Annotated in this window: 52 protein-coding genes and 1 riboswitch (2 of these 53 cut by a window edge); of the genes, 44 read left to right on the forward strand and 8 right to left on the reverse strand. The window is 49.6% G+C overall.

Features of this window, described 5'->3' with window-relative positions; translation table 11 throughout:
- Window positions 1-509: the 5' portion of a GntR family transcriptional regulator gene (locus tag GON05_RS02335; protein ID WP_157317645.1), read on the reverse strand. 571 nt of this gene lie to the left of the window's left edge; 509 of the gene's 1,080 nt are visible here — the first part of the coding sequence; its start codon is at window positions 507-509; its stop codon lies beyond the left edge, outside the window.
- Window positions 510-702: 193 nt separating this feature from the next.
- On the opposite strand from GON05_RS02335, the gene GON05_RS02340 reads away from it, so the two are divergent.
- From GON05_RS02340 to GON05_RS02370, 7 genes are all read left to right on the forward strand, one after another.
- Window positions 703-2,007, forward strand: coding sequence for an ABC transporter substrate-binding protein (locus GON05_RS02340; protein ID WP_157317646.1), 1,305 nt, complete (start codon window positions 703-705; stop codon window positions 2,005-2,007).
- A gap of 99 nt (window positions 2,008-2,106) precedes the next feature.
- Entirely contained in the window at window positions 2,107-2,991 is an 885-nt protein-coding gene (locus GON05_RS02345) for a carbohydrate ABC transporter permease (protein WP_157317647.1), read from the forward strand.
- 3 nt (window positions 2,992-2,994) lie between these two features.
- The gene (locus tag GON05_RS02350) at window positions 2,995-3,840 is read left to right on the forward strand and encodes a carbohydrate ABC transporter permease (protein WP_157317648.1); all 846 of its coding nucleotides are present in this window, start codon (window positions 2,995-2,997) and stop codon (window positions 3,838-3,840) included.
- Between the two features lie 56 nt (window positions 3,841-3,896).
- Window positions 3,897-4,862 carry a glycoside hydrolase family 43 protein gene (locus tag GON05_RS02355; RefSeq protein ID WP_157317649.1) on the forward strand — a complete coding sequence of 322 codons (966 nt, stop codon included), beginning with the start codon at window positions 3,897-3,899 and terminating at the stop codon, window positions 4,860-4,862.
- 169 nt (window positions 4,863-5,031) lie between these two features.
- Window positions 5,032-5,730 carry a pirin family protein gene (locus tag GON05_RS02360; RefSeq protein ID WP_181646616.1) on the forward strand — a complete coding sequence of 233 codons (699 nt, stop codon included), beginning with the start codon at window positions 5,032-5,034 and terminating at the stop codon, window positions 5,728-5,730.
- Window positions 5,731-5,746: 16 nt separating this feature from the next.
- Window positions 5,747-6,076: a hypothetical protein gene (locus GON05_RS02365; RefSeq protein WP_157317650.1), complete on the forward strand. Its 330-nt coding sequence runs from the start codon at window positions 5,747-5,749 to the stop codon at window positions 6,074-6,076.
- A gap of 66 nt (window positions 6,077-6,142) precedes the next feature.
- Window positions 6,143-7,246, forward strand: coding sequence for a nitric oxide synthase oxygenase (locus GON05_RS02370; RefSeq protein WP_397370890.1), 1,104 nt, complete (start codon window positions 6,143-6,145; stop codon window positions 7,244-7,246).
- Between the two features lie 137 nt (window positions 7,247-7,383).
- Here the strand turns inward: GON05_RS02370 and GON05_RS02375 are convergent, their stop codons facing one another.
- Complete coding sequence (locus GON05_RS02375) at window positions 7,384-7,620, reverse strand: hypothetical protein (RefSeq protein ID WP_157317651.1); 237 nt, start codon at window positions 7,618-7,620, stop codon at window positions 7,384-7,386.
- A 437-nt stretch (window positions 7,621-8,057) separates the two neighbouring features.
- Window positions 8,058-8,321 carry a hypothetical protein gene (locus tag GON05_RS39010; protein ID WP_221435199.1) on the reverse strand — a complete coding sequence of 88 codons (264 nt, stop codon included), beginning with the start codon at window positions 8,319-8,321 and terminating at the stop codon, window positions 8,058-8,060.
- Window positions 8,322-8,527: 206 nt separating this feature from the next.
- Here GON05_RS39010 and GON05_RS02380 point away from each other — a divergent pair, with 206 nt between their 5' ends.
- The 19 genes from GON05_RS02380 to GON05_RS02470 all read left to right on the forward strand — a co-directional run bounded on the left by GON05_RS02380 (window position 8,528) and on the right by GON05_RS02470 (window position 29,563).
- The gene (locus GON05_RS02380) at window positions 8,528-10,321 is read left to right on the forward strand and encodes a sensor histidine kinase (RefSeq protein WP_157317652.1); all 1,794 of its coding nucleotides are present in this window, start codon (window positions 8,528-8,530) and stop codon (window positions 10,319-10,321) included.
- The gene (locus GON05_RS02385) at window positions 10,287-11,090 is read left to right on the forward strand and encodes a response regulator (RefSeq protein WP_157317653.1); all 804 of its coding nucleotides are present in this window, start codon (window positions 10,287-10,289) and stop codon (window positions 11,088-11,090) included. The genes GON05_RS02380 and GON05_RS02385 overlap by 35 nt, the downstream gene beginning before the upstream one ends.
- Before the next feature lie 114 nt (window positions 11,091-11,204).
- Window positions 11,205-12,563: an extracellular solute-binding protein gene (locus GON05_RS02390; protein ID WP_157317654.1), complete on the forward strand. Its 1,359-nt coding sequence runs from the start codon at window positions 11,205-11,207 to the stop codon at window positions 12,561-12,563.
- A gap of 82 nt (window positions 12,564-12,645) precedes the next feature.
- The gene (locus GON05_RS02395) at window positions 12,646-13,527 is read left to right on the forward strand and encodes a carbohydrate ABC transporter permease (protein WP_127457874.1); all 882 of its coding nucleotides are present in this window, start codon (window positions 12,646-12,648) and stop codon (window positions 13,525-13,527) included.
- Window positions 13,528-13,558: 31 nt separating this feature from the next.
- Window positions 13,559-14,428 carry a carbohydrate ABC transporter permease gene (locus tag GON05_RS02400; RefSeq protein WP_246069314.1) on the forward strand — a complete coding sequence of 290 codons (870 nt, stop codon included), beginning with the start codon at window positions 13,559-13,561 and terminating at the stop codon, window positions 14,426-14,428.
- Between the two features lie 191 nt (window positions 14,429-14,619).
- Complete coding sequence (rarD, locus tag GON05_RS02405) at window positions 14,620-15,528, forward strand: EamA family transporter RarD (protein ID WP_157317655.1); 909 nt, start codon at window positions 14,620-14,622, stop codon at window positions 15,526-15,528.
- 365 nt (window positions 15,529-15,893) lie between these two features.
- Window positions 15,894-16,475, forward strand: coding sequence for a hypothetical protein (locus GON05_RS02410; protein ID WP_157317656.1), 582 nt, complete (start codon window positions 15,894-15,896; stop codon window positions 16,473-16,475).
- 81 nt (window positions 16,476-16,556) lie between these two features.
- The gene (locus GON05_RS02415; RefSeq protein ID WP_157317657.1) at window positions 16,557-16,907 is read left to right on the forward strand and encodes a hypothetical protein; all 351 of its coding nucleotides are present in this window, start codon (window positions 16,557-16,559) and stop codon (window positions 16,905-16,907) included.
- A 441-nt stretch (window positions 16,908-17,348) separates the two neighbouring features.
- A complete protein-coding gene (locus tag GON05_RS02420; RefSeq protein WP_127457871.1) occupies window positions 17,349-18,215 on the forward strand; it encodes a MurR/RpiR family transcriptional regulator in 867 nt (288 codons plus the stop codon).
- 179 nt (window positions 18,216-18,394) lie between these two features.
- The gene (murQ, locus tag GON05_RS02425) at window positions 18,395-19,309 is read left to right on the forward strand and encodes an N-acetylmuramic acid 6-phosphate etherase (RefSeq protein ID WP_127457870.1); all 915 of its coding nucleotides are present in this window, start codon (window positions 18,395-18,397) and stop codon (window positions 19,307-19,309) included.
- A 31-nt stretch (window positions 19,310-19,340) separates the two neighbouring features.
- Window positions 19,341-20,780, forward strand: a complete 1,440-nt coding sequence (locus GON05_RS02430) for an ABC transporter substrate-binding protein (protein WP_157317658.1) — start codon at window positions 19,341-19,343, stop codon at window positions 20,778-20,780.
- Window positions 20,781-20,881: 101 nt separating this feature from the next.
- Window positions 20,882-21,787, forward strand: coding sequence for a carbohydrate ABC transporter permease (locus tag GON05_RS02435; protein WP_157317659.1), 906 nt, complete (start codon window positions 20,882-20,884; stop codon window positions 21,785-21,787).
- 19 nt (window positions 21,788-21,806) lie between these two features.
- The gene (locus GON05_RS02440; RefSeq protein WP_157317660.1) at window positions 21,807-22,667 is read left to right on the forward strand and encodes a carbohydrate ABC transporter permease; all 861 of its coding nucleotides are present in this window, start codon (window positions 21,807-21,809) and stop codon (window positions 22,665-22,667) included.
- 34 nt (window positions 22,668-22,701) lie between these two features.
- Complete coding sequence (locus tag GON05_RS02445) at window positions 22,702-23,670, forward strand: GNAT family N-acetyltransferase (protein ID WP_157317661.1); 969 nt, start codon at window positions 22,702-22,704, stop codon at window positions 23,668-23,670.
- Complete coding sequence (locus GON05_RS02450) at window positions 23,671-24,378, forward strand: PIG-L deacetylase family protein (protein ID WP_157317662.1); 708 nt, start codon at window positions 23,671-23,673, stop codon at window positions 24,376-24,378.
- Window positions 24,379-24,471: 93 nt separating this feature from the next.
- On the forward strand, window positions 24,472-25,614 hold the full coding sequence (locus GON05_RS02455) for an exo-beta-N-acetylmuramidase NamZ family protein (protein WP_157317663.1): 1,143 nt from the start codon (window positions 24,472-24,474) through the stop codon (window positions 25,612-25,614).
- Between the two features lie 29 nt (window positions 25,615-25,643).
- Complete coding sequence (locus GON05_RS02460) at window positions 25,644-26,561, forward strand: N-acetylglucosamine kinase (RefSeq protein WP_157317664.1); 918 nt, start codon at window positions 25,644-25,646, stop codon at window positions 26,559-26,561.
- A gap of 156 nt (window positions 26,562-26,717) precedes the next feature.
- Window positions 26,718-28,358: a beta-N-acetylhexosaminidase gene (nagZ, locus tag GON05_RS02465; protein WP_157317665.1), complete on the forward strand. Its 1,641-nt coding sequence runs from the start codon at window positions 26,718-26,720 to the stop codon at window positions 28,356-28,358.
- The gene (locus GON05_RS02470) at window positions 28,358-29,563 is read left to right on the forward strand and encodes an anhydro-N-acetylmuramic acid kinase (RefSeq protein WP_157318040.1); all 1,206 of its coding nucleotides are present in this window, start codon (window positions 28,358-28,360) and stop codon (window positions 29,561-29,563) included. Before nagZ ends, GON05_RS02470 begins: the two co-directional genes overlap by 1 nt.
- 944 nt (window positions 29,564-30,507) lie before the next feature.
- Here the strand turns inward: GON05_RS02470 and GON05_RS02475 are convergent.
- Both GON05_RS02475 and GON05_RS02480 read right to left on the reverse strand, forming a co-directional pair.
- Window positions 30,508-32,175: an MORN repeat-containing protein gene (locus GON05_RS02475; RefSeq protein ID WP_157317666.1), complete on the reverse strand. Its 1,668-nt coding sequence runs from the start codon at window positions 32,173-32,175 to the stop codon at window positions 30,508-30,510.
- A 78-nt stretch (window positions 32,176-32,253) separates the two neighbouring features.
- On the reverse strand, window positions 32,254-32,640 hold the full coding sequence (locus GON05_RS02480) for a DUF4280 domain-containing protein (protein WP_157317667.1): 387 nt from the start codon (window positions 32,638-32,640) through the stop codon (window positions 32,254-32,256).
- 213 nt (window positions 32,641-32,853) lie between these two features.
- On the opposite strand from GON05_RS02480, the gene GON05_RS39870 reads away from it, so the two are divergent.
- The 9 genes from GON05_RS39870 (at window position 32,854) to GON05_RS02525 (ending at window position 46,505) form a co-directional block, all read left to right on the forward strand.
- Complete coding sequence (locus GON05_RS39870) at window positions 32,854-36,114, forward strand: stalk domain-containing protein (protein ID WP_157317668.1); 3,261 nt, start codon at window positions 32,854-32,856, stop codon at window positions 36,112-36,114.
- Window positions 36,115-36,130: 16 nt separating this feature from the next.
- Window positions 36,131-38,899 (forward strand): adenylate/guanylate cyclase domain-containing protein, encoded by a 2,769-nt coding sequence (locus GON05_RS02490; RefSeq protein WP_157317669.1) that lies wholly within the window; start codon window positions 36,131-36,133, stop codon window positions 38,897-38,899.
- Window positions 38,900-38,918: 19 nt separating this feature from the next.
- On the forward strand, window positions 38,919-39,413 hold the full coding sequence (locus GON05_RS02495; RefSeq protein WP_181646617.1) for a GNAT family N-acetyltransferase: 495 nt from the start codon (window positions 38,919-38,921) through the stop codon (window positions 39,411-39,413).
- Window positions 39,414-39,455: 42 nt separating this feature from the next.
- The gene (locus GON05_RS02500) at window positions 39,456-42,494 is read left to right on the forward strand and encodes a HEAT repeat domain-containing protein (protein ID WP_221435201.1); all 3,039 of its coding nucleotides are present in this window, start codon (window positions 39,456-39,458) and stop codon (window positions 42,492-42,494) included.
- Between the two features lie 37 nt (window positions 42,495-42,531).
- Window positions 42,532-42,969, forward strand: a complete 438-nt coding sequence (locus GON05_RS02505; RefSeq protein ID WP_157317672.1) for an ATP-binding protein — start codon at window positions 42,532-42,534, stop codon at window positions 42,967-42,969.
- Window positions 42,966-43,301, forward strand: a complete 336-nt coding sequence (locus GON05_RS02510; protein ID WP_157317673.1) for an STAS domain-containing protein — start codon at window positions 42,966-42,968, stop codon at window positions 43,299-43,301. Before GON05_RS02505 ends, GON05_RS02510 begins: the two co-directional genes overlap by 4 nt.
- Window positions 43,302-43,352: 51 nt before the next feature.
- Window positions 43,353-44,729 (forward strand): PP2C family protein-serine/threonine phosphatase, encoded by a 1,377-nt coding sequence (locus GON05_RS02515; protein ID WP_157317674.1) that lies wholly within the window; start codon window positions 43,353-43,355, stop codon window positions 44,727-44,729.
- A gap of 129 nt (window positions 44,730-44,858) precedes the next feature.
- A complete protein-coding gene (locus tag GON05_RS39175; RefSeq protein WP_157317675.1) occupies window positions 44,859-45,761 on the forward strand; it encodes an eCIS core domain-containing protein in 903 nt (300 codons plus the stop codon).
- 222 nt (window positions 45,762-45,983) lie between these two features.
- Window positions 45,984-46,505 (forward strand): YbjN domain-containing protein, encoded by a 522-nt coding sequence (locus GON05_RS02525; protein WP_157317676.1) that lies wholly within the window; start codon window positions 45,984-45,986, stop codon window positions 46,503-46,505.
- Window positions 46,506-46,784: 279 nt separating this feature from the next.
- Here GON05_RS02525 and GON05_RS02530 read toward each other — a convergent pair whose 3' ends face one another.
- Entirely contained in the window at window positions 46,785-47,471 is a 687-nt protein-coding gene (locus GON05_RS02530; RefSeq protein ID WP_157317677.1) for a hypothetical protein, read from the reverse strand.
- A gap of 167 nt (window positions 47,472-47,638) precedes the next feature.
- Window positions 47,639-48,622: a bile acid:sodium symporter family protein gene (locus GON05_RS02535; RefSeq protein WP_157317678.1), complete on the reverse strand. Its 984-nt coding sequence runs from the start codon at window positions 48,620-48,622 to the stop codon at window positions 47,639-47,641.
- Window positions 48,623-48,781: 159 nt separating this feature from the next.
- Window positions 48,782-48,880: riboswitch (TPP riboswitch) on the forward strand.
- 143 nt (window positions 48,881-49,023) lie between these two features.
- Here GON05_RS02535 and GON05_RS02540 point away from each other — a divergent pair.
- The 9 genes from GON05_RS02540 (at window position 49,024) to GON05_RS02585 (ending at window position 57,510) form a co-directional block, all read left to right on the forward strand.
- On the forward strand, window positions 49,024-49,671 hold the full coding sequence (locus GON05_RS02540; protein ID WP_157317679.1) for a DUF561 domain-containing protein: 648 nt from the start codon (window positions 49,024-49,026) through the stop codon (window positions 49,669-49,671).
- A complete protein-coding gene (thiO, locus tag GON05_RS02545; protein ID WP_157317680.1) occupies window positions 49,655-50,842 on the forward strand; it encodes a glycine oxidase ThiO in 1,188 nt (395 codons plus the stop codon). Before GON05_RS02540 ends, thiO begins: the two co-directional genes overlap by 17 nt.
- A complete protein-coding gene (gene thiS, locus GON05_RS02550) occupies window positions 50,826-51,029 on the forward strand; it encodes a sulfur carrier protein ThiS (protein ID WP_157317681.1) in 204 nt (67 codons plus the stop codon). Before thiO ends, thiS begins: the two co-directional genes overlap by 17 nt.
- Before the next feature lie 6 nt (window positions 51,030-51,035).
- On the forward strand, window positions 51,036-51,803 hold the full coding sequence (locus tag GON05_RS02555) for a thiazole synthase (RefSeq protein WP_157317682.1): 768 nt from the start codon (window positions 51,036-51,038) through the stop codon (window positions 51,801-51,803).
- 342 nt (window positions 51,804-52,145) lie between these two features.
- A complete protein-coding gene (gene thiD, locus GON05_RS02565) occupies window positions 52,146-53,015 on the forward strand; it encodes a bifunctional hydroxymethylpyrimidine kinase/phosphomethylpyrimidine kinase (RefSeq protein WP_157317684.1) in 870 nt (289 codons plus the stop codon).
- Window positions 53,012-53,662, forward strand: coding sequence for a thiamine phosphate synthase (gene thiE / locus GON05_RS02570; protein WP_157317685.1), 651 nt, complete (start codon window positions 53,012-53,014; stop codon window positions 53,660-53,662). The genes thiD and thiE overlap by 4 nt, the downstream gene beginning before the upstream one ends.
- Window positions 53,663-53,699: 37 nt before the next feature.
- Complete coding sequence (thiC, locus tag GON05_RS02575; protein ID WP_309492548.1) at window positions 53,700-55,487, forward strand: phosphomethylpyrimidine synthase ThiC; 1,788 nt, start codon at window positions 53,700-53,702, stop codon at window positions 55,485-55,487.
- Between the two features lie 288 nt (window positions 55,488-55,775).
- Entirely contained in the window at window positions 55,776-56,381 is a 606-nt protein-coding gene (locus GON05_RS02580) for an ArsR/SmtB family transcription factor (RefSeq protein ID WP_127453793.1), read from the forward strand.
- A 13-nt stretch (window positions 56,382-56,394) separates the two neighbouring features.
- Complete coding sequence (locus GON05_RS02585; protein ID WP_157317686.1) at window positions 56,395-57,510, forward strand: aminopeptidase; 1,116 nt, start codon at window positions 56,395-56,397, stop codon at window positions 57,508-57,510.
- 158 nt (window positions 57,511-57,668) lie between these two features.
- Here the strand turns inward: GON05_RS02585 and GON05_RS02590 are convergent, their stop codons facing one another.
- Window positions 57,669-57,671 carry the 3' end of an AraC family transcriptional regulator gene (locus tag GON05_RS02590; RefSeq protein WP_127453789.1) on the reverse strand. Its footprint extends 849 nt past the window's final position, so 3 of the gene's 852 nt are visible here — the last part of the coding sequence; its start codon lies off the right edge, out of view; the stop codon is at window positions 57,669-57,671.

A 57,671-nucleotide genomic window follows, 5' to 3' on the forward strand; every position in this document is an offset into this window, starting at 1 on the left:
AGCGATTCGTTATAACTCTCATCTTCCGTAGGGAAAACAATGATACCGCGGACGCCCTGCGTGTTCGTAAGCTGTTGGACGGCACGGGACTCTTCATGGGAAGATTCCCGAGTGATATGCAGGACAAGCTGATACCCGGCTTCCTTGACATAAAACTCGACATAATCAACTAGTCGTTGGATGACCTTTGTTTTCATCGTAGGGATAATCAGACCTATGTAGTTGAAATTGTGCACAGGTGGGATGATTGGGACAGACCGCGTCGCCGCCGTTTCCACGGTCACGGATACCGGATCTCGCGATACGAAGGTTCCCTTCCCTTGAATGCGCGTGACGAGCCCCTCGTCCACGAGGGCGGCCAAAGCATTTTTCACTGTAATTTTGCTGACCCTAAATTCATCCATAAATTCCTGCTCGGAAGGCACGCGGTCTTTGGGACGAAGCTCTCCTGATATGATCTTGTCCTTGATGGATTGGTAAATTTGTCGATAGAGAGGAACTTTGTTCATTCGAGCATCACCTGATTCTTCATAATTTAGCTAGCTTCATTGTACTTAGTAAATCAATAAAAGGGAATATGTTTAATATGATAAATATGATTTTATACTAAATTGGTTATATAAATATGGAATTTTATGTACTATAATTCGATATGTAAAGCGCTTACAAGTTGTTAATTCCAATCTAGGGGGAATCATTGTTATGAAAAGGAAGCTTCAAGTAACTTCAGCTGTGGTCCTGGCATCGATGCTTTTACTATCTGCTTGCACATCAAGCCCGAGCTCTACGCAAAGTGATAGCGCAACCAAGCCAGGCGAGCCGGTCAAGCTGAGCTTCTGGACGTTTAATGAACTGCATCAGAAATTTTTTGAAAGCATGGCCGAGTCCTGGAACAAAGCACACCCTGATCAGTCAATTAAACTGGAAGCGACGACGTTCCCTTATGATGATAACCACAATAAACTGCTTGTTGCGCTGCAATCCGGTACAGGTGCTCCGGATATGGCTGACATTGAAATCAGCAAGATTGGAAATTTCCTGAAAGGCGATGTCCAGCTTACCCCTCTAAACGATATCGTTGAGCCGGAGAAAGCGAATCTGGTCATGTCTCGACTCGATAATTATGCCAAAGACGGCAAATATTACGGCATCGACTACCACGTTGGTGCTCAAGTCATCTACTATAACAAGGAAATTCTCGATAAAGCCGGCGTGAATGCGGATAACATTAAGACCTGGGACGATTATGAAAATGCAGGCAAACAGGTTCTCGCAAAAACCGGAAAGCCGATGACGACCGTCGAAACGCAGGATCAGTGGAGCTTTTGGCCACTCGTTGTTCAACATGGTTCAGATTTTCTGGATAAAAGCGGTAACGTAACACTGGGCGATCAAGCGAACACTGATGTGTTGTCTTACCTTCAAAAGCTGGTGAAAGAGAAAGTAGCCGTTGTGGCTCCGGGCGGCTTTCATCATGCGGAAGAATATTATGGCTTTATGAATAAAGGCGGAGCCGCTTCGGTTTGGATGCCGATGTGGTATATGGGGCGCTTCACGGACTACATGCCTGATCTCAAAGGTAAAATCATCATTAAACCTATGCCGGTATTTAAACAAGGCGAGATGCGCTCTTCCGGAATGGGGGGCACGGGTACGGTCATTACGAAGCAATCGAAGAATCAAGACATAGCGAAAAAATTCCTGTCCTATGCCAAATTGTCCAAAGAGGGGAACATCCAGATCTGGTCACAACTCGGATTTGACCCGATCCGCTCCGATGTGTGGAACGACCCGGCGCTGAAAGCGGACAATAAATTTACCGCCTACTTCGGCAAAAATCTATGGGACGTTCTCATTTCTGTAAAAAGTGAAATTGCGCCTACAAATATTAAAGAGAAAACGCCGGCTGTGTCTGATTACCTCAAGACGAAGGCGATTTTCCAAGCGTTGAATGATTTGAAGGATCCGAAACAAGTCCTGGATGATGCCGTGAAAAATATCAAATAGTTCGAACGCCTCGCGTTCCGCTGCTGGCTTTGCCTGAGCTGAGTTACACGGTTTAGGTGAAGCTGGCAGCGCTTCTAGAGAGGAGTAGCGATAGTCGATATGAGTAAATTTCTGTATTCCTCCCGGGTAGCTCCTTATGTGTTTGTTTTGCCGTTTGTACTGTCTTTTCTTATTTTCTTTGCCTATCCAGTTGTGACAACGGTTGTCATGAGCTTCCAAGAGGTGCTTCCGGGTCAAACGCATTTCATTGGGCTGGCCAATTATAAAAATTTATGGAGCGAGTCCTTTTTCACGGCTTTGAAAAATAGCAGCAGGTATACGTTCTGGACCATTCTGGTGTTAATTCCTCTGCCGCTTGTGCTGGCTGTATTCCTGAACGGGAAGCTCACTAAAGCTAGCGCTTTTTTCCGTTCCGCTTTGTTTATTCCGTCGCTCACTTCGGTCGTTGTGGCGGGGACGATTTTCCGGCTTGTTTTCGGTAGTTTGGACGAGGCCGTGATGAACGGGTTCCGTCATTTGCTGGGCTTGCCAAGCATTAACTGGCTTGCGGGCTCAACGACAGGAATGCTTGTCATGGTCATACTGGCGACTTGGCGTTTTACCGGCGTCAATATCATTTACTTCTTGTCAGCGCTGCAAAGCATTCCGCATGAATTATATGAGTCGGCGGAGATTGACGGTGCGAACAAATGGGATCGCTTCTGGCGCATTACACTGCCTCTATTGAAGCCGGTTGCGATTTATGTCATTACGATTTCTATTTATGGCGGTTATTCCATGTTTACCGAGAGCTTCATTCTATGGAATGGCAATCGCTCTCCGAATGACATCGGCTTGACGATGATTGGCCTGCTCTACCGGGAGGGCATTGAGCGGAATAATTTGGGCTTTGGTTCTGCCATTGGCATTACTTTGTTAGCGATTACGATGGTGCTGAATGTAATTCAGTTAAAATTTTTCGGCTTGTTTAAAAAGGAGGACTAGGACATGCAAATAGAGCGAAATAAATTCCTTCAATCCTCCTTATTGTTTTTATTGTTTACCCTGTTGGCGATTCTGGCGCTGTTCCCGTTCTACAGCTTAGCTTTGGCTTCGTTAAAACCATCCAAAGAGATGCTGCGCTATGGGCTTAATGTGAGATTGCAGCCGGAACTTCTCTCTTTTCACAACTATTCGTTCCTATTTTCTGCCTCCGCCAAGAAGTACTTGATATGGTACAAGAACAGTATCGTGATCTCGGTTGTTTATACCCTGTGCTGTTTACTTTTATCCTCCATGGTGGGTTACGGGCTGGCGATGTACCGTTTTGTCGGGAGAAATCTCATTTTCCTCTTTGTGCTCCTGGTCATGATGGTACCCGTTGAAATTATTATGCTCCCGCTTTATAAGCAGATGATCAGCTTCCGTCTAATTGATACGTATGCCGGGGTCATCTTGCCCTTTGTCGTAGCACCGCTGCCGATCTTCTTTTTCCGGCAGTATGCGGCTGGATTGCCGAAGGATTTCCTCGATGCGGGAAGAATTGATGGCTGCTCGGAGTACGGGATTTTTTTCAAAATTATGATGCCTTTGATGGCTCCTGCCTTTGGGGCAATGGCCATCCTGCAAGCTCTTGCCAGCTGGAACAGCTTTGTTTGGCCTTTAATTGTGCTCAAAACGGGCGAGAAGCTGACGCTGCCCATCGGTCTATCCAGCTTAGTCACGCCTTATGGCAACAACTACGATATTCTCATTGCGGGGTCCGTGCTGGCGATCGTACCGATTCTGATTGTTTTTATTTTCTTCCAGCGGTTTTTCGTGTCGGGACTTACGGTTGGCGGCGTGAAAGGCTGATGAACTGACAAATTGACAAATTGACAATCACAGATAGCGTTAAAGGAGACTAACTTATGAAAAACTTGGAAACCAACGTAATCAAACCTCTATTGGAGCAGCGTGCTGATCCATGGATATATAAGCATACAGATGGCTGCTATTACTTTACAGCTTCGGTACCGGAGTATGATCGCATTGAGCTGCGTCGTTCAGCGACAATTGCAGGCTTAAGTGAGGCGAAGCCGGTTGTAGTATGGCGGAAATATAGCGAAGGCCCGCTTAGTGCTAATATTTGGGCACCGGAGATCCATTTTGTAGCGGGTAAATGGTATATCTACTTTGCAGCGGCTAGAACGACGGAAACGAACGAGGGTCTTTTTGACCACCGAATGTTTGTGCTTGAAAATGATGCAGCCAATCCGCTGGAAGGGGAGTGGGTGGAGAAGGGGCAGCTCCGCACCGAGTGGGAGAGTTTTGCATTAGATGCTACTTCCTTCGAGCATCGCGGAGTTCGCTATTTGGTCTGGGCGCAGAAAGATCCAGATATTGTTGGTAATTCGAATCTTTATATCTCAGAAATGAGCAGCCCCTGGACGCTGCAAGGCAAGCAGGTCATGATAACGACACCGCAGTATGATTGGGAAATCATTGGTTTCAGGGTAAATGAAGGTGCTGCGGTATTGAAGGCCAATGGACGCATTTTCATCTCTTTTTCCGTAAGTGCAACAGATTTCAATTATTGCATGGGGCTGCTGACGGCAGATGAAGACGCTGATTTGTTGGACCCGCAGTCGTGGTCAAAATCAAAATCGCCGGTTCTCTCTACGGACGAGGACATCGCTCTTTATGGGCCTGGACATAACAGCTTCACTGTGTCCGAAGATGGTACACAACATATTCTGGTGTTCCACGCGAGGAACTATAAAGAGATTGAGGGCGATCCGCTTTACGATCCCAATCGCCATACATTTGTCCGCGTGTTAAAGTGGCACGAGGACGGCACGCCGGACTTTGCAGGTTCCGTGCTTAGTAACGATTAAGCTGACAAAGGCTGTTCCGAAAGGTCTGCAGAGGCCGGGGGGACGGCTTTTTTCTTGGTTACTGTGGCGCCTCGCCTCTATTTTGCAACCGTTCCGCCACGGTTCCGACATGGAAGTCGATTATCACAATATGATAAGCTTAGAGTACTACATAAAGGAGGCGATAGCTGTGATTCAAGTCTTTCCTGCACATACGCGCAACAGTTCGGATTTGGGTTGGCTCAAGGGGTATAAGAGCTTTTCGTTTGGTGATTATTTTGATGAAAATAATACAAGTTTCGGGGTTATGCGTGTTTGCAATTATGATGAAATTGCCGCGGGTCGCGGTTTTGGTCCTCATCCGCACAGCGATATGGAAATTGTCAGCGTCGTTCTCAGCGGAGCTATTAAGCACGAGGATAGTTTAGGAAATGTGGCGATTACGGCAGTTGGCGGCGTTCAGCGCATGTCAGCGGGCAGCGGTGTGATTCATGCCGAGTATAATGCCTCGGATTCGGAGCCGCTCAGCTTGTTCCAACTTTGGTTTATGCCGGCGAAGCGGGGCACAGAGCCGTCCTTCGAGAATGTGACTTATGTACCGGAGGCCATGACGAATGCCCTGCTGCCGGTCGTAACACCTGAAGGCGGCGAGCACCAAGCGAAAATCTATCAGGATATGAGCATCTATCTCAGCAAGCTGGAAGCTGGTAAAGAGCTGGTCTTCAATCAGGGTGAAAATCGGCGTATTTTCCTTATGGTCATTAGCGGAAAATTAGAGGCCAATAAGGCTCTGCTGGAAACTATGGACAGTGCGCGGATGGAGGCGGAGTCGACGCTTATGCTCCGTGCTGCGGAAGATGCGCATTTCATGCTAATCGATCTGCCATAACAAGGAGGCTGCGGAGATGAAGGAACAATTTTTGGTGAAACATGCGGTAGGCGGCCGGGCATTTATCGATACAGGCAAGCAGCCGGTTGAGTATATGTATAAGCAAGTAGAAGAACAATGGATTTTTACCGTGAAGATCGATAAGGAGCGTATTGCTGAGCTATTAAAATGGAAAGATGAACTTAATGTTTTTATTTTTCAAGAGTTTGAGAATCAACCGACACGGAAAGTATGGTTCTATGTTGGCGATGACGCCGTTCATTATTCAGAGGAGCAGGGCGAGTTGACGATTATTGCCGGCTCTCAAATAGCCTATGTACCGGAGCATTTTAGCGCACAATTGTAAAAGAAAAGAAGCCCTGAAGGCTTGAAGGCCAAGGGAGCTTCTATGAATCGGAATGGAGTTACACCTATGAAAGAAATGCAGGAAGTACAGGATCAACTGCTAGATAAGGCAGTTCCTTTTATTAGAGAATGTTACGCTGAATTAGGCAAAAGCGAGAGCGAAATGGAAGCTCGCATCGCCGAAATTACCCGTTCCATCGGGTATAAGGGTACCTATGAGCACACGCTGCAAGAGCTGGAGCATGGGGCCAAAATGGCTTGGCGCAATAGTAATCGGTGCATCGGGCGATTGTTCTGGGAGACGCTGACTGTGCAGGATGCCCGTCATGCGACAACGGAAGATGAGATGGCGCAAGCCCTCTTCCGGCATATTGAGACGGCAACGAATGACGGGAAAATTCGCCCGATGATTACGGTATTTTCACCTGTGCAGGGGGCAGGGGCAGCTCCGGGGGCCTTTATTCATAATGCACAGTTAATTCGATACGCAGGGTATGAGACGGAGGACGGCATTGTGGGCGATCCGGCTTCTTTGCAGATCACGGCCATGTGCCAATCTCTCGGGTGGCTGGGAGCGGGAACCCCTTTCGATGTGCTGCCGCTAGTCCTTCAGATGGGGAACAATGCTCCGAAATTCTATGAAATTCCGAGCGGACTGGTCAAGGAAGTCGCTATCACGCATCCGGATATCGCGGCCATGGCGGATTTGCGTCTCCAATGGTATGCGGTGCCGATCGTTTCTAACATGTACCTGGAGATTGGAGGGATCCATTACTCGGCGGCTCCTTTCAACGGTTGGTACATGGGCACAGAAATCGGGGCTCGTAACTTCGCGGACGAAGCGCGATATAACATGCTGCCGCGTGTAGCAGAAGTAATGGGGTTAGATACGCGGCGCGACGCATCCCTCTGGAAGGATCGGGCGCTTGTGGAGTTGAACGTGGCTGTGCTGCATTCTTTTCAGCAGCAAGGTGTCGCCATCGTGGATCATCATACCGCGGCCCGGCAGTTCAAACGGTTCGAGGAGAAAGAGGAAAAGGCGAGCCGTGAGGTCACGGGCGACTGGACGTGGCTGATCCCGCCGCTTTCCCCGGCGACGACGCATATCTTTCACCAGCATTACAGCAATGAAGTGAAGCTTCCCAACTTTTTTTATCGGGATGAAGAGTAGATAAGCGGAGCAGGCGCCTTTGGCGGCCTGCTTTTTTGTTGGAAGGCGCACCCTGCCGCCTCGCGCTAAGTAACCACTCCGCTCAGCCTGCCTGCCTCGCGCTAAGTGACTGATCTGCTCGGCCTGCCCGCCACGCACTAAGTAACCCATCCGCTCAGCCTGCCCGCCTCGCACCAAGTAACCACTCTGCGCAGCCTGTCCGCCTCGCGCCAGGTAACCACTCTGCGCAGCCTGCCCGCCTCGCACCAAGTAACTACTCTGCGCAGCCTGTCCGCCTCGCACCAGGTAACCACTCTGCGCAGCCTGCCCGCCTCGCACCAAGTGACCCATCCGCTCAGCCTGCTCGCCTCGCACCAAGTGACCCATCCGCTCAACCTGCTCGCCTCGCATCAAGTAACCCATCCGCTCAGCCTGCTCGCCTCGCACCAAGTAACCCATCCGCTCAGCCTGCCCGCCTCGCACCAGGTAACCACTCTGCGCAGCCTGCCCGCCTCGAACTAAGTAACCATTCTGCTCAGTCTGTCCACCTCGCACCAGGTAACCACTCTGCGCAGCCTGCCCGCCTCGCACTAAGTAACCATACTGCTCAGTCTATCCGCCTCGCACCAAGTAACCCATCCGCTCAGCCTGCGCGCCCCGCACTAAGTAACCACCCCCCCGCTGCATCACTGCCCCGCACGATAGCACTCACCCCCATGTCTCTGTTGTACTTTCTACAACATAGAACAGCATTAACCCTCACCCCACCACTCTTCATTGCACAAAGTACAATGAATTCAACCTAAATAGCGCAAAAACCGTGCTATTCTACCTAAAACGTTGTAAAAAATACAACGTAGAAGGCGACAACGGCCGAACTGAGGCCAAAATGCTGCACAAAGTGCAACATAGAGAATCCGCGGCCATTATTGGAAACCACCATTGGAAAAAATCCAATGACAAACCCATTTTGGCAAAGAAATGGCACACTTCGTTGGAGTAATTCCAACGAAGCAGCAAAATCCGCCTCATATAAGCAGATTTGACCAGAAGTGAGTGGATTCTGTCCAATGAAATCACACATTTGGCTTCTCATGAAGCCCCTTTATTGGATTTCATCCAATGCAGCACGCACACCCACAGTAGGTCGTGGCGCAAGGCAAGCAGTTATGGCAATTGAACTGGCACTCAGTCCAGGTCGCCAATTTTAATCTGAGAAAGCTGGTAGGCAATTTCACATGTCTGTAGTATGATTTGGCGAGAAACATGTGCACGAATCCAGACGGAAAAGGGGAACCCCACATGTGGCAGAAGGTGGCTAATTGGAATACACTGCGCAATCAAATGCTGGCCGGCTTCGTTTTTGTTATGATCATCGTGCTAATTTGCGCTGGAGCCATTACGTTCAACTCGGTGTCGACCCTCCTGAACACGAAAGCGGAAACACAGATGAAGCAAATCGCCTCGCAAGCGAACGGCAGACTCGAAGCGATCCTCACGCAAATTGACACGCTAACGCTGCAGGCCGTCAATGACGCCTATCTACAGCAGCTGTTTCTTTCCAATGTGCAAGGTAAAGAGGTGACTTTTAGCGAGCGGCAGGCGTTGTCGAAAATTGCCAATCATATACAAGCTTATAGTGGTGTAAGCAATGTGGAGTTGTACACTACGGGTTTTGTACGGTTGTTCCCACTGGATGATCAAAAGATGTCCGATCGGGTGGACAACCATTGGATTGAGCAGGCGGACAAGGAAAAAGGAAAGCTGGTCTGGATCGGGAATGATCCAAAGGAACCCGGCACCGTTCTAGCGATTCGAAGGATCAATTTAATTGACCGTTGGTTTTCGAATGGCGGTTATTTGCTTGTCCGAATTAACAGCAGCTATTTTGATTTTCAGAAACAGTTAACGGACACAGGCAGCCACCAGGAATTGCTGGTGCTTGCAGACAGCTCAGGAACACCGATCATACCGGATGGTGATGTCACGGACGGTGTGGGCGAATTGATGCAGACCTCCTCTCAGACGGTAACGATCAAACAGAAGCGCTACATTTTGGTGAAGCAGCCATCAGAACAAACCGGATGGACGCTTATGATTTTGTATCCGGTCAGCGATATTACCGATGGGATCTCTGTACTGCGTTGGGCCATTATCGTATCCGGGGCGATTGGGTCGGTGTTGTTCATTATTCTCTCGTTTTTGCTCTCGATGATGATTACTCGGCCCATTCTAAGGCTTATGAGAGCTATGAGAAATACGCGGCAAGGCGTGCTGACGCCGAATCTTACGAAAACGTATACAACAGAGCTGAACGATCTGAATATGACCTACAATCAAATGGTAGACAACATCAACGGTCTCATTAAATTGGTTTATGAAAAAGAGGTCATCCAAAGCCGCACGGAACTGCAAGCGCTTCAAGCGCAGATTGATCCGCATTTTTTATACAATACGCTGGAAGCTTTGTACTGGTCTTTGCAGGATAAAGATGAGGAGGAACTCGCTGATCTTGTTGTTGCGATGTCGGATTTGTTCCGCTATGTCATCGGCAGCCCCAATAAGGATGAATGGGTGTCGATGGGAGAGGAATTGGAGCACATTAAGCGGTATTTGAGCATTATGGGTGTGAGGTTCGGCTCTCGCCTGGTCTGGGAAATCAATATTGACGATGCGTACAATCATGTTCTCATCCCAAAACTGTTGATTCAACCTCTCGTGGAAAATGCGATCCTACACGGTTTAGAAGGAAAAACGGATCCTGGTCTCATCACGATCCGCGTAGAGCCTTCACCTTTGGAAGCTGCGGAGCTGCGAATCACGGTCAGCGATGACGGACCGGGCATGAGCGAGCAGAAGCTCCAAGCCGTCAAGGATGCGATGGAACGCGGCGGTGCACCGTCGGGCAAAGGAAAGGGCATGGCGATTTCCAATGTCCAGCGTCGCATTCAATTATATTACCCAGAACTCGCAGAGGGCAGCAGAGGCTTGTCCATCCACAGTATTCCGCGCCAAGGGACAAGCGTCAGCTTCGACATTCCGATTCATAAGGAGGATAACGATGATTCCACCAAGCAAAACCATACTGATCGTTGATGATGAGCCGCTAACGAGAGAAGGCATCCGCAAAACGCTCGAAGCCTGGTCGATCGGCCGCTATCACATCTTAAGCAGCAGCAACGGAACTGAAGCGCTGGAAGTGCTGAATACCCGCCCGGTGCATCTGCTTATCACCGATATTCGCATGCCGGAGATCAGCGGATTGCAAGTCGTAGAGGACTCGCGCAATACAGGACATAAGCCTGTCGTTATCGTCATCTCGGGGCATCCCGATTTCCAATATGCTCAAACCGCGATTCAGCTAGGGGTCGTAAACTATTTGCTAAAACCGATCAAAAAGAGCAAGCTCCTTGAAGCCGTCGAGCAGGCGCTGCAGATTGAAGAGGAACGCGGGCGCGTGGAAACGATGGAGAAAATGGTCGATTCTCGGCTCATGCAGGCCAAAACCGTCTCCATGAACTATAGCCCTCCAGTCAGGCAAGCCGTGCTCTATGTAGAGGAGCATCTTCAGGAACCTCTCGGTATGAGCGAGGTGGCAGGGCATATTCATTTGAACCCGAGCTATTTTAGCGCTCTTTTTAAGGAGCAGACAGGTTTCACTTTCAGTGAATATGTCACGAGGAGCCGGATTCAGAAAGCGAAGGAACTGCTTTTGCAAACCAGGCTGACGATTGCGGACATTTCCGAACAGGTCGGGTACCAGACATCGAAGTATTTTATTAAACTGTTCAAAGATTATGAAGGCATCAGCCCGAATCAATACCGCAAGCAGGCGAATGAGAACGAAGAGAACATGGAAACCTAACATTAGAAACCCAAAAATAGTGGTATATTTCCCGATAGCCGTTACTCCCTGCCGTCGCAATGAAAGCGCTACAATAATATTCGTAGCAAACATAGTTTAAGGGGGAAACAACGCATGGCAAGAAAAACGCTTACATGGACGATGACGACGATGCTTAGTCTCGGTTTGGTTCTATCCGGGTGCTCCAGTTCTACGACAGAGAACGCCAGCTCACCGCAGCCAGCCAAAGAAACAGCCAAGGCAGCCGCAGAAAGCGCGCAACCAGCTAAGAAAGTAACGATCAAAATGATGCACCTCTGGCCGACCGGTAACTCCGCAACGCAAAACAAAATTGTAAACGATATCATTAAAGAGTATCAAACGGCAAATCCGAATGTGACGATTGAACAAGAAGTGCTTGAGAATGAGCAATATAAAAATAAAATGAAGGTCCTGTCCACTTCCAACGCATTGCCGGATGTAGGCTTTACATGGGCTGCTGGCTACATGGATCCTTATGTAAAAGGCGATATGTTCGCTCCGCTAGACGACCTGCTGCAAGGCGATTTGAAAGATAAATTCGTTAACGGAACGACGAACGCTTATGCTTTTGGCGGCAAAACCTACGGGCTTCCCGTGGAATTGAACATCGTGCCGGTGTACTACAATAAAGCGATATTCGCGAAATATAACCTGCAAGTGCCGAAAACCTATGATGAGTTTAAAAATGTGGTTAAAACGCTCAGCTCTAACGGTGTTGCCCCAATCGCGCTTGGGAACAAGGACCGCTGGACCGGCTCCCTGTGGTACATGTACCTGGCCGACCGTATCGGCGGACCGGAAACATTGAAGAAAGCCATTGACCGCTCCGGCTCATTCAATGATCCTGGTTTGGTTCGCGCAGCTTCCGAAATTACCCAACTGGTTGATATGAACGGGTTCAACAAAGGCTTCAATGGACTTTCCAATGATGAGGGCAAAGCCGAATTCATGAACAGCAAAGCGGCTATGTACATGATGGGAACATGGGAACTGCCGAATTACACAACGAATAAAGATGTTCCACAAGCGTTTAAGGATCAAATCGGCTTCTTTAAATTCCCGACCGTCGATGGCGGCAAAGGAAACCTGGACAGCTGGGTTGGCGGACCGGGCGTAGGCTTGTTCGTTGCCAACAACTCGAAGGTCAAAGAGGAGTCCAAGAAATTCGTTTCCTTCTTCGTTCAGAAGTGGGGCGAGCACGCGATTTCCGAAGCGGGTGTGATTCCGGCGACGAAAGTAGATACTTCCAAGGTGAAGCTGCCGCAAATGTACATTGACTTGTTAAATGAACTTAATAAAGCAAGCAACATCACGTTGTTCGCTGACGTACAGATGAAACCGGCTTCCGCAGAAGTTCACTTGAACATGATTCAAGCGTTGTTCGGCAAAGCAGTCACGCCGGAAGAGTTTGCGAAAAAGCATGAAGAAGCCTTGGCCAAAGAAGGTAAGTAACCACATGAATCGAGTGGGAAGGGCATACCCCGACGCGCGGTATGTCCTTTTCCTTTATCGGTAAGGAAGGGAAGTGTCCGTTATGGATAAAGTCATGTCCAATAAATCCATGATCGCTTTGTACGTCATTCCCTCGTTACTTCTGGTTGTGGCCCTGATCTACATGCCGATCGTCATGACGGGCTATTACGGATTAATGAAGTGGGACGGCGTCGGTAAAATGAGCTTTATCGGCTTGCAAAATTACATGGAGCTGCTTCGAGATGAGCTGTTCTGGAGCAGTGCGAAGCATTCTTTTCTACTTGCTATTTTTTCAGCGTTGAGCTTGCTCGTCTACTTGTTGGTAGCGTTGGTGCTATCAGCCAATCTTCGTGGAGCCAATCTGTTTCGCAAAGTATATTTAATTCCGATGCTGCTGTCCTCAGTAGCAATTGCCCAACTATGGCTGAAAATTTTCCACCCGACGAACGGAATGCTTAATCATATCCTGACGTCGCTGGGGGTCCAGCATACACCTGAATGGCTCTCGAATCCATCGATTGTTCTTTATGCGATTTTTATTCCGATCCTGTGGCAGTACGCGGGATTCTACATTCTGATTTATTATGCCGCTTTGAAAAATGTGCCCAGTTCGCTGATTGAATCAGCGCGTATCGACGGCGCTAGCCCATGGCGAATTGCCTTATCCATTCGTATTCCTCTGATCGCCGAAGTCATGAAAGTGACTGTAGTCCTTGCAGTTGTAGGGTCGCTGAAATATTTTGACCTAATCTATGTGATGACAGGCGGGGGGCCGAATGGTGCCAGTGAAGTTATGGCCTCCTACATGTACCGTAAGGCGTTCAAAGGCTACGATTTCGGCTACGCCAGCGCGATTGGCTTTTTCCTGTTGATCATCTGTCTCGTTGTGACATGGCTGATTCGCAAAGCAACGGCATCCAAAGATAACATCCAGTATTCGTAACGAAAGGAGCTTGATTAAGATGAATATCGAAATGATTGAGCGTCAAGCGCAGCCTCAAATCATGCGGAGCAAGCTGCCGGGACGGATTGGATATGGCGTGCTGTATGCTATTTTGACGATCGTTGCTGTGATTCAGGTCGTTCCTTTGTTATGGCTTATGCTGTTTTCGTTAAAAAATAACGAAGAAATCTTTAATCTGGCGCCAATGGCCTTTCCGGAACGGCTGCGCTGGGAAAATTATGAGAAGGTGTGGACGCAGGGCCATATCAATAATTACTTTTTCAACAGTGTCTGGATGACTGTGGTTTCTGTAGCGGTTACGGTGTTGTTGGCCAGCCTGGTCACCTTCGCATTAACGCGGATGAAGTGGAAGCTGCAATCCTTCGTGCTTGGCCTGTTCATGGTTGGATTGATGATCCCGGTACACTCGACGTTGATCCCGCTGTTCAGTTTTTTCACAAAAACACATCTAACCAATCACCCGCTATCCATCATCCTGTCGTACATCTCGTTCAATCTGCCGATTACGATTATGATCATGCTCGGATTCTACTACACACTGCCTCGTGAGGTGGAAGAAGCGGCTGTCATGGATGGCTGCTCGGTGAACCGCATGTTCTTCAGCATCACGCTGCCGATGACCGTATCGGTGCTTTCCACGGCTGTTATTATTAATATGATCTACAATTGGAACGAGTTTATTTTCGTCAATACCTTCATTAGTTCCGAGAAATATAAAACGCTAACCGTCGGGGTGCAAAATTTCATCGGTCAATATACGACGGACTGGGGAGCTATCGGCGCTACGTTGATGATCAGTATTTTGCCGATTCTGCTGGCTTTCCTGCTGCTCAGCAATCGCATCGTAGAAGGTATTGCTGCGGGTTCTGTTAAAGGGTAATAAAATCATAGGGTGTCCACTTTTGAAACTCTCGTCTATCGGGGGTTTATTTTTTTGTGAAAAAGTGGACTTAACTAGGTACGGACAGATGTGACACTCTATGTTACAATAGGACAATGCAAAATTGACCCGCGGATGATACGACTAGATTCACAGGGGTCTGTAATTAGATATTGAAAGAAGGTTTGACTATGAAAAAAGGGCTCTGGTACGCCATTATAGCTTATATCGCATGGGGCTTGCTGCCTGTTTATTGGAGATCGTTTGAGTCGCTGCTGGCAGGGGAAATCTTGGCACACCGTGTCATTTGGTCATTTGTTTTTATGGGTCTGCTTCTATTCGTAGGCCGAGGCAAGATGACGCAGCTCCGAAACATGTTTACCAACCGCAAGACTTTGCTCGTGGTCGCGGCAAGCTCGATCCTGATTTCGTCCAACTGGCTGATCTTCATCTGGGCTGTTAACAATGGCCATGTCATTGAGACGAGTATCGGATATTACATTACCCCGTTGTTTAATGTCATGCTCGCCGTCCTGTTTCTGCGGGAAAAGCCGAACTTTAGCCAGTGGATTGCTGTCGTTTTGGCGGGAGCCGGCGTTTTGGTAGCTACGATCGACTACGGCAGATTCCCGTGGGTATCTTTGTCGCTGGCGGCATCATTTGGCGTTTATAGCCTGGTGAAAAAGAAGGTGTCCTACGAAGCATCGGTTGGACTGGCTGGGGAAACCGCGTTCGTTTTTCCTATCGCTGTCGCATATATCGTTTACTTGCATTTCACTCATCATGAAGCGGCTTGGTCGCTTCCTACTGTTTCGTTTGTGCTGCTTTTATTGTCAGGCGCGGTAACGGCTTTGCCTTTGCTGTGGTTTGCCAAAGCAGCCGCGCGGCTTCCGTTATCGATGCTGGGCTTCATCCAATACATCGGACCTTCGATTACGCTGCTGCTCAGCATTTTCGTATTTAAGGAGAAGTTTTCGCCGGTGCTGTTTATCAGCTTCTCCCTGATCTGGGCGGCGCTTATCGTCTACGCGTTGGCGTCGATGCGGGTGGCTAGGACGAACGCCGCTACTGCTAATGCTGCTGCTGCGGAGGCGGGGTAAGTTTGGTTTGGGTGCATAACCATCTAAGGGGATGTACCTCAGATAAGAGTGCTCTTCTTTTTAATTGTACAAACTACAAAGTTAATAGGGGCAACCCCAGAAGCATTTCAGTTGCATAAGTACAGTGGAATAAAGCATTTGTTCGTGTTAGAACGGACGATGCTTTTTTTTTATATCTATGAAATAATTTTGTTCAATCTAAATCTAATTAAAAGGGATGAATTGTAAAAAAAAGATTGACTAGTAATATATGGGAATATATATTGTTATTATATGGTTTTAATAGAAGAAAATCATATAAGAAACTTTTATTGTATTGTATGGTGGCCGCCTTCAATAAATAAATTATTTGAGGGAGAAATTTTATGACCAAGCGTATCACTAGCTTCCTTTTAGCGATCTTCACAATTCTTACATTATTTTCAGGTATCAGTTCTGCAAACTCAACCCAAGATGATATTAAAGCTCGTACAATAAGATCATATCCAGGAACTACTGTTACAATAATGAAAGGTGATATTCTAGTTACCAATAATACGTCAAGCTCAGGCCTCACAGGACATGCTGGAATCGTAATAAACGATAGTGGAGATGTCGCTTCAATTGCAGGATATGGTTATCATCCGGCAATTCAATCGATTGGTGTTTGGTATAGTAATAATCCTAACACCAAAGTGGTTCGCTATTATTCATCACTTTCAGCCGCGCTTGCGGGTGATTGGGCTGCGAACTATGTTTACACACATCCAACAACTCCTTATGGCTTAATTAATACACTGGGCAATCAAAATGAAGTATACTGCTCAAAAATTCCATGGATGTCATACTACTATGGAGCTAATGTTGCTATTGATGGTAAATCTCCAATGGCAAGCACCATTTATGGACCATACTTATTTTTGGCGGCATCTGGATTTAATGTTGTTTCAATCTCTGGAACCTGGTAATATTTTGTATTATATCAATAGGAACGGAAGTTATTACTAGCTTCCGTTCCTTGTTTTTAATTAACTAGGAGGAGTGAATTCGTGCGAATATTTTGGGTGATCACGTTACTAGTTGTGACAAGTATGTTTATTGTTTTTTATGGTCATTCTCAAAAAAATAGAGATCAAAAATTAATTAGTGGACTGAATAATATTACATCAGCGGAACAACTAAATTATAAATCCGATCAAAAGGCGATAAATGAAATTATTTCTAAAAAACATCCACTAAATATTGCTATCGTTTCGAGTGAAAAGACACTTGACTATAGCTATACTTATGTTGTAAGCATAGATGGAGAACTACTTAATATCAGAATAATTTGCTATACGTACCCTTTTAATTTCACGTTATTCGAAAACTGGAAAATAAATCAAATTACCCGGAGTTAAATGTGTAAAAGTTATTTTAACGTCAACATTTTATAATAAAACTAGTGAGTTAGCTTATATAACGGATCACAGTTTATCACATCTCCGCTCACGTTTGAGTCAGCAAAGTATTACGGGCTATCTATCATACAAGTCTTAATGGACTTGTATGATAGATAGCTTTTTTTATGGCTGCAATCAATTCCCAGGTTGCGGTTTTCTCGGAATAATGAAGCTTTAGTGCATCGAATCCTATATCTACAGGGCCGTACTTTGAGTTTGGAGCAATTATTTGCTCTGGAATTTAATTTTACAATGGTAAATATTCGCTGAAATAAAATTTCTTGATTGGCGACTGGGAATCCGTTAGGATAGGAGAAGATCATCTTGTATTTTCAAAAAAATATTCGTATGATATTAGTAATTTTAGCTCAGATAATATATGGCGAGTAGGGAAGAGCGATGGCAATTAACGATAACATTTTGATCAAAATTCGGGATATGAAAGAAAGTCTTACGCCTGTAGAGAAACTGGTGGCCGAGTATGTCTTAGAGAACTTGGAAGAGATTCCTCACTTATCGATTAAGAGTCTCGCACAGTTGACGAAAACGAGCGACGCATCGGTGCTGCGGTTCTGCAAAACGATGGGTTACAAAGGTTACCGTAATTTTATCGTCAGCATCTCTGCTTCAATTGGCTCTATGGATGACGAGCAGAAGGATCAGTATACCGATATTCAGCCTGGGGACGATCTTTCGATTATTATCTCTAACATTTCCCGCAACAATAGCAAATCAATTGAAGATACCTTAAGTGTGATTGATAAAAATGAAATCGCCCGCGCGGTGAAGGTGCTGCGTGAGAGCAGCCGGATTGTTTTCTTCGGGATTGGCGCATCCGGATTGGTGTGCATTGACGCGGAGCAGAAGTTTTCGCGGATTAACAAGATGTGCCATAGCTACACAGACGGACACAGCCAACTCACCAATGCCACACTTCTTGATAAATCAGATGTAGCCATCTTTATTTCCAACTCCGGCAGCACGATTGAAATTATTGAATCGCTGGACATTGTCAAAAAGAATGGCGCTACGGTCATCGCTATTACGAAATATAACAAAAGCGAGTTAGCGGAAAAGGCGGACATCGTGCTCAGCATTTCGACACCTGAGGTTACAATCCGCAGTGGGGCAATGGGTTCGCGTATTGCTATGCTAACGGTTATTGATATTCTTTTTGCTGGAGTCGCCAGCGCAGAGTACAAAAAAGTGAAGAAATATTTGTCCAAAACACATGATATCATCGCTAGCATCAAACACCGCAAATGAATAAGAAAGACAACGGCTAAGCATCATAAAGTCGTTGTCTTTTTTTTGTCGTATTCCAAAATAAAAATTCAAATTTTTTTTGTAAAATAAAATAAAATTTCAAAAAGTATTGACCATGGTGAAATTTTTCGCTAGTATGAAATTAGAAACTTAAAGAAACAGGATAGGAGGATGAGACAATGGATGAGTATCTGTCGGGGTTGACTACGGAAGAGATTAATGAGAAAACACTGATGATCGACGAATGTACAACAGAACAAATGCTGCATTTGATGAATGAGCAGGATGCGACAGTTCCCGCAGCCGTAGGAGCGGAGATTCCGCAGATTATGAAAGCGGTTGACATTTTGCATCATGCACTGAAAAATGGTGGCAGAATGTTCTACGTAGGGGCCGGATCTTCTGGCAGACTCGGTGTGCTCGACGCTTCTGAATGTCCTCCTACTTTTGGTGTAGATGCCATGCTGGTGCAAGGTCATATTGCTGGAGGCGACGTGGCCCTAAGATTTGCGGTTGAAGGATTTGAGGATAACGCAGAAGAAGGGGTCGCACTTATTGAGCGTTGCGGAGTGACTGACAAAGATGTGGTTATTGGGATTACAGCTAGTGGAAGCGCACAATTCGTCATTGCTGCTTTGAGAAAAGCGAAGGAAATTGGGGCTGCGACAATCGGCGTTGTAAATAACAAAAACTCGAAATTAGCGCCTGTCTGCGACGTATGCATCGCGCCTGTCGTTGGGCCGGAAGTCATTATGGGATCCACCCGTTTGAAAGCGGGGACAGCACAGAAGCTGGTTCTAAATATGCTTACGACTTGTACGATGGTCAAATTAGGGAAGACTTATAACAACCTAATGGTTGACATGAAAGCAAGTAATATCAAATTGCGTGATCGTTCCGTACGGATTATTCGGGCGGCATCAGGCGTTGACGATGCGACTGCGATCGCCCATTTGGAAGCTGCTTCCATGAATTGTAAACTAGCCATCATGATGATCAAAACAGGCATGAATGCCGCGGACGCTGAACAAGCCCTGCAGCAAAGTGAAGGAAGTTTGAAAAGAGCCATACGTACCTTTGTTCAAGTTGTGTAAATAACTGAAATTATTAGGAGGTCTGTTTTTCATGAAAAGAAAAATGCCCGTATTAGCATCCGTTGTAGCTTTAACAATGGCTTTAACCGCTTGTGGTGGCGCTTCAGGCACGAAAGAATCAAGTTCACCGGCTGCATCAGCTCCAGCTGCAAGTGCTGGTGCTTCAACAGCGAAAGATACCATTACGGCACTTTTGCCGCCGGTTTCACCGAACTACCAAAAAACTTTCGAACAAATGTCCAAAGATTTTAATGCGTTATATCCTAATCTGACGTTGAAAATCGAACCGGCTAGCTGGGAAGATATGAAGCAGAAATTGGATACACAAGTGAATGCGGGCAGCCCGCCGGATATTGCATTCGGAGGCTCTGACGGTATCCCGAAATACGTGCAGCAAGGTTTGCTCATGGACATCACGGATACAGCAACTCCTGAAATGATTAATGATTATGACAAAGCTCCACTTGATTACATGAAAAATGGCAAAGGTCTTTACGGCTTCCCGGCGTACATGGAAGTACACGCATTGGGTGGAAATAAAGAGTTCCTAGAAAAAGCAGGAATCGATTGGAAAAAAGTACAGACAAACGGCTGGACGTATGACGAATTCCGTCAAGCGATCAAAAAAGGCGTAGTTACTGAAAACGGCAAAACGCGTTACGGTTTTGTGTTTGCGGTGAAAGGCGTTGCTGCAGTTGACTACTTGGGTATTATGGCGAAAAATGCCGGTATGCCGAACGCATTTGATAAAGATTTGAAATATGCATACACTAGCAAAAATTACTTGGGCCTACTGAAAGACCTTCGTCAGCTGATTGATGACGGATCCATGCCGAAAGAGCTTAGCTCCGTAGACGCTGGTAAACGTTGGAATATGTTCTTGACAGGTCAAACGATGATCACAGGTAAAGGTCTTGCCGTGTTTGAGAACTCTGCAAAAGCAAACAACGCAAAACTGAAAGCAAATGATGCAAGTGCAGTAAAAGATTCCATCCCTGTTGATTATGTCGTATTGCCGGCTCCGACTTTCCAAGGTGCTAAACAATCCGCTGCTGCTGTCGTTGACGGTTACATGACGTTCCGCGGTAAAAAGGAACCAACTGCCGAGCACAAAGCAAACGTTGTAAAAGCGGCTTACTTCCTAGCTAGCGGCAAAAATGCGGCGACAACAAATAATGATTTGTTCTCCGCACACATCACGCAAAGCGCTAAAAAAGCGGCTGAAAGCATGAAAATTGAGAGAAGCCCTGAGAACGTGGCTGCTGTTGAATATATGCTTAAAAATGCAACGCCAGCTCGTTCCGATATCCCAAGTGAACTAGGCGCTAAAGCGATTAAATTGGAAACGGAAGTTATCGTTCCTAAGTTCCAAGGTCTAATCGCAGGCGAAGTTACACCTGAAGCGATGTACGAAGCTGTGAAAACTGCTGCAATTGCTGCATTTGGTGCAGACGGCGTTGTAAAAGACTAATTAAAAACCGTACATTTCGGATAGTCGTGAAAGCAACTCACACGACTATCCGAACTATTTTAATCCGGGTTTTCTGAAACGGGGTTTGGGGGTTAGAGGAAATGGCAACGAATATCGCTAAACCGATAAAAAGAAGAGGAATCAAAGGAGAAGGTGTCTGGGGATATGCATTTATTGCCGTCGCTTTGGTTGTTTTTGCGATGTTCACCGCATATCCGGTTGTAAGTGCTTTTATTATCAGTCTCCAGGAATACAAACCTCTTGGTTCCACTTATGTTGGATTCGCCAATTATGCTTCTTCATTAAAAGATCCTTTGTTCTGGCAAGCCATGCGCAATACGGTCGTCTATACGATTCTGACCGTGCCGGTTAACTTGATCTTATCCATGGTAATCGCGATCTTGATTCTTCCGCTGAGGAAGAAAACGCAAGGATTCTTCAAAGGTATTTATTACTTGCCAGTCGTAGCATCCGGTGTTGCTTTATCTGTCGTATGGCTTTGGATCTTCGATCCGCTTGAGGGCGGGATTCTCAATCAACTGATTCATTTCTTCGGATTCAGCAATCAGAACTGGTTGGGTTCAAGTAAAACAGCCATGTTTTCTTTGGTCCTGATGTCTTGGCTATCCAGTCACGGCACAAGCATTATCATCTACCTGGCTGGACTTCTTGGCATTGATGATACGTTCTATGAAGCAGCGGAAATGGATGGCGCGAACTTCTTCCAGAAGCTGTGGTACATCGTTGTTCCTGCTTTGAAACCAGCTACGTTATTCCTACTGGTAACGGGTGTTATCGGTTCTTTCCAAGTGTTCCAGAACGCTTACCTGATGACCGGCGGTGGCCCGAACAATGCGACGACGATGGTTGGCCTACTGATTTTCAACAATGCCTTTACTTATTTTGAATTCGGTAAAGCCGCGGCACAATCGCTGATTCTAGCTGTTATTATCGCAGGGATTTCCGTTATTCAGTTCAAATTTGCAGGAAAAGATGTCGACTATTAAGAGAGGGGATGGATAAATAATGGCTTTATACAGCAGTCATGCAGGCAAACCTAGAGTAAAAACCATTCGCAATTCAATCATTTTTATCGCCCTTCTCCTTTTTGCTTTGGCGACGATATTTCCAATCTATTTCATGGTTATTTCATCCTTTGCAGATCCGGTTGAGGCAGGAGCGGTGAACTACTCCATTTTACCAAGCAAGTTCACATTCGCTTCCTTCAAATATTTCTTTGATTATAGCGAGTATTCGTATCGGTGGATTCTGAATTCCCTGATCGTAGCTACGACAGTCATGGTATCCAACGTGATTTTCGCCAGTATGGCTGGGTATGCGTTCTCCAAACTTCGTTTTAAAGGGAGAGGCGTGCTGTTTGCGGTATTGCTTGTCTCCATGATGATTCCTTACCAAGTTACACAAGTTCCTTTGTATATTCTTGTTGTGAATGTATTCAATTTACAAAACACGTACAGCGCATTAATTATGCCGGGTATCGTTACAGTCTATAATATTTTTCTAGCTAAACAGTTTATGAGCAGCATCCCGAACGAGATTATGGAGAGTGCCAAAATCGAAGGGTGCAGCCAGTTCACCATTTATTGGAGAATCATTCTGCCTTTGTCCAAAACCGTCCTTGCCGTTATGGCGATTCTAACGTTTATGGATAGCTGGAACACGTTCTTCTGGCCGCTTCTGGTCACCAATACGATGGATATGCAGACGATTCAATTGGGACTCAAAAACTTCCGCTTCGCCAATACGACGTTTATCGCGCCGATGATGGCAGGGGCTACAATCTCAGCACTACCGATGTTTATTCTTTTCTTCAGCTTGCAAAAGTACTTCTTAGAAGGTGTAACGGTTGGAGCGGTAAAAGGCTAATACAAGCCGAGCGTGGGGGAGGGTTCACTTCAGCATGATTGTGACTTGGAATCAACAATATCGTCAAGCCGTTATTGATTTGTGGAATGAACAAGCCGTGAAGGATGGCTATAAGGAACTGACGGAAGAAACCTTTGAGCGCATTTTCACGGCCAATCCTTATTTTGATCGTGATAATACCTTTGTGTTACTGGATCAAAATGAGGTCAAAGGCTTCGCCTGTGGCTGCACAGGAGATGATCTGCCGCTTGGGGAAGTGGCTGGATACATCACCTGCATCATTTTGGCCGACCGGTTCCAAACAGATCAGAACTATCAAGGCATGTTAGACGTTTTGGAGTATCGTTTTCAGCAATTGGGAAAAAAGCAAGGCGAGGTCTTATTTTTTAATCCAATGTTACTGCCATGGTATATACCTGGGACTCCGAAGCATGAGCATAACAATGCGCCCGGCGTGCCGATCGAAAGTAAATTGTATGCGTTTTTGCTGGAAGCAGGGTATGTGGAACGTGCGAAAGAATGCGCGATGTATTTGAAGCTGGACGGTTTCATCATACCGGAGGATGTAAGAACCAAGGAGCTTAAGGCGTCAGCTGAAGGATACACGGTGGAATTGTTCGATACGGAAAAGCATAACGGCGTTAAGGAAATGCTTAATGGCTTTAACAATCTTTTGTGGCAAAGGGAAATCGGGCAATGCACGGCAGAAGGTGTGCCAGTGGTCATTGCTGCATATAAAGGCAAGGTCATCGGATTTGCAGGCCCGGTCATTCGTCAAGACAACGGACGCGGCTATTTTGCGGGCATCGGCGTGCTTCCTGAGCATGAGGGCCATGGGCTGGGCAGCCTGCTTTTCTTTAAACTGTGCGAAGCTTTCCGTTCAATTGGTACGGACTACATGTCGCTCTACACAGGCAGTACGAATCCGGCCATTCGCATTTATGAGAAGGCAGGTTTTACAACCGTCAAACAATTTTCTGTGATGAGAAGGGAGTTTGTGTAAATGAGCGAGCAAAAGTTAACGATATTAGCGATCGGCGGCCATGTGGGGGATGCCGAATTAACGGCTGGAGGCGTATTGGCAAGCCACTTCTTGAAAGGTGATCGCATTGCAACACTGGCGCTGACTGCAGGCGAACGCGGTGTTCCCGCAGGACAAGATATGGCGGAATATCGCGTGCAGAAAGTGAAAGAGGCGAAAACATTTGCCGAAATGCTGGGCGGGGAAGCTTTCGTCTTCGACGATATTCCTGACGGCGAGCTGCAGGATAACCAGGAGATGCGCTTCCGTGTAGCTGATGTCATTCGTCAAGTTCGGCCGAACGTGATCATCACGCATTGGAAAAACAGCATGCACAAGGATCACATGACCACGCACCGCATCGTGAACGATGCCCGTTTTTTTGCGGCCTTGCCGACATTTGAACGGGAACTTCCAGCCCATTTTGCACAGAGATTGTATTATGCCGAGAACTGGGAAGACGCGGTCGACTACCGTCCGTACGTTTATGTCGATTACGATCAGGACGCCTTCGATCTATGGGTCAAAGCCGTTTCCACGCACTGGTTCGTAACCGGCAGCAAGTCGTTCAAGTACTTGGAATACTACAAGCATTTGATGAGAGTCCGCGGGCTTGAGGCCAGAAAAGAATATGCACAAACGTTCATGATTCCAGAAGAAAATATGCGTGTGCTCAAAACTGAATTATAGAAAATCATCCGACCTCTACACGCAGCCGCTTATCACGAATATGGCTTGGGTAGAGGTTTTGTTCAATAAAAAGAAGCGAGCGAGGGGAAAGCTATGATTCTTAATGGGATTGATTGTATCGGGCAGTATGCTCATCTATTCAAAGGGAAACGGCTGGGGCTGATTACGGCGCCAACGGGATTGAACAAGGATTTTGTTTCTACGATTCAAATTTTGCATGAAAATTTCAACCTCGCGGCTTTATTCTCTCCGGAGCATGGGGTGCGGGGAGATCAAGCCGCTGGCGCGCTGGTGGAAACGTACTTAGACCCGATTACACAGGTGCCGGTACACAGCTTGTATCGCAAAGATTCCAAACGGTTGAGCCAAGAGATGCTGGATGAAGTCGATATGGTCGTCTATGATATTCAGGATGTAGGTACCCGCTATTATACATTTATTTATACAATGTTATATGCTTTGGAAGATTGTGCGAAAGCAGGGAAGCCTTTTGTCATTCTAGACCGGATTAATCCTTTGGACGGGGTGACGGTGGAAGGCAATATTTTAAAACAGGAATATCAATCTTTTGTAGGCAATTATCCGCTTGCAGTCCGTTACGGGTTGACGGTCGGAGAACTCGCCATGATGGCAAATGATCAGATGAACTGGCAGTGTGAGCTGCATGTGGTCCGCTGTGAAGGTTGGGAGCGAAACATGCTTTTCCCGGAGACGGGCCAAGAGTGGATCATGCCTTCCCTGGGACTTCCGCGATTTAGATCAGCTTTGCTGTATCCCGGAACATGTATCTTTGAAGGCACGAACTTGTCGGAAGGGCGGGGGACAACCGTTCCTTTTGAAGCCATAGGGGCTCCGTTCATCGATGGGCAGAAGCTGGCGGATGAAATGAATGCCAAGAAACTGCCTGGCGTTGTTTTCCGGCCGGTCTTTTTTAAACCGAGCTTCTCGAAGCATCAGGGAGAGTCCTGCAGCGGCGTTCAAATCCATGTGTTGGATACTCGCGCTGTTCAGCCACTTGAAACGGGGATTACCCTGCTCTACACAATCAAGAACAATTATGAAGAGTTTGCCTTCCTGCCTCCTTTCCGCGAAGGCTCCAGACCTTTCATGGATTTGTTATGCGGAGACAATGTGTATCGACAAGAGCATGTGAACGTTCCAGACCTGCTTCAGCAATTTCGTGAAGAGAGCCAGACCTTTGCGCAGATGAAACAGCAGTATCATTTGTACAAATAGAATAAACGGAAGAAGTGATAAGTAACCCAATGACAAGATATGTAGCGGGGCTAGATGGCGGAGGTACCAAAACAGCGGTAAAAATAGCTGACGAGAGCGGCCAAGTGGTGCATAGCTTTGCATCTGGAGCGATTAACTATAATGGGCAAGATGCGGAGAGCATCAAACGGAGCTTTCACGACATTTTTCAAGGCATTAACGTTGCCTGCGGGGGACTGGAGCACTGTGAGCAAATCGTGATTGGCGCAGCGGGGGTTAGCAATCCTACGGTTACGTCCCGCTTGGAGGCGAATGTTAGAGAATGCGGTTATCAAGGGAACCTATATATCACAGGGGACCAGGAAACGGCGCTTTGCGGCGCGCATGATCGGGAATACGGCATCATTTTAATTGCGGGAACAGGGTCTATTTGTTATGGCAAAAAAGAGGACGGAACGATTCACCGTGCCGGCGGCCTGGGACACCTCATCGATGATGAGGGCAGTGGTTACAGCATCGGCCGCGACCTGTTGTCAGCGCTCGTTCGGGCTAATGATGGAAGGATCGGAGAGACCGTCATTACTGGTATGGTCTACGAACAGCTTCAACTGACGAGTGTTCAGCAGATCGTTGGATTCGTTTATAACAAAGAGACGAACAAGAAGGACATCGCAGCCTTGGCGCCTATCCTGTCTATGGCTTGCGAACAAGGGGACGAAACGGCGCTGGCTATTGCAGCAAAAAACGCTGCATCGCTATTCGAGACGGTCGTTCCTGTCGTGGAAAAACTGTCCATGCAGCACGGAAGCCTTGCGATGGCTGGAAGTGTATTGCTGAACAATAGTCATGTGCGGAACGCGTTTGTTCAAAAACTGAGTGAGAAATATCCGGATTTGACTTGTATTACGGCTAAAAAGGATGCCGCGAGCGGTGCTGTTTTGATGGCGCTGAATCGTTTGAAGAGATAGGTGGAAGAGATAGGCTGCGATTGAGGGGAATTTATTGAGATGGAACGAGATAGAGTGAGATAGAACGAGAAAGAACGGGATAGATCGAGACAGAGGAAGACATAAAGAGTTCATTTTGCGGATAGAAGTTTTTTCAGCGAGGGAGAGGGATTGAGAATGAAAAAGATTCAGGACATGACGCTAAGAGAGAAAATTGGGCAGATGCTTCTTTGCGGGTTTGAAGGCACGGAAGCAACGGAGCAGCTCAAAGCGCTGATTGCTGAACACCATATTGGCGGTGTTATTTATTTTGCGCGTAACGTAGAGCAAACTGGACAGGTAGCAGATCTATCTGAGCAGCTGCAGCAAATCGCCGAGCAGTCGGACACGTTACCGCTTTGGGTTTCGATCGACCAAGAGGGCGGGATGGTTGCCCGTATTACGGAAGGCGTTGCTTTGATGCCTGGGCAGATGGCGCTTGCGGCGGGGGCGATTGGGCCGAAAGAGGGAACAAAAGTTGCAGGCGACGCCGCATACGAAGCTGCGTTCATTTCGGGGAAAGAGCTTAGAGCGCTTGGAATTAACTTGAATTTTGCTCCTGTGCTCGATGTGAATAATAATCCGGATAACCCGGTTATTGGCGTTCGATCATTCGGCGAGTCTGCCGAGCTTGTCGCTGAATTCGGACAGCGTTCGGTTCAAGGCTTCCAGGATGCTAACGTTGTCGCGACAGCGAAACATTTCCCGGGACATGGCGATACAAGCGTTGACTCCCATTTGGATTTGCCTACGATCAAGCATAAGCAAGAACGGATTCGTTCCTTGGAGCTTGTGCCATTCATCCAAGCGATCAAGGGCGGTGTCGATGCGATAATGTCATCGCACATTTATTTCCCGGCATTTGAGTCCGAGAAGCTGCCTGCGACGCTTTCCAAGTCCGTGTTAACCGGACTGCTGCGCGAGGAGCTGGGCTACGAGGGCGTCGTGATGACGGACTGCATGGAGATGAATGCCATTGCAGAACATTATGGTACAGTTGCCGCAAGTGTTATGGCGATCGAAGCCGGGGCTGATCTTGTGCTTATCAGCCATAGGCTTGACCGCCAGATCGGCGCTATTGACGCGATCGAGCAGGCTGTTAAAGAGGGGCGTCTGAGCGAAGCGCGCATCGACGCATCCGTGCAAAGGCTGCTCACGCTCAAGGAGCGCCGGGGGTTGTTTGCGCCGCAGACAGGCTCGGCGGCTGAAGTAGGGACCGCGGAGCATTGCGCGGTCGCCCAACGTCTCAGCGAAGCGAGCATCACGCTCGTCAAAGACGAGCAGGGGCTGCTGCCGCTGAAGCGTGTAAGAACGCTAGCGGTCACCGTGGCCGCAGCGGTTTCGTCCGGCGTCGACGAAGCGTACGCTGGACCGGCAAGTCTAGGCGCAGCGCTTGCTGAGCGCGGCCTTGACGTGCTCGACCGCGTGCTGCCGTTGGCAGAGGTCAGCGGGTTGACGGGCTCGGTGCTGGCAGCAGCTGAAGAAGCGGAGCAGATCGTCATCGGGACGTACAACGCCCGATTCCATCCGGCGCAGGTCGAGCTGGTGCGCGCCCTGCAAGCACTCGGCAAGCCAGTAATCGTCGTTGCGCTGCGCGTGCCGTACGATTTGCTTGAGCTGCCGGAGGTTTCAACCTTCATCGCGGCTTACGAAAGCCGCCCGCTAGCACTGCAAAGCACAGCCAAAGCTTTGCTGGGTGAGCTGGAGATGAAAGGGCGACTGCCAGTCACTCTAGGCGCTGGATATCCTGCGGGTTGGAAATGGGAGGGCGGACTGTGATGCTCCGTACCCTTCTCAACCAAACCTCGCTCACCGTAGCAGGCATCATGTCTGGCACCTCTTTGGACGGTATCGACGTTGCGATCGTTCGCATCGATGGCAGCGGGATTGATGCCAAAGTCAAACTGCTTCACTTCGAAAGCTTCTCCTACGAGGAGGAAGTACGCGAAAAGCTGAAGCAGCTCTGCTCCATCGATCACTCGAATGTTGCCCTTTTGTGCGGCATGAACTTTGCCATTGCCGAGCGGTTTGCTGACGCGGTGGTGCAGACGGCTAAGGCCGCGGGAATCAAAATGGAGGAAATCGATCTCATTTCCACCCATGGACAAACCGTATGGCACATCCCAGTAGCGGATGAAACCGATCCTTATCTACCGAAATCAACGCTGCAAATCGGTGATTTATCCGTCATCGCCAAGCGAACCGGCCGTGTAGTTGTCGGCGACTTCCGCACCGCCGATATGGCGGTAGGGGGGCAAGGTGCTCCCCTCGCACCATACGGGGATTTCATTATGTTCCGAGATGCGACCAAAGGGCGCATCCTGCAAAATATCGGCGGCATCGGCAACTGCACCGCAATCCCGGCCCAGGGACCGGATGCGATGATGTCCGATGCCAGCGAGCTTATTGCTTTCGATACGGGTCCGGGCAACATGATCATGGATCAAGTCGTCTACGAGTTGTCCGAAGGCCGGCTAACCTATGACGCGGATGGCGCATGGGCGGCTCGCGGCCAAGTCCACACCGAGCTGCTGGAGGAGATGCTGGCTCATCCTTACTTTGCGCAGCTTCCTCCGAAGACCACAGGGCGCGAGCTGTTCGGCAAAGCCTACACGGCAGCATGGCTCAAAGGCGCATTGGCTCGCGGACTCGCTCACGAAGATATCGTCGCTACAGCGACGGCGTTCACCGCGCATTCCATTGCTCGTGCTTATAAAGATTTTGTACTCCCACACTGTGCCATAGCGGAAGTCATCGTAAGCGGCGGCGGAGCACGCAATCGTACGCTGCTTAACATGATGCAGGAGCTGCTCCCTGAACAAGCGATCCTCACCTCCGACGAGCTAGGCATCTCCGGCGATGCCAAAGAAGCCATCCTGTTCGCCCTGCTAGGCAACGATTGCATCCATGGCGTGCCGAACAATTTGCCATCAGCGACAGGCGCGGAACGCCTGACTGTAATGGGCAAGCTGGCATTACCTTAAATAATAACCTGCAAAACATACATCAAATATCGCGATTCCACGCCATTTTGGGCTGTGGGGTGCTATTTGATGTATGAAATGCAGGTTTTTTGTGTTTATGGCTATTTCTTTGCGGAATTGCTGATCTTTATGCAGTAAGGACGTTGCTGACGTTGTATCCAGTCGCGAGAACTGGACTCTTCCGAAGGATAAGTCTGAGTCTAACGGTCTGAGATGCTTCTATTTAAGCGATTTAAGCTCAATATGAAATTTAACGGACATGAGAGACGTTAACGAGCGTGAGATGGCCTAAATCGGTTAATATTTACGCGAATAAAGGCTCTTAGGTCCGATAGCCTCTTGATATTGGCCGGAATAGCCAATATAAGGGCTGTGGTGTCCGTTATAGTTTATAGTCTGGGCGGTGAGTGAGAGTAAGAGTGATAGGTGTTTCTGAAGATGAGAGGAGTTGGAGTAGTTAGGGGAGTGAGGCTTAATTTCCTTTATTGTAGATAGCTCAGAATTTGTGTTATTCAGGGATATTGGTCGGAGTGGACGATGGCTGTGTGCGGTATGGAGTCAGTATGATGCTGATGCGGACGGAAGATTATGTATAAGAGTGATAAGTGTTGGTGAAGAGGAGATGAGTTGAAGTAGCTAGGGTAGTGAGGTTTAGATTACTTTATTGTAGATAGCTCAGAATTTGAGTTACTCAGGGATATTGGTCGGAGAGGTCGAAGGCTGCGTGCGGTATGGAGTCAGTATGATGCTGATGCGGACGGAAGATTATGTGTAAGAGTGATAAGTGTTGGTGAAGAGGAGATGAGTTGAAGTAGCTAGGGTAGTGAGGATTAGATTACTCTATTGTAGATAGCTCAGAATTTGCGTTACTCAGGGATATCAGTCACAGTGGAGCCTACAAAAAAACAACCGGGAGAGCCCAACAGAGCATCTCCCGGCTGTTTTTATTTTGTTGAGCTCACCTGCAGAAGGTGGGCTTCTTTGGTTTTATCAAAATGCGTCAAGGTGAAGAGGTAATCCCCCTTGTAATAGCTGTTCGTGTAGGTGCCATTCCCGGCACCTACTTCGGTTTCCATTACGACGTAGCCGGCATCGTTGGGCTCGCCGCGCTTTTTGACGGTCTCGATGGCTGGCTGCAGCAGCGCCAAAGGCTTCGAGCCCCAAATGCTAAGCGAAGTAACAACCGCCTCCTTCGGGTTGCCCTTCGCTGGCTCTACCAGCAACGACAGCTGGTAGGCCGGATAGCTCAGCAGCAGCTTCACGCCTGCCGTTGCTGCTGCTGCATCGCCCGCGCCAGCGCCTGCGGCAGCTGGCGGGGAAGCCCCAATGGCAGCCTCACCAGCGCTAGCGCCAGTGTCAGCGGCGGCTGCCGCAGTCCCCGCGGAGGCGTCAACCGCCGCCTCCTGGCCCGCAAGCATGACGCTGGCATCCTGCAGCGTCACTTCCGCCGGTTTGCCCAGCAAGTCTTCGACTTTCTTGCTGGACAAACCGAGGAAGCCCTGCAGGCTGGCCTGGCCGCCTGCAAAAAAGCTCCGCAGCAGCGGCGCGCCGTCTGCGTCAAACACCGTGCCAAGGCCGTCATAGACGCCGACCTTGAAATCGCCCTTGTAGACGAGTTTGCCCAACTCGTCGTATGCTTCTCCGGCGCCATTCAGGGCGCCGTTCACATACGTGCCCTTGAAACGGGGCACGCCTTTTTCATCGAAGGCGGTGCCCTCGCCGCCGTACGTGCCCGCTAGGAATTGGCCTTTAAACTTCATCAGGCCGCTAGGGTAGTACTCGGTTCCGTCGCCGGAGTAGCTGCCGTTCTTAAAGCCGCCTTCATAAACGAGAAGGCCTTTGGTATCGAACAGCTTGCCAGCTCCGCTATACTGGCCCGCTGCAAATTCCCCTTCATACTGGGCGATGCCGCCCGAAGAGAACAGTTTGCCCGCCCCATTGTAAAGGCCGCCGTTAAACGCACCCTCGTAAAGCAGATCGCCGCTTGGGGCAAACAATTTTCCGGCCCCGCCGTATTTGCCATTTTGAAATTCGCCGATATACAGGACTTTCTGGGTGGGCGTATATAAGGTACCTGCCCCGTTGTAGGCATCTCCGGCAAAAGCGCCTTTATACAGCAAAGTGCCTTGCTCGTCATAGAGCGAACCGGCGCCTGATTTCTGCCCCTTCTCAAAATCACCCTCATAAGCGAGAACGCCGTTCTTGTGATAAAGCTTGCCTTTCCCCGCGTACAGCCCGTCAACTAGACCGCCTTCATAACGCGCCGCTTTCTCGGCACCCACAACTTTGCCATTCCCCGAGAAGCTGGTCAGCTTCGTGGTGTTCTCCTGCAAAACAGGAACTCGGTTTAACCATTTATTCACGATCGCAGGAGGGCGTATGAAGATAAAAAAGATCAGGACGAGAATCAACAAGGTGATGAAAAGCAGCAGCCTTTTGGAGACGTAGTAGGAGCCGATCAAAAGATAGTTTTTTAACGAGGTCTCACGCGTTTGCAGCATGACTCTAAGAATCTGTTGAAACTTAATGATCGCTAGTTTGGGCAGCCTTCCAATGGTTTGAAAGGCTTTCATGACATGTCCGATGAAAGGTGCTACGACGGGCCTTAGCACTTTTTCAATGGTTTTGACCGGTTGAATCTCCAAATGATTTCACTCCTAAAAGGATGCTCGATTTTTTATAAAAATGAGTTAAGGCACCTGAATGGTCATTTGTCCAGGCTGCTGAATTTGAATGACGCCGCCCCAATTGCACATGCATTTGGAGGAGTTGTTCAGAGCCGGCATGTTAGCGACGAGTACCGTCGGCGATCCAGGAACCCAAGGAGCTGCTGTAACCGGTATGCAGGGCATGGGCGTCAGCACGCCGAACGCCGCCGCCGTTGCTGCGGCAACCGTGGGATTGGCCATGGAATTACACATGCCGAACGGCAAAATGTTCACCATCGGCTTATTATCCATAATGTTTGCGATGGGCATCGCGGTCATGACCATATTCGCTGGCAGCACCATTAACGAACTGGGCGCAGCGCCGAAAGAACATTGCAGCATTGCACCGCCGCAAACAAGGTTCCCCATGGGTATACCTCCTTTAATGTAACAAGTCATTTATGTAGCAGGATCCGATGCAGTTGTAGTTTCTGTTACTTTTATACTACTAGAAAAGCAGATAACCATCAATCTATTACTATATTCGATTCTTTTCGCTAAGTTTCTCCAAAAGATGGGTGCGAGAGTGTAAGAGATATTGTACTATAAAGGAAGAGTTGCAAGTGAGCGGAGGGATTCAGAGTGGCAGGGTTAAAAGCAGTAAAGCTGGGACTCGTAGTGCTGCTGTCGGCAGCGCCGGTTCTGGCGGCAGGGCCAAGTGTGGAAGCTGCGTCGGTAAAGGCTTTAACCATGAAAGAAGCGATGGATCAAGGGTTGAAAATAAGTTCTGTCCTGCGGGACGCCAAAACGGATATTTCAAAGAAAAAGCTGGAGCTGGAGCAAGCGCAGCATGCTGTGAAAAGTGAGGAGGCGAAGGCCTCCGGTCTTTTTGCCAAGCCCCGGAATTTAAGCCAGGACCTGACGACACGTTTGAAGGTGCCAGAGGCCAGCAAGCAGTTATATCTCGCACAGGAAACACTTCGACAATCGATGAATACGGTTCGGTTTGATGTGCAAAAAGCGTACTTAACGGCTTATCAGGATGAAGCAGCAGAAGAGAACGCACGCAAGAAATGGGAGGAAGCCAAAACGGCGCTGGATACGGTTAAAAAGAAGCGGAAATTCGGGCTTGCGGACAGTGCCGAGCAGGAAGAGGCGGAGAAGACGCTGGAGAAGGCAGCATCCGTTTATAAACAAACGCAATTGACGGCCAAATCAAGCCGTTTGGCGCTGGGCAAGCTGCTTCAATTGGATATGGAGAATAAAGTCCAGCTTTCTTTTGAACCGGATTACGCGGATCTGGATCAGAAGCAGCTGCCGGCCTACATAAATAGCGGGCTCAAATCGACGGTCAGTCTGCTGAAAGATACGGAGGATCGGCGTTTGGCCGATCATAAGCTAAGCACGACACGTGATCTGTATAGTTCCAAATTTGGCAGCAGCCGCATGAAGGTTATGGATGGTCTGTATAAGGCTAAGGATATCGACATGGATATGTTTCTGGCCAGTTATGAAACGACGTTGTCACAGGTGAAGAAAGATTGGGAAGGGTTTTTCCTTTTGCTTGGATTCATTCCGATTCCCAAATCTTTGCTCCAGGGAGAGTTTGATGGACTGCGTTACCTTGACGACCTGCGGGATGCATTACCTATTGCCACCATGGAACAAAATAAGGCGGTTTTGCAGGAGAAGGAAAGCAGAACAGCTGTTATAGCAGCAGTCAGAGCCTCTTATATGGAAGCAAAGGGTGCGGAGGAAGGTTACGCGCAAGCTTTACGTGATAAGGATAGTGCCGTAAGCGCACTGGACAAAGCCGCACAGAAGGTGAAACTCAGCTTGATGAAAACCGATGAGCTTGCGGCTTATAAAGAAGCGGTGGGCAAGGCGGACGAGCAGATTTTAATGGCGCAAATGAGTTACGACACTGCGCTTGGCAAGCTGGACATCGACACGGGCGGGGCTGTTGCAAAAACGTTGAAAAAGGGCATCCTGCCTTATCAAAATTTGGATGACGGACTTGCCGCCGTCAAACCGCAAAATCCCAAGGCACCTGCGGGTTCTTGGAAATTGAAGCCGGCTGTCGGTCCGCTGCTTAGTGATTTTAGCGTGACGGTGAATAAAAAAATTGGCGCCACGGACTATGCGTTATTTACCAAAGATGGTCATGCGATCGGTAAACGTACCAAGATTAATAAGGCTGTACGACAATTAACGCTTAAACTTAGTCAGCTTGAGAACTTGAAGGTTGTGCTCTACGCGAAGGGGAAACCGGTTGGGGAGCTGCTGCTGGAGGGCAAAGGAAATGCCGGACAGTTGGCGGCGGCAAAAGCTGAAGCCACGGATGGCGAAGCAAATGGATCAGCAGATGGTGCAGCAAATGGGGGAAGCTCGGTAGGAGACGGGACAACAGGTAGCGAGAGTGGTTCAGGTGCTGATGAGGAAAAAGGGCTAGGTACCGTTATCATCGGTTCCTACAAAGTAGAGCTGGATGCGCTGACTCCTGAAGCTTATAATGCGGCTTCGGCAACGATGTCTTCATCGGGACAGGGGATTTTTTATAAAGCGGATGAGCCTGGAGCGGTATGGTTCGGCATGGATAATGCCGTAGACCCGAGCGCGATCGCCGATCCGACGAGTTCCGCAGCGCTTTCGCAGAAGGAAGCGGATGCTTTGAAAGTCACCGTGGAGATTGCAAAGCCGGGTGCAATTGCTTCTCTGCAAACGCCAGAACAGCTGCAGCAACAGATTGACACGCTGAAGAAAGATATCGTGAAGCTGGAGGCGGCTAAGGAAGCGGCCGTTGCGGATATGAAGCTGAGCGAGATCGCCGATTTGGCGGTCGAGATCAAGGATGCGCAGGCTCAGCTCGGGATGCTGGAGGCGCTGCAGAAAGGCGACAGCCAGGCAGCACTTCAGCAGATGGAGCTGGTAAATAACCCGGATGCGCTGATCGCAGCGCTGTCCGAGGAGACCGAGACACCGCCGGGCGAGCCCGGCGGTGAGGAACCCCCAGGCGGCACAGCGCCTGGGAAGGACGTGGCCAGCGAGGATGCGCTGGCCGAGCAGGCTGAGCTCCAGCAGACGAAGCTGGAGCAAGCCCTCGCCGCCGGCGAGCCGAAAGCTGCTGCAGCCGATCTGCAGCAGCTCCTGGCGACGCAGGCGCAGCTCGCGGATGCGCAAACGGGCGCATCCGCAGGACAGGCTTCGCTCGCAGAAGCGAAGCTGAAGCTGGAGGCTGTGCTGAAGCTGGCGCAGGCGCAGGGGGACACGGAGCGGGTCGCGACGCTGACCCGCTCGCTCGAAGCCGTCGCCGAGGCGGTGGCGACGGCGAAGAAGGACGCGCTGTTCGCGCAGCTGGACGCCGTTCAGGTGCTTGCGGCAGCGCTGCCGCAAGAGGCAGGCGTGCAGACGCAGCTTGAGCAGCAGGTCACGAAGCTGCTGGAGGAGCTGCAGCAGCAAGAAAAGGCCAAGTATACGCCTGAGGAGCAGGCGGCCTTGGCCGATGTTTCAGCTTCATTGGCGGCTAGCTCAGCTAGTGCATCGATTCAACCGATTCCGGCAGAAAACGTGCTTTCTCCCAATATTTTCATCAAATTTGATGCTCCGCCTGTTATAATAAACGGGCAGGCATATTTACCTATAAGATCCGTATCGGAATCGTTCGGTGCCGCCGTAGATTGGGATCAAGATACTCTCACGGTTACGGTCAGCACGGAATATAGGACGATCACGAGCCGTATCAGTGAAGACAAAGCTTATGTTGATGGCGATCCTGTGCAAATCGACGGCCCGGCCCTTCTGCTTGAAGGAAGGACTTATGTCCCATTAAGATTCATAGCAGAATCCTTGGGACTGCAGGTTGATTGGAACGCACCGACGCAAATCATTCAGATTTCATATTAGAGGAGATTAAAGAGCGATGAAGAAATCGATTGCGGCATTGCTGCTCGTACTGCTGCTTCTGGGTGCTGCTGGAACCTACCTTGGATTAAACAGGGAAAGCTTCACACTATGGCCTTTTCACAAGAGCATGCCTTTCGACGGTTTATCGAAGGCGATCTCGGATGGGCATAACAATTTGTTTGTCATCGATAACGCGAAGAAGACGATTCATAAGCTGAACGGGGATGGTGTACTACAGTACTCCATTACGAGCGAGACCGGGAAAAACGGGGAAGTATACCGTTTTAACGATATGGCTGTCGATGATTTGGGGTATCTCTACACGATTCGCACCTTGCTTGATCCGTACGGGATTGCAGTGAAGTCCGAGCAAATCGTTCGCTATACGCCGAATGGGCAGTTCGACCGCAGCTTGTTCTCGCAGGAATACAATGATGCGCAAACCCAGCGATATAGATTGGGGTCTTTGCGAAATGTTCAGGTTCACGACGGGATGGTCTATTTTTTCAATGACGAAGTACAGCAGTTAACCCTCTATCAAGCTCCGGTTGGCAAACAGGAGACATCTGAGCCCAAGTTGGTCTACACGATAAAGCTCCCGCAAAATAAATTTGTCGCTGAGGCAGACGGCTTTAAGCCTGGCGAGATCTACTATTCAACGCGCAGCGGAGAGATCTATCGCGCTTTTGGCGACGGGCATTCCGAGCTTGTTTATCCGCTTCCCGGGCTTGATCGCACAAGACGCAATTTCCCTGAAAGCCTGCATCTCGATAATCAGGGCCGCCTGATCTTCATCGATTTTAACAATAAAATGATTTCCCGGCTTGATCCTGCACAGCCTTACACGATTGAAGGGCTTGTAACCGAAGAGAAGGCGCAAGCAAACGGCATAGACCTTGCTTTTGATGCCACTTCGAGTTCCATCGCCCAGGATGGCAGCCTTATTATCGTAGAATCGACGCAGATTAATCGCCGCCTGCCCGATGGGACCATTACGCCGTCGATGGTAGAGGCTCTATACAGTCAGCCGGTAAGAACCCAATTGTTTGTACATTGGTCGGTTGCCGTAGCGGCTCTAATCCTTGTGCTGTATGCGATCAAACTTGTCTTCTTCAATTTGCTGCAGCGCCGACTTCCTCTGATGATGAAGCAGATCCTCATTCTAGTGCCGGTCATTGCGGCTTCAATGATTTTGCTGTCGACCGTCATTTATGAGAGCTTCTCGAAGAAAATGGAAGAGGAAACGTTTAGCGAGCTTATTTTACTGGCTAAAAACGGTCAAAATCTCGTCGATGGCGATAAGCTGGAAAGTATGTCTTCACCGCTGGATTACAACGGTGCAACCTATCAATCTTTCCGCCGAAAGATTCAATCGGTTTTTGAAAATAACGCCAGCGATGATAATCAAGGCTTTTATAAAGCAGTGTATAAATATGAAAATGGGGTCATTTATCGGATTCTAGAAGACGATGATGGCATGCATATGTTCAATCCATTCCAACAAACCCCAGAGAATCAGCAGGTTGTACTCGAAGGCAAGCCAGCTACGGGACAATGGCAGGATTTCTCCGGCGAATGGCGTTATGCGATTGCTCCTATTTTTAACTCAGCGGGTAAAATTGTCGGTGTTTTCGAAACGAGTAAAAACCTGGATGGCATTCTTAAGCATCGCCAAGCGGTACTTCAATCGATTATTCGCAATATTGCGCTCATTTCCGTTGGTTTGCTGCTTGTACTCGTTGTTATGACCTATGTATTACTGTCTTCGATCCGGAAGCTGCGCAATAGCGTCGGCGAGATTGCCAAAGGCAATTGGGACACGGTCGTTACGATCAACACGCGCGACGAGGTGTCAGATCTGGGCGACAGCGTCAATACAATGGCAGCCCGTATTCGGGACTATATTACCAAGGTAGAGAACTTTAGCCAGTCTTACTACCGCTTCGTTCCGCAGCAGTTTTTGCGATTCTTGAACAAGGAAAGCATTCTGGAGGTTGAACTTGGCGATCAAGTAGAGAAAAACATGTCGATTTTGATTTTTAACATCCGAAGCTTCTATCTGCTTTCCAAGAAACTCACGCCGGAAGAGAACTTCAACTTCGTCAATTCGTTCCTTAGCCGGTTCGGTCCTTATGTCCGCAAGCATCAAGGTCTTATGAACAAGTATCTGGGTGCAGGCTTCATGGCGCTTTTCCCGAATCAAGCAGATGAAGCGCTGCAGGCGTGCGTTGAGATGCGCAAGGAGCTGGATCTTTACAATTCGCATCGGGCAAAAGTCGGTTATTCGCCGCTGGATTTCGGTATCGGCCTGCATAAAGGACCGCTCCGTCTCGGGATTATCGGCGAGCAGCAGCGCCTGGAGGGCAATGTGATCTCTGACGGTGTGAATGTGGCAAGTATGCTGGAGAAAATGACGGAACCTCTGGGCGCTTCCATTCTCATTACCGATCATGTGGTACAGTCGCTGCAACAGCCGGCAGCCTTTCAATACCGGAACCTGGGATTGATTCAGGTAGAAGGAGTGAAGGAGCCGCTTCGATTGTTCGACGTTTATCAGGGCGATCCCGATACGATTCGGGTACTGAAGGAGAAGACCAAGACGTTATTCGAGCAGGCGGTCACGTATTACCAGGTAGGACGTTTCTATGATGCAAGAGAAGCTTTCTTGATGGTCATTAAACAGAATCGTCAGGATAAGGCGGCACAGCTATACTTCTATATTTGTGATGAATATTTCCAACACGGTACGACAGCAGAGTGGAATGGCACATTATCTGTTTCCTGATGAAAGAGGCGAACTTGACATGCAAGTGCATGAGTTGACCACAGAGAGAGACGCACAACGGATTACGGAATTTTATTTATCTTCTTCCTCGTTCGATGATCAAAGGCATACGCCGGGGGAGTTGGAGCATTTTCGCAATGCCCCCCTGCTTAGCTTGACTCAGCGCAATCACTGGCATTGGTTCATTGAGAATGAAGCCGGAGAGATCATTGCGGTGACCAGCTGCAAGGAAAATGAGCATCAATCCGGTGGTTATTTATGGGATTACTTAGCCGTGCATCGCGATTATCGCCGGCATGGCTTTGCGAAAGTTTTGTTTCAAGCGTTAGAAACGTTCTCGAGAGAAGCGGGAGGGCGTTACATCCTTACGTATACATGCGATTTACCCGAATATCAGCCTATTCAAAAAATGTTCCGGGCGAACGGCTTTGAACTCATCGGCACTTATCCCAATTACTATTACGAAGGCGAAGCACGATTAGCTTTCTATAAACCGCTTATTGAAGACAAATGATAGATTGGACCTGATGATATGCAAGGAAGCTTAACCAGATGGATGGGACTGCGGACGGAAGATATCCGAAAGCTGTGGATGATGCTTCCGATCTTTTATTTTAGCGGGATTGCGGAGTCATTGAACTATACGGCATTCATGGCCCTTTTTAACCAAAGATTCGGCGTGCAGTATTTGCCCTACATCTATATTGCCGAAGCGGCCATTATGCCTCTGGAGGGTTGGTTGCTGGCAAAGCTGGCCAATCGATTGCCGAAGGCCAAATTGATGACGACGCTCTATCTGTTGATGATCGGTTTACTGGTGTTGAACGGTGCGGTGCTGCTGGGCTTCAAGCTGGGCGGCATTGACTTCCGCTATTATTATCCAATTATGTTCATCTCCTCCAACTTTGTTGTCAGGCAGCTGACGCTGCTCTTGTGGAGCACAGCTTTTGACTTATGCCCTACGCAGCAGGCCAAAAGATTGATGCCGGTGTTCATCGCGTCTACGACGACAGGTGGAATTACCGCCGGCTTGCTCGCTCATCAAATCGGCAAGCTGCTCGGGACGGAAGCCGTTTATGCGCTTGCTCCGGTGTTGATGGTGTTCGGCTTCATTTTTTTTCGGAAGGCGCTCGCGCGCTACTTGGTGCCTTTAACGTTAAAAGAAGATCTGCGGCTGAAAAGCCAGAGTGGAACGATTCAGGCAGAGGAAGAAGAACAGCAGCTGCCTGCCGGCTACTATGCCAAGCAGATGCTTCGCAGTCCGTTCCTATTGTGCGCAGTTGCGCTAATGACGCTGATGCCGGCCGTGTATTTCATGATCGAGTATCAGTACTTTACCGCGGCGGAAGCCAATTTTCCACTTGAGGGCGATTTAACCTCTTTTTACGGCTTAATTACGGCTATTCAATTCACGTTCTGTCTTTTGCTGCAGACGGTGTCTACACGCTTAATGAACTGGTTGGGCGCAAGCAATATGCTGCTCGCCATCACCGTTGTGTTCTTCGGCGGCTTCGGACTTACGGCCTTATTTATGAATCAGTCCCTTGGATTGGCGCTGGTTTCGGGTTCCTATGCCGTCTTCTATATTTTGCTGTATTACATTGCAGAACCTTGTTATCAGCTTTTTTTCAAAATGATGCCTATCTCCAAAAGGGACGGATATCGTTATTTTGCTCAGGGTGTCGCTGCCTCAGGCGGAATATTGATTGGCTCCTTGCTGTCGCTGCTGCATTCCTTCGGCTTGATTCAGCTGTCGCTGCTAGCTTGGCTAGGCGTAGGTTTGGCAGTTATTCTCGTCATTGTCGCTTGGTACGGCAGGCACTTATACATCCGCGAGCTGGTTAAAAGTGTGCAATCGCTGCACGCTGATTTGTCTGATATAGCGGAGTCCTTTATTGGGGGCATCCGCAGTTCCAAGGCGCTTTCCTCCATGCTGGGTTACTTGAAGCATCCGAACGATTATGTTCGGGAACTGGCGCTTGAAGTCATCGGGAAGGCGAAGGATTCCGCGTTTCTGCCCCATTTGATCGGGATGATCGGGGAAGAAAGCTCACGCATCCGCATAGCTGTGCTGCGCGCGATGAATCTCCAAAGCGCTACGATTCAAGATCTCGTACAGGTTGCGTCTTTCCTTGAGGACGAAGACCCGGAGGTGCGCGCGGAAAGCGTGAAACTGATTTCGAAAGCAACGCATCTTAAGAGCCAGTCGCATTTTTTCATTCGCGTCAAGCTATTGGATAACCATCCGAGGGTTGTACATGAAGGAGTTAAGGCGCTTTACTCGCTCGAAAGCGAAGAAAGCTATCAAGCCTGTGACGAGGCGATTATCAAAATGCTCGATAACGGCGGCGAATGGGCTGTCTATGGCTGCCATACCGTAGCGGATCTGAAGCTGGATAGCTATTCCGCTTGGGTGTTGTCGCTGCTCGATGATCATCGGCCCGCGGTTAAAGTTGCCGCTGCGGCCTGTCTCGGTAAGCTTAGCCACGTCGAGGCGATTCCGATTCTTCTGAACATGGTGCCTTTGGCGGATCAGGAGCTGCGTAAAGCGATTCTTCAAGCCTTGGTCGATATGGGCGATAAAGCATTGCCGACCCTGTCGGGCAGCCTGAACCATGCGAATCCTTTCATCTGGAACGCAGCCGTTACAGCTCTGGCAGAGCTGCTCGATGAAAATAAACTGAGAACGCAGCTCGTTGACCCTTGCGTAAATCGCATGCTAGCTTCGACGCAGGAACGGGCTTTGTCGGAAGCCCTGCTCCAGCTGGGCATGAAGGGATTAGCAGAGCTTGCGAATCAACGGTGCGCTGAGCTGCACAATGCGCTTGTCGGAGGGGCTTGGGCCGTTATGGCCAAGTTCGTAGACGAACGTGTTGTGGCGACGCTGCGCGAAGCAACGAAGGACGAGAACGAAGAGGTCCGCGAGAATGCGCTTGAGGTACTGGCCGAGGGGCTGGGGGACCGTAAATTGGCTTTGGCCCTGCTGGAATTATTGAAGCAAGGAACGGCCAGCAGCGATACAGCGACGACCGAGCCGCTCAAGTTACTGCAAGAAGCTGCGAGATGGTCGGACGATTGGCTGAAGGATATTGCGGTTTACGCATTAAGTTCACTGGAGCGTGATGGGATGAGAGAAGAGCGCAAGTTTTTGACCATGCTGGATAAAGTTATTTTCTTGAAGCAGGTATCCTTATTCGCCGATTTGTCAGTGGATGAACTGGGGTTAATTGCTGGTATTGCGACGGAAGAAGTCCACGAAGACCTGACCTATTTACTGCGCCGGGGGCAAAGCAATTCAGCGATGTATTTAATCATTGAGGGCAACGTTGAGCTGAGCAATGAGACTGGTGTAGGCGAGACAGTAACAATTGGTGTTCTGGGACCCAAACAACCATTTGGGGAAACAACGGCTCTGGACGGATCGCCTTCTGCAGTTACAGCTCAGGCTATTTTCGATGAAGTGCGAGTGCTTGCGCTGCAAGGTGAAAGTCTTTCCCGACTGGTGAGGTTGTATCCGGAGATCGGTATCGGCCTGCTGCATGCCTCAAGTGCCCGTGTTCGCTTGCTGGAAAATATGCTTTTGAAAATGGCTTAAATGGGCTAGGCGGATAAGCAGAGAGGGCGGGACGAACGTGTCAGTAGAGACCATCGTGTTAAGCAATGATCTGAAGGAGCTTGAGCGGTTAGGCGCATTCTTAAAAGGGCTGTCACCCGCGATGGGCATGGATGATCAGACGTTATTCCAATTGAATTTGGTTTGCGACGAGCTGATAACCAATGTCATTCTCTATGGGCACCCCCCGGAGGAGCGAGGTATGCACACGATCCGTCTCGACATCGGGGCTGCTGCAGATGGCTGGGAGCTTTGTCTGACGGATCGCGGAGTGCCTTTTAATCCGCTGCTCAAGGCAAGCCCCCGGGTTGACCTTAGTATGGACGAGCGTGGGATCGGCGGTCTGGGCATTCACTTTGTGAAACAAGTGATGGATGATATCCGCTATGAGCGTCTGAACGAAGAGAATATACTGATGATGACAAAACGCCGAATTCAGAAGGAGGGAATATCATGAATGTAACTGAGAGCATACAGGGGGACATTGTCCTGTTGAGCTTAAATGGCAGACTGGATGCCAATACGTCCGCGAGCTTGGAAGCCGCTTTCTCTAAGTTGGTCGAGCAGGGGAAGGGCAAGTTTATTTTTGATCTGCAGGGGCTTGACTACGTCAGCTCCGCAGGACTTAGAAGCTTGTTATCCGCAGCGAAAATGATCAAGGTCATCCAAGGTAAGTTGGCACTTGTGCGCATGAATGAGAATGTCAAAGAGGTTTTCGATATGTCCGGGTTTAGTTCCATTTTTTCGATTTATGACAAGGAAGATGATGCGATCCATGCCATTTCCTAGCCGAACGAGTAAGTGTGAAGGCCGAGCCCAAGAACTGGGGAGGCGTACGAAATGAATATCGTCGTAGGTGCTCTTCTTCTTGTTTGCTTGGTGATTGGCATCGTATGGCAGCTTAGCGAACGAAGGCGCAAGACGGCTGATCTGGAGCTTCAGCGGACGATGCAGCTGTTCGATGTCAGCTTGGAAGTGAACTCGACGATTCACAAACAGGATTTGCTGATCAAAATCATGGAGACCTCCTCCCGCATCATGAATGCAGAAGCTTCTTCCGTCATCTTGGTCGATGAGGAAAAAGATGAGCTGTTTTTCGACCTTGCGCTTGGTGAAAAAGGCGATGAAGTCCGCGAAATTCGCCTCAAAATCGGCGAAGGTATCGCCGGCTGGGTGGCCCAGACCGGCCAATCGGTCAAAATCGACGATGCGGCTCAGGACGAACGCTGGTCCTCGAAGGTCGCCAAACGTGTCGATTACCCGACGCGTAACATGCTTTGCGTGCCGCTGGTGAGCAAAGGTAAAATTATCGGCGTTCTGCAGGTGCTGAACAAGCGCGAGGATGTGCATTTTACCGACCGTGATTTGCAGCTACTAGAGTCCATTGCTTCTCCAATCGCGGCATCTTTGGAGAATGCCATGCTCTACGACGTTTTGGAGAAGACGACGGCCGCCAAAGAACGAATGGAAAGCGAATTGCGCATCGCAACCAACATTCAAATGGGCTTCTTGCCACGTCAAGGCTTGTACATGACGGCGGAGGCCAATGAAATTACGGCGGAAGCAAGGGCTTTTATTCGTCCGGCACGTGAGGTCGGCGGCGACTTTTACGATTATTTTCGACTTGGCGACGATAAGCTGTTTTTCGTTTTGGGGGATGTATCGGATAAAGGGATTCCTGCGGCGTTGTTCATGGCGGTTACGATGACCTTGCTCAAGGGGAAAATGAGCCCGGATATGTCACCTGGAGAGCTGCTTACAGCCGTGAATCAAGAGTTGTACAAGGACGATTCGACGATGTTTGCGACGATTTTCTGCGGGGTGCTTCATATAGGCACAGGGCGTCTGCAGTACAGTGACGGCGGTCATTGTCCGCCATACATTGTCCGTGGTAACGGCGATGTGGAGCAGCTGAAGGGGAAAAAGGGACTTCCGCTTGGCGTAATGGATGACATGCTTTATGTGGATAACGAAGTGACGCTTGTCCAGGGTGACCGCCTGATCATGTATACGGATGGCATTACAGAAGCAGAAAACCGGCAGCAGGAGCAATACGGCTTCTCGCGACTTCATGAGCTTTTACAAAAGGAGTTGTCGAGCCAGCCGGCACAGCTACTGGAACAGATGACCCAGGATGTCGACCGCTTCGCCAATGGCGCTATCCAATCGGATGATATTGCCGTGCTCATTATAGATCGAAAACCAAACAAAATGTAACCTCAAAAATCAGCAGGTATGATATAGTGAAAATTAGAAGACATCATGCGCTTAGATACGGATAATGATGGGGCGCAAGCCGTCAATTGATGGCATTTTACTTAGTACTACCATTCTAGGAGGGTTCATATGCCAATGCATCTATCGCGTATCAACAGGCAGCCAGATACTTCCCTGCACAATCATCGTAATAAGAGTCATTCACAAGGGCAGTCTGCAGGAGCAGATCTCATGAATATACAACGGGCTATTGGGAATAAAGCGGTAGGCAGCATGCTGTCCATACAGACGAAACTGACGGTCGGGCCGGCTGGAGACGCTTATGAACAAGAGGCGGATCAAGTTGGCAAAGAAGTGGCGGACAAAATCGCAGCCTCGGAAAATAGCGGGGCGTCCGCTGATGTGCAGCGGAGCGAAAGTGGAGAGTCGGAAGAGGAAGAGCTGCAGATGAAGCCGTCCTCGGAGACGATCCAGCGGAGCGAAGGCGGAGAGATGGAAGAGGAAGAGCTGCAGATGAAGCCATCCTCGGAGACGATTCAGCGGAGCGAAGGCGGAGAGATGGAAGAGGAAGAGCTGCAGATGAAGCCATCCTCGGAGACGATCCAGCGGAGCGAAGGCGGAGAGATGGAAGAGGAAGAGCTGCAGATGAAGCCGTCCTCGGAGACGATCCAGCGGAGCGAAGGTGGAGAGATGGAAGAGGAAGAGCTGCAGATGAAATCGTCTGACGGCGAAGCGTTTGAAGCCGATGCTTCCATTGAATCGGAGATTAAATCCATGCAAGGCAGCGGCAGTAAGATGGACGCGCAAATACAGGCTAAGATGGAATCTGCCTTTAATGCGGATTTCAGCAATGTGAACATCCATAATAATCCACAGTCATCGAAGATGAATGCTTCGTTAGGCGCGGAAGCTTTTGCGACAGGGAATGATATCTTTTTCCGTGAAGGACGCTATAACCCGGATTCGCGCGAAGGTCAGGAGCTGCTCGGACATGAGTTAACGCATGTCATCCAACAGCGAGGCGGCAAATAAAGTGAATCTCGTATAAGCAACAGGGATAATGATGTCGCCTGTTGCTTTTTCGCGTACGGGAGTGGGTGAGTGTATCCCGTTCGCATTTGCGCAGAAGCCTTGGGAAGAAGTATATTTGCTTTTGAGGAAGTTAAAAATGAGCAGATTAAAAGATAAGCAGATAAGTAGATTAAGCAGCCTGGTTAACGTATTGGGCATAAGAAAGTAGGAGGGCGGACGGATATGCTGCCAGATCATGTACACGCGCGTCATTTCGCGCAGTTAGGGCTTTTAAAAGAGATTTTGGATGAGACAGGCCTTGCCACCAATTTGTTGGAGAAATCAGACGCGATTCCGCTTCACGTGCTGATGGCCGGTTTTCAGGAGGATAAAAAGGAGCGAGAACGTTTCCTGCACTTTAGCTTTTTACCTTTGAACGACGAAGAGATCGCTGCGATTCAGCTGCTGCAAATATACAGTACGCTTCCTTTTCACCTTGAAGAGGGGAAGCGCGAAGAGGTTGCCGCCTTGCTGCTTGAGATCAACACGCGGTTGCCGATTGGCCATTTTGGCATTAATGAGCATAATGAGCTGCATTACCGCTATGTGTACAGCATCTCGGCTGCGCGTTCTTTTGATAGTGAGGAAGTGCTGGAGATTTTAAGCTTGTTCGTTTATATGTGTGATATGTTTGCCGATCACGTTGAGCTGGTGGCCAGCGGTGAAGCGAATGCCGAGCAGGTTGTTCAGGCACTCAGAGGTTAACCATCAACGCCGAAAAGGGCTGTCCCGGGTGTAGAGAAATCTACCGACGGGAGGCCCTTTTTTCGTTCGGGTTAGTCTTAGGGGAACTGGAGTCCGCTATTTGTGCGGAATAGCGCCATTCCCTGTCTAAGCGGAACTACAGGGCCTTATTTGCCCGTTGAGCCGCATATTTAGCCTAAAAGTGGCGAAATAGAGGACGCCAGTTCCCACTTACCATCCAAAAGATGGCCTTTTGGATGATTAACGGCCTGAAGTTCCTCTAAAGATGAGATCTCGGAGTTACTTCACTCTCTCCTGCAAAAGCTCCACAAGCTGTTTGCCCGGATCTTTCATCATTTGCCCGCCATTGCCACCGGCAGGACGATTGCCGCCGTTGCCGCCGTTCCCGCGAGGCTGTTTCCCAGCGTTCGCGCCGTCTGAACCGGCTGCTGCATTCGGTGAAGACGAAGGGGCAGGTGCGCCTGAGGCGTCCGGTTTCGTGCCTTTTTGCCCATTGAAGTTGCCACGCGTGCCATCGCCTGGATTGCCGCCGTTACCTCCTTGTCCTCTTCCACCGCCATTGCCCATATTCGCCATCTTGCTCGCAGCGTCGTCGATGAACTTCTTCTGCGCATCCGTCAGCTTCTCGAGCAGCTTCGTTTTGTTCTCGTCGCTGAGCTCAGCTTTGGTTTCGATGTCCTGCGCAACAGGCAGCATGACTTGGGCTTGGTCCTTAGTAATCGCAAGTCCTTCAGCTTTGTCCATCATGAGCAGCGTTTGGAAGGTGCTGAACAACTGTCTCTGCGCCTGACTCATCGCGGGACGGTTCTGCCCCTGCTGTTTCGCATCCGGTGAAGCTTGTGCGCTCGCTTGAGGTTGTGCTGTACTTGCCGCTGCTTGCTGAGGGGAAGCTTGGTTGCCGCAAGCGCTGAGCAAAGCGGGAAGAAGGATGCATAAGCCGGCTATTTGTTTCATTTTAATTTTCATATGTCTATGTACCACTCCTGTCGATAATCTTCCATTTCATTTTCATTGTACGGCTCAATTATGAAAAAAAAGAGAAGGGAAGCTGAATAGGAGATAAATGTTAGCTTAAAAATGGCTGAGTGTGTAAAAGAGCATGCAAAAAAGAAGCTGCACAGGCAGCTCCTCCATTAAACTTGTTTGGCTCGATTCACAGTTAGATTAGGTCTATCGCTTTTCAAAGCGTATTTTCTGTTTAATAAAAAACCGAATAACGACGCCAGCGACTGCTGGAACAGCATCCCGAGCACAACGGGAATCGCCACCGGAGGCGGAAAGTACGCTACAGCAAGCACGGCGCCGGCGCTAATATTCCGCATCCCGCTGTTAAATGTAAGCGCCACAACGACATCCTGCTCCCACTTCATCAGCTTGGCGACGATCCATCCCAGGATGTAGCCGAGAGAAGCGAGGGCTAGTACAAAACCGGCCAAACCAAGCAGTTTGGCATTAAAATCACGCAAGTATGGCGCGATAACAGAGCTGTTAATTGCGACAACGATGCCCATGCATATTTTCGAAAAAGGACCTAGACGGCCGCTCCACTGCTCTTTGATTTTGCCTTTCGTCCATTGATTAAGCAGCATGCCCAGTAAAGACGGGACGACGATCATGAAGAATAGACCTTGCATCATGGCAAAAGTGTCCATCTGGACTTTCGTACCGACCAGTGCAGAGAGTGTATAGGGCACAACAAACGGTGAAAGAACGGTATCCATGAGAATAATGGATAGGGTCAGCACGATGTTTCCCCGATAAATGGCGACCCACACGAAGCTTGTAATCCCTGTTGGAATGGCTGCAGCCAGAATGAGTCCTGTGATGGTTAACGGTTCCGAGCTGTAAACGGCGTGACCGAGTCCAAGCGCAAGCAGCGGCATACCGACATGTAAAATTAGCAGGGTAGCGATAAGAGGGAAGGGCTGGACGATCACTTTAACAAATTCCTTGAAGCTGGAGCTGATGCTGCCTGAGAATGTCATAAAGGCAAACAGCCAAGGCGATAAGAAGGTAAAGCCGGATAAATGACTGCCGAGCAGAACACCGATAAGCACGCTGACAGGTGTGATGAGCGGCAAGATTTTTTCCAGTTGGCGATTCAATTGAGCTAGCATCTGGGTGTTCATCCTTCCTGACAATGGATAATAAAGGCCGAGAGTTACGTTCTCCCTATTATAAGAGCTATAGCTTCGGGTGACTAGGATAAGATAGGTTGGAAATTTTTATTTCCATCGACTGGATACCGTGTTATGATAATGAACAAATGAATACGAATGTATCCCTAGGGGCGCCGCAAGGCTGAGACAGAGCAATCTGAACCCTTTGAACCTGAACTGGGTCATACCAGCGGAGGAAAGTGGAAACCGGACTTTGGCGCCTCATTTTTGCATGTTTATTATGCGGGCAACCTACAACCACTTTTCTTAGGAAAAGTGGTTTTTTTGCGTCTTGATTGCCGCACCAGGCTGCACTGCCTATCGATACATCGGTTTAAAAAGTGAGGAGGCGGGCTTCCATGTCCGAGCGCGAGCTGCATGTGATATCGAATGGCAAGTTGGCATGGAAGGAGATGGCTGCGATTGCAACCCGGATCCATCCTTATGTCACAGCCATTCATATCCGTGAGAAAAATAAGCCGATGGATGAAGTTTTTATGGGCGTACAGTATTTGTTGGAACAAGGTTTACCCGCGCAAACCCTTTGTATCAACGGTTATCCCTGGATGGCAACTGCAGCCGGACTTGGCGGTTTGCACCTTCCCGAAAGCTCTCCGCAGCTGCTGGAGATAAGAGATAGCTATCAAAGTGCGCATCGCACAGGAGTCTCTGTACATAGCACGGAGGAAGCTGTCAGACGCGAGCGCGAAGGGGCGGATTATGTCTTGTATGGGCATATTTTCGCAACGAATTCCAAGCTGGGGGTTGAGCCAAGAGGGCTTGAACAACTGGGGAATGTTGCCCGGCAGGTAACGATTCCAGTCATCGCTATCGGTGGTATAACACCTGCAAGAGTAAGGCCTGTGCTGGCTGCAGGAGCTTCCGGCATCGCAGTGATGAGCGGCATTTGGGAGGCGGATGACCCCGTGGAAACCGTAAAAGCTTACATCCAAGAGTTGCAGCAGCAAGAAGAAACTAGAGGTGAGAGACTTGAAGCATACGAGTGACGTTATCATCGTTGGCGGAGGCGTGATAGGCGCATCGATCGCCTATCACTTGGCGAAGCGAGGCCAGTCCGTCACGTTGCTGGAGCGCAGCAGGTTAGGGACGGAGGCCTCGGCTGCCGCAGCCGGCATGCTCGGAGCGCAGTCCGAGATGGAGGACACCGGGCCCCTGTTCCAGTGGGCCCGGCAAAGCAGAGCGATGTTCCCCGAACTGAGCGGGGAACTGAAGAGCCTCACGGGCATCGACATCGGTCTCGTCCGTGAAGGGCTCCTGAACGTCGCGCTCAGCGACGCTCAGGAGCAAGAGCTGCGCGCGAGGGAGAAACTCCAGCGCACAGCGGGTGAAAGAGCGGAGTGGCTGAGCGCAGCCGCAGCCGCAGCACTCGAACCCGCGCTGAGCCGAGCGACGCGCGGAGCATTGTACCTGCCCGAGGATGGGCAGGTGGAGGCGCCGCAGCTGGCGGCGGCATTCGCGCAGGCAGCGCGGGTGTTCGGGGCGAAGCTGCAGGAATTCGCCAACGTGCAAGGGCTGCTGACGGAGCGCGATCGCGTCATCGGCGTCATGACGAGCGAGGGGCCGCTGTATAGCGAGCACGTTGTTGTGGCGGCCGGGACATGGAGCGGCCAGCTCCTCGTCGGCAGCGGGATCGACCTACCGGTGTATCCCGTGAAGGGGGAGTGCTTCTCGGTTCTCGCCGAAAAGCGCGAGCTGCAGAAAACCCTGTTCACGCCAGGGTGCTATATTGTCCCCAAAGCGGGAGGACGACTCCTCGTCGGCGCGACAGTTGTGCCGAATAGCTACGACCGCAAGGTGTCACTAGCTGGGCTCGCCGAGCTGATGGAGCGAGCGAAGCAATTAATGCCCGCAATCGTTGAAGCCGAGTGGGAGAAGGCTTGGTCAGGCCTGCGTCCGCAGACGCCAGACGGCATGCCGTACATCGGCAAAGTCCCGATGTATGAGGGCTTATTTGCGGCCTGCGGGCATTATCGCAACGGGATTTTGCTCAGCCCGATCACGGGGAAGATCATCGCTCAGCTTGTATCAGGCGAGGACGCGAGTAACTTGCAGCCGAATTTGGATGCATTCTGCCCCGATCTGTCGGGAACGTCCAAGCGCTTGGAAAGCGGGCGACTACAAGGAGAGGAGCTGCACGGTATTGAAGCTGCACATTAACGGCCAGAGCGTCGAGGTTCCGGATGCGATTCGTACGATTGAAGAGCTGCTTGCCCATTTTGAGCTGCAGGAGAAAATGCTCGTTGTCGAGCATAATCAGAACATTTTACAAAAAGAAGATCATGTGAAAACGGAGTTAGCGGAAGGACATAAAATCGAAATCGTTCATTTTGTTGGAGGGGGATAATTAACCATGTTAAAAATCGGACCATATGAATTTCGTTCAAGACTGCTGTTAGGCACAGGCAAATTCCCGAATTTTGATATTCAGAAGCAGGCTGTTGATGTGAGCGAATCGCAGATTTTGACGTTTGCGGTGCGTAGGATGAATATTTTTGAGGCGAGTCAGCCGAATTTCTTATCCATGCTGGATGTGTCGAACTTCACACTGCTGCCGAACACGGCAGGGGCCAAAACAGCGGAAGAAGCGGTGCGCATCGCCAAATTGGCGAAGGCATCCGGGCTTTGCGACATGATTAAGGTAGAAGTGATTGGCGATGAGATGACGCTGCTGCCTGACCCTGTTGAAACATTAAAAGCATCGGAGATGCTGCTTGAAGAGGGCTTCATCGTACTGCCGTATACGTCGGATGACGTGTTGTTGGCTAAGCGCCTGCAAACGCTCGGAGTGCATGCCATCATGCCGGGAGCTTCACCAATTGGCACAGGGCAGGGCATTATCAATCCGCTCAACCTGAGCTTCATTATTGAGCAAGCAACGGTGCCTGTCATCGTCGATGCAGGAATTGGCGCTCCTTCGGACGCAGCACTGGCGATGGAGATGGGCGCAGATGGCGTGCTGCTGAACACAGCGGTTTCGGGTGCCAAGGATCCGGTCAAAATGGCGTATGCTATGAAGCTCGCTATTGAAGCGGGACGCGCCGGCTTCAAGGCAGGCCGAATTCCAAAGAAACGTTATGCTTCGGCGAGCAGTCCGATGGATGGTTTTAGCCGAGTGTAGGATGGGCGGAAAGGCCGTCAACTGGCGCTGCCGCCAGCTAGCGGTCGAAAAAGGCTTTCTCGGCGGCTGGGCGGTGATCAACGGGCGAGAAGGCTGGCTCGAGAGAGCTGAAAAGGCCGACTCGGGCAGGAGAATGGTTGCTACCGCCAGCGAGCTGTCGAAAAAGGCTTTCTCGTCGGCTAGGCGGTGATTAATGGGCGAGCAGGCTGGCTCAAGAGAGCCGAAAAGGCCGTCTCGGGCAGGAGAACGGCTGCTACCGCCAGCGAGCTGTCGAAAAAGGCCGTCTCATCCGAACGGCGCTAATTGACCTAAGTTTTTAACGACATGAAAGGGGAAGCTCAGATGTCCATATATAAAGCTCTGACCATCGCCGGCTCCGATAGCGGAGGGGGAGCAGGAATTCAGGCCGATTTAAAGACGTTCCAAGAGCTGGGCGTCTACGGCATGTCGGTGATTACGGCCGTGACCGCGCAGAACACGCTCGGCGTTCAAGGCGTGTTCCCGATGAGCGCCCAGGCGGTGGAACAGCAGTTAGCGTCCATCGGAGCTGATTTGCGACCGGATGCGCTCAAAACCGGGATGTTATTCTCATCTGAAATCATCCAAATCGTAGCAGCAGCGATAAAAAGCTACAAATGGGAGAGGGTTGTCGTTGATCCCGTCATGATCGCCAAAGGCGGCGCCTCTTTGCTTCAACAAGAGGCGATAGACGCCATGATTGAGTATCTGCTGCCGCTGGCTGACGTGGTCACGCCAAACATTCCGGAAGCGGAGGCGCTTAGCGGGATATCGATCACAGATAGCGAGTCGCGTCAGCAAGCAGCAAGGATAATCCATGCATACGGCTGTCAGCATGTGATGATCAAAGGCGGTCATGAAGCGGATTCGGTTTATGCTACGGATCTGCTCTATGACGGAAAGTCGTTCACAGAGTACTCTTCCCGACGTCTACATACACCGCATACGCACGGTACAGGCTGCACGTTTGCTGCGGCAATCACTTCCGGACTTGCACAGGGTCTGGCAGCTTCTGAATCTTTGCGTTTGGCCAAAAATTTCATCCAAGCCGCAATTGCCGAACCGCTGTATATCGGAAGCGGCCATGGGCCAACGAACCATTGGGCTTACGGGCGGGGGCAAAGGCAGGAGGGCGCTGCATCCTCCAACACGGTTATAGTGAGTCACGATGTTTACGCTGGAGGTACGCGATGACGAGTGAAGAACTGCGCAAAGCGCTGCGGTTGTATTTGGTGATGGGCAGCCCGAACTGTGGAGGGGCTGACCCTTATGCGGTGCTGGAGGCGGCAATTGCCGGCGGCATCACGATGTTTCAGCTCCGCGAGAAAGGCGCCGGAGCCCTGCAAGGGCCGGCGCTGCTCGAGCTGGGCGCCCGGCTGCGCCGCTTGTGCGCGCAGCACCGGATCCCTTTCATCGTCAACGACGATGAAAGGCTCGCTCTAGAGCTGGAGGCCGATGGAATTCACATCGGCCAAGAGGACGCCCCAGCCGCCGCCGTGCGGCAGCGGCTGAAGCATATGATCGTGGGCGTGTCGGCCCACGATCTGGGGGAGGCGCAGTCGGCGCTCGCCGAAGGCGCCGACTATCTGGGCGTAGGCCCCCAATACGCCACGCGCACGAAGCTCGATGCGCGTGAGGTCCAGGGGCCTGCCATGATTGCCCGGATGCGCGAAGGCGGCATCCGGCTGCCTTTGGTTGGCATCGGGGGCATCGATGCCACAAATGCGTTGCCCGTCATCCGCGCAGGGGCGGATGGCGTGGCGGTTGTGAGCGCGATCGCTGGCGCGCGCTCCCCGCAGGAAGCGGCGTCGGAGCTGGATCGCATTTTAAAGACGCCGTAGTCGTTTATCCAATTAACTATTAAAAGGAGGTCATGATGTGACAACAAGCAATAACAGCAGCCCCGTGAAAGACGTTCAAGTTTCTACATTTCCTGGCAGTAAAAAGGTGTATCTACAAGGGTCGAGACCGGATATCCAAGTACCTGTGAGGGAAATTTCGCTCGGGACATCCACGAATATTCACGGCGACGAAGTAGCGAATGAGCCTGTACATGTGTATGATACAAGCGGTATTTATACGGATACGGAACAAAATACCAATATTCGCCAAGGGCTGCCGGCTAATCGCTTGCCATGGATTGAAGAGCGCGGGGACGTAGAAGCTTATGAAGGACGTGAAGTAAAGCCGGAAGATAACGGACTTTCGTCGCCGGATGCAAGAGGAGCTGCGGAAGTATTCCCGGGATTAAATCGAAAGCCGCTTCGAGCTAAGCCGGGTTGTAACGTAACCCAGATGCATTATGCCCGCAAAGGCATCATTACGCCTGAGATGGAGTACATTGCGATTCGCGAGAATCTGGATAGTGAGTTTGTGCGGAATGAAGTCGCGCTTGGCCGGGCCATTATTCCTTCTAATATTAATCACCCGGAAAGCGAGCCTATGATCATCGGACGCAACTTCCTAGTGAAAATCAATGCAAACATCGGAAATTCTGCGGTCGCTTCTTCCATTGAGGAAGAGGTGGAGAAAATGACGTGGGCCACCCGCTGGGGCGCAGATACGATCATGGATTTGTCGACAGGTAAAAACATACATACAACGCGTGAATGGATCATCCGTAATTCACCTGTTCCAGTAGGTACGGTGCCTTTGTATCAAGCACTTGAAAAAGTAAACGGCAAGGCTGAGGACCTCTCATGGGAAGTGTATCGGGATACGCTGATTGAACAGGCGGAGCAAGGGGTCAGCTATTTCACGATTCATGCAGGCGTGCTGCTGCGTTACATTCCGATGACCGCTCAGCGCGTAACGGGGATCGTGTCTCGTGGGGGATCCATTATGGCCGCCTGGTGTTTGGCACATCACCAAGAGAACTTTCTGTATACACATTTTGAAGAGATATGCGAAATTATGAAAGCCTACGACGTCGCCTTCTCTCTTGGCGACGGGCTGCGTCCCGGTTCGATCGCCGATGCGAACGACGAAGCGCAATTCGCCGAGTTGGATACGCTCGGCGAACTGACCAAAATCGCTTGGCGCCACGACGTCCAAGTGATGATTGAAGGGCCGGGTCATGTGCCGATGCACATGATCAAGGAAAACATGGACCGTCAGCTGGAAGTCTGCGATGAAGCACCATTCTACACGCTAGGACCGCTGACGACGGACATTGCGCCGGGTTACGACCACATCACCTCCGCGATTGGTGCGGCGATGATTGGTTGGTTCGGCACGGCGATGTTGTGTTATGTGACGCCGAAGGAGCATCTCGGCCTCCCGAACAAAGAGGACGTCCGCGTTGGGGTCGTCACCTACAAGATCGCTGCGCATGCCGCCGATCTGGCCAAAGGGCACCCGGGCGCGCAAATTCGCGACAACGCGCTGTCGAAGGCGCGCTTTGAGTTCCGCTGGCGCGACCAGTTCAATCTCTCGCTCGATCCGGAGCGAGCGGTCGAGTATCACGATGAAACGCTGCCGGCCGAGGGCGCCAAAACAGCACACTTTTGTTCCATGTGCGGACCGAAGTTTTGCTCCATGAGAATCACGCAAGATATCAGGCAGTACGCGCATGCACGGGGGCTGGATGAAGAGTCGGCGGTGAGCAGCGGGATGCTGGAAAAGTCGAATGAGTTCCGTAAAGCGGGAAACCAAATTTATAGTTAAAAATTATGGGACGTTTTGCGCCTTTCTTGGTGACAGAAACGTCCCTTTTTGCTACCATAGAGAATAAAGCTTAACTTCGTTAATTCGTTAACGCGTTGAAACATTTAAGTGAGGGGGATGTCGATGAGCATTGCAGAAACGGCAATTGACATGATTTCCTTTTCGCATTATGATACGGTTAAAAAGATTTGACCGTCGTTTAATTAATCTCGTAAGAGATTAAAAGTTGACCAACAGACGCTTATTTACACGGCAAAATTGGTACATGAGAGGGAGGTCGAATCCAGGATGAAGCTGCAACCGGTCTATATTATTGAAGAGTTAGAACAATTAAAAACGATAAGTGATCCACTGCGCGCCAAGGTGCTGCTTTATCTCATCGAGAAAGCGTATACCGGCCAACAATTGGCTAAACTATTAGGAATGGCGCGTGCCAAAGTACATTATCATTTGAATGAGCTGGAAAAGCATGGATTGATTTCAGTGATACGTACGGAACTCAAGAATGGTATCGTTCAAAAGTTTTACCGTGCCGTCGCGCGTGGCTTCGTGCCTAGTGAAGCGCTGCTCCCCTATGTTTCCGAGGTAGAGAACTACTACCGTGAGAGAACTTTGAGCGTGCTTGCGCGTGCCAGACGCAGAGCGATTAATGCCCCGGAAGAGGCGTTTCAAATCCCATCTGCAGACCGTGCGCATTGGCCAATTATTATGACGCAGGTTGAAGTCAAAATGAGCAAAGAAAAATATGCGGAATGGCTTAGAAAGTTTCGCGCGCTTATTTTTGAACTCGATTCTCAGCAGGAAGAGAATGGGGAATGGTTTTACTTGACGACAGTCGGCTTCCAGACGAATGAGCCGTCTTTTGACCCAGTGGATGAAGTAGAGAAGAAATAGAGGAGAGATAGAAATGTTAGATCCAAGATTAACGAAACTGGCTGATGTGCTTGTGAATTACTCAGTTAAAGCGCAGCCTGGTGAAAATATTTTGATCGAAGCTTACGGCATCGATAACGCGCTTGTCAAAGAACTCGTGAAAAAGATTCACGCAGCCGGCGCTCATCCTTATGTTAACGTGCGGGACCATGCGATCATTCGCCAACTTGTTATGGAAGGAACTGAAGCTCAAATGCAAACTTGGGCGGATGTGGATGCTTTCCAAATGAAGAAAATGCAAGGCTACATAGGCGTGCGCGGCGGAGCTAACATTTACGAGCTATCGGATATCCCGGCGGACCGGATGAAGCTTTACAATTCTATTTACTATCAACAAGTTCACTTTGATGTTCGTATAAAGGATACAAGATGGGTCGTTCTTCGTTACCCGACTTCTTCCATGGCGCAGCTGGCTAGCATGAGCACTGATGCATTCGAAGAGTTCTATTTCAACGTATGTACGATGGATTACGGCAAAATGTCCAAAGCGATGGACGCGCTGAAAGAACTGATGGATCGCACGGATAAAGTGCGTCTGGTGGGTCCTGGAACGGATTTGACGTTCTCGATCAAAGGAATCGGCGGCGTGAAATGCGACGGCGAATTGAACATTCCGGATGGCGAAGTTTACTCCGCACCGGTTCGTGATTCCGTGAACGGCGTTATTTCCTTTAATACACCTACACCGCATGACGGCTTTATTTTCGAAAACATCGTGCTTGAATTTGAAAATGGGAAAATCATTAAAGCGACTGCGAACGATACGGATCGCATTAATGAGATTTTCGATATGGATGAAGGCGCACGTTATGTTGGGGAATTCGCGATCGGCGTGAACCCGTTCATCCAGCATCCAATGAAAGATACGTTGTTCGACGAGAAAATCGACGGCAGCTTCCACTTCACACCAGGCAACTGCTATGACGATGCTTACAACGGCAACAAGTCCTCGCTGCACTGGGATATCGTGAACATCCAACGTCCGGAGTATGGCGGCGGCGAGATTTGGTTCGACGATGTGCTGATTCGCAAGGACGGCATTTTCGTTCTGCCTGAGCTTTTGCAGCTGAACCCGGAAAATTTGAAATAAGTTGAGTGATAAGGTCCTCTAGATCCCGCTGCACCTGTGCGGGGATGGGGGGCTTTTTGTTTTGTGGTTTAGCTACTGTATAGATGTTTTCAGCGTTAAAGCTGCAGATACGCGTACATAAAAACAGCCCCCGTCTATGACGAGGGCTGCGTGCGCAATCA

The sequence above is a fragment of the Paenibacillus anseongensis genome, assembly GCF_009757995.1.
Lineage (GTDB): Bacteria > Bacillota > Bacilli > Paenibacillales > NBRC-103111 > Paenibacillus_E > Paenibacillus_E chondroitinus.

Bases quoted from the DNA above. Each gene is read 5' to 3' on its own strand.
- GON05_RS02530 (WP_157317677.1), bottom strand. From the start codon at position 47,471: ATGAAAATTAAAATGAAACAAATAGCCGGCTTATGCATCCTTCTTCCC.
- GON05_RS02455 (WP_157317663.1), top strand. From the start codon at position 24,472: ATGATTCTTAATGGGATTGATTGTATCGGGCAGTATGCTCATCTATTC.
- GON05_RS02470 (WP_157318040.1), top strand. From the start codon at position 28,358: ATGCTCCGTACCCTTCTCAACCAAACCTCGCTCACCGTAGCAGGCATC.
- GON05_RS02435 (WP_157317659.1), top strand. From the start codon at position 20,882: ATGGCAACGAATATCGCTAAACCGATAAAAAGAAGAGGAATCAAAGGA.
- GON05_RS02395 (WP_127457874.1), top strand. From the start codon at position 12,646: ATGGATAAAGTCATGTCCAATAAATCCATGATCGCTTTGTACGTCATT.
- GON05_RS02365 (WP_157317650.1), top strand. From the start codon at position 5,747: ATGAAGGAACAATTTTTGGTGAAACATGCGGTAGGCGGCCGGGCATTT.
- thiE (WP_157317685.1), top strand. From the start codon at position 53,012: ATGACGAGTGAAGAACTGCGCAAAGCGCTGCGGTTGTATTTGGTGATG.
- GON05_RS02440 (WP_157317660.1), top strand. From the start codon at position 21,807: ATGGCTTTATACAGCAGTCATGCAGGCAAACCTAGAGTAAAAACCATT.
- GON05_RS02555 (WP_157317682.1), top strand. From the start codon at position 51,036: ATGTTAAAAATCGGACCATATGAATTTCGTTCAAGACTGCTGTTAGGC.
- GON05_RS02420 (WP_127457871.1), top strand. From the start codon at position 17,349: ATGGCAATTAACGATAACATTTTGATCAAAATTCGGGATATGAAAGAA.
- nagZ (WP_157317665.1), top strand. From the start codon at position 26,718: ATGAAAAAGATTCAGGACATGACGCTAAGAGAGAAAATTGGGCAGATG.
- GON05_RS02510 (WP_157317673.1), top strand. From the start codon at position 42,966: ATGAATGTAACTGAGAGCATACAGGGGGACATTGTCCTGTTGAGCTTA.
- GON05_RS02495 (WP_181646617.1), top strand. From the start codon at position 38,919: ATGCAAGTGCATGAGTTGACCACAGAGAGAGACGCACAACGGATTACG.
- GON05_RS02535 (WP_157317678.1), bottom strand. From the start codon at position 48,622: ATGCTAGCTCAATTGAATCGCCAACTGGAAAAAATCTTGCCGCTCATC.
- GON05_RS39010 (WP_221435199.1), bottom strand. From the start codon at position 8,321: ATGAGAAGCCAAATGTGTGATTTCATTGGACAGAATCCACTCACTTCT.
- GON05_RS02430 (WP_157317658.1), top strand. From the start codon at position 19,341: ATGAAAAGAAAAATGCCCGTATTAGCATCCGTTGTAGCTTTAACAATG.
- GON05_RS02345 (WP_157317647.1), top strand. From the start codon at position 2,107: ATGAGTAAATTTCTGTATTCCTCCCGGGTAGCTCCTTATGTGTTTGTT.
- rarD (WP_157317655.1), top strand. From the start codon at position 14,620: ATGAAAAAAGGGCTCTGGTACGCCATTATAGCTTATATCGCATGGGGC.
- GON05_RS02540 (WP_157317679.1), top strand. From the start codon at position 49,024: ATGTCCGAGCGCGAGCTGCATGTGATATCGAATGGCAAGTTGGCATGG.
- GON05_RS02355 (WP_157317649.1), top strand. From the start codon at position 3,897: ATGAAAAACTTGGAAACCAACGTAATCAAACCTCTATTGGAGCAGCGT.
- GON05_RS02445 (WP_157317661.1), top strand. From the start codon at position 22,702: ATGATTGTGACTTGGAATCAACAATATCGTCAAGCCGTTATTGATTTG.
- GON05_RS02390 (WP_157317654.1), top strand. From the start codon at position 11,205: ATGGCAAGAAAAACGCTTACATGGACGATGACGACGATGCTTAGTCTC.
- GON05_RS02410 (WP_157317656.1), top strand. From the start codon at position 15,894: ATGACCAAGCGTATCACTAGCTTCCTTTTAGCGATCTTCACAATTCTT.
- murQ (WP_127457870.1), top strand. From the start codon at position 18,395: ATGGATGAGTATCTGTCGGGGTTGACTACGGAAGAGATTAATGAGAAA.
- GON05_RS02500 (WP_221435201.1), top strand. From the start codon at position 39,456: ATGGGACTGCGGACGGAAGATATCCGAAAGCTGTGGATGATGCTTCCG.
- GON05_RS02585 (WP_157317686.1), top strand. From the start codon at position 56,395: ATGTTAGATCCAAGATTAACGAAACTGGCTGATGTGCTTGTGAATTAC.
- GON05_RS02580 (WP_127453793.1), top strand. From the start codon at position 55,776: ATGAAGCTGCAACCGGTCTATATTATTGAAGAGTTAGAACAATTAAAA.
- GON05_RS02380 (WP_157317652.1), top strand. From the start codon at position 8,528: ATGTGGCAGAAGGTGGCTAATTGGAATACACTGCGCAATCAAATGCTG.
- GON05_RS02385 (WP_157317653.1), top strand. From the start codon at position 10,287: ATGATTCCACCAAGCAAAACCATACTGATCGTTGATGATGAGCCGCTA.
- GON05_RS02370 (WP_397370890.1), top strand. From the start codon at position 6,143: ATGAAAGAAATGCAGGAAGTACAGGATCAACTGCTAGATAAGGCAGTT.
- GON05_RS02460 (WP_157317664.1), top strand. From the start codon at position 25,644: ATGACAAGATATGTAGCGGGGCTAGATGGCGGAGGTACCAAAACAGCG.
- GON05_RS02450 (WP_157317662.1), top strand. From the start codon at position 23,671: ATGAGCGAGCAAAAGTTAACGATATTAGCGATCGGCGGCCATGTGGGG.
- GON05_RS02400 (WP_246069314.1), top strand. From the start codon at position 13,559: ATGATTGAGCGTCAAGCGCAGCCTCAAATCATGCGGAGCAAGCTGCCG.
- GON05_RS02515 (WP_157317674.1), top strand. From the start codon at position 43,353: ATGAATATCGTCGTAGGTGCTCTTCTTCTTGTTTGCTTGGTGATTGGC.
- GON05_RS02480 (WP_157317667.1), bottom strand. From the start codon at position 32,640: ATGGGGAACCTTGTTTGCGGCGGTGCAATGCTGCAATGTTCTTTCGGC.
- thiD (WP_157317684.1), top strand. From the start codon at position 52,146: ATGTCCATATATAAAGCTCTGACCATCGCCGGCTCCGATAGCGGAGGG.
- GON05_RS02350 (WP_157317648.1), top strand. From the start codon at position 2,995: ATGCAAATAGAGCGAAATAAATTCCTTCAATCCTCCTTATTGTTTTTA.
- GON05_RS02340 (WP_157317646.1), top strand. From the start codon at position 703: ATGAAAAGGAAGCTTCAAGTAACTTCAGCTGTGGTCCTGGCATCGATG.
- GON05_RS39175 (WP_157317675.1), top strand. From the start codon at position 44,859: ATGCCAATGCATCTATCGCGTATCAACAGGCAGCCAGATACTTCCCTG.
- GON05_RS02490 (WP_157317669.1), top strand. From the start codon at position 36,131: ATGAAGAAATCGATTGCGGCATTGCTGCTCGTACTGCTGCTTCTGGGT.
- GON05_RS02525 (WP_157317676.1), top strand. From the start codon at position 45,984: ATGCTGCCAGATCATGTACACGCGCGTCATTTCGCGCAGTTAGGGCTT.